This is a genomic window from Fibrisoma montanum (assembly GCF_003583365.1).
In the GTDB taxonomy this organism is placed as follows: Bacteria; Bacteroidota; Bacteroidia; order Cytophagales; family Spirosomataceae; genus Fibrisoma; species Fibrisoma montanum.
In genome coordinates, this window is record NZ_QXED01000020.1 from 1 (window position 1) to 51,763 (window position 51,763).

A 51,763-nucleotide genomic window follows, 5' to 3' on the forward strand; every position below is an offset into this window, starting at 1 on the left:
CATTACAACTATGCAAGGCGTCACCGATCCCTAGACTTTATTACCCCGCAAGAAAAGTGGGAGAAAGCAGTGGTGTGTGACTCAACCGTTTTAGAAAATCTGTCCAACTAATAGGGGGCTAAGACAAAAAAAAGACGACGTCCAGTTGACAAAAGTCCAGCGGGTAACCGTCCAGGACTCCTTCTGGAGTCCTCAATTCGAGCGCTGGCGTACCACAACGGCTAACGATGTACTGGACAAATTCGAGGCTAAAAACCTGACCTCCGCCAGCGAGCAGGCGAAAAACAATGTTTTTGCCAACTTCGACGATGTCGCTAAGGGCAAGAAAGGTACGGGCCACCATGCCGGTCTGCCCTGGTTCGACGGGTTGATCTACGAAACCATACGGGGCATCGGCGATCTGCACCCCGACCCGCAGTTGATCGCGCGACTGGATAATTACATCGACCGGATTGAAGCGGCTCAAAAAGCCGATCCGAACGGATACCTCAACACCTACACCGAACTGATGGAACCTACCCACCGCTGGGGCGACAACGGTGGTTTTCTGCGCTGGCAGCATGACGTTTACAACGCCGGTATGCTCGTTGAAGCGGGGGTCCATTATTACCAGGCGACGGGTAAGACCAAGCTGCTGGAGGTAGCCACCCGGTTTGCCAATCACATGACTGAACTGATGGGACCCACCCCCCGGCGCAATATTGTTCCGGCCCATGCCGGCCCGGAAGAAGCGATGCTAAAACTGTACTGGCTGTATAAGCAACAGCCCGACCTGAAAACCAAACTAAACGTGCCGGTTCGTGAGCAGGCGTATTACGAGCTAGCCCGGTTCTGGATTGAAAGTCGTGGGGCAAACGCTGGTTATCCGTTGTGGCTAAGCTGGGGGAATGAGAAGTCTGAAAAATGGATAAAAGAGCAACAGTACAAAACCGATAAGCCAACGGCTCAAACACGCCCAAGCTGGGGCGATTACGCGCAGGATTCAATCTCCGTATTCAAGCAGACGACGATTGAGGGTCATGCCGTCCGGGCTACGTTACTGGCCACGGGCATCACGGCGATGGCGCTGGAAAACCACGCGCCGGCCTACGTCCAGACGGCTACCAAGCTGTGGGATAACATGGTTGGCCGTCGCATGTTTGTCACGGGTGGGGTCGGCGCTATCCACAACGACGAAAAATTTGGCCCTGATTATTTTCTCCCAACCGACGCGTATCTGGAAACCTGTGCCGCCGTAGGAGCCGGTTTTTTCAGTCAGCGCATGAACGAGCTGACCGGCGATGGTAAGTACATGGATGAGTTTGAACGGGTGCTGTATAATAACGTACTAACGGGCGTTTCTCTGTCCGGCACGCAGTATACGTACCAGAACCCCCTGAACGCCCATAAACATGCCCGATGGAACTGGCACTCCTGTCCGTGCTGTCCGCCGATGTTTCTGAAGATGGTTTCTGCGCTACCCGATTTCATTTATGCATCAACCGCCGATAAAGTGTTTGTGAATCTGTTTGTCGGCAGCACCGCCAACGTTACACTGGCAAAAAATACCGTTGCCCTCACGCAGGAAACCAATTACCCCTGGGACGGCAAGGTAACGCTCAGCCTACATCCGGACAAAGCAGCCGCTTTTGCCGTACATCTACGCATTCCCGGCTGGGCACGGGGCCAGGAAAATCCGTATGGCCTTTACCGATCAAGCCTTACATCGCCCGTTACATTTCGGGTAAATGGTCAGTTCGTAAACGTACCCATTACCGATGGCTACGCCGTTATCAAACGACGGTGGAAAAAAGGCGATCGCATTGAAATTAGCCTGCCGATGGAACCTCGGCTGATCACAGCTACTGAGCAGGTTAAGGACCTCAAGGGGCTGGTTGCCATTGCGTCGGGGCCTATCGTGTATTGTCTCGAAAATGTAGATAACCAGCAGTTGGACAGCCTGAAGCTGGATGCGACAGCTTCCCTTATCCTGAATCACCAGGCTACTCTGTTAAATGGCGTGAACGTAATAAGCGGAATGGCCAGGGACGCCCAGTCTCGACAGGTGCCGATCAAGGCCATTCCTTACTACGCGGTTGGCAACCGGGAAGGCGAGGGCTACAAAGTATGGCTTCCGAAAAGTCAGTAAACGTGTATCCCGTACTCTCCATCTTATCGCCTTTGCCTACTTAGTTTGGCTCGGCTAACCGTTTGGCTGATGGTATTTCAGTTTAAAACAGGTTCGGATAACTACATTGTCAACGCATTTTAGGTATGAAGGACGCGTTAAACGGAGGACAGGTCGGTTCTACATACCGATATAATCACCACCTTGAGATCCGCAGAATCATAATGGACCTGCTCTGACTGGGTAAGCCTCAGCAGCTGGTAGCGCCTGATAAACTAAGTCTGATCAGAGCACCCAGGCGTCAAAGCCACACTACTGAATAGGCAACGAGCCGCAGAGGGATCCCCCTGCGGCTCATTTACTTGTTAACCTGACTGCCTGGCAAACCGCAGCCAGCGCCGACGGCCTGACCCACTAGTCACCAAGGCTAGTGTTTGAGCAGCTTGACGACCTGCTGGCGACTGGGCGTACTCACCCGCAGCAGGTACACGCCCCCGTTCGGACCCAGCGCCACCCGGTGCCGGCCATCGCCCTGACCGGCCGCCAACCCCTGCTCGCTGAGCACATGGCCCCGCTCATCGCTCACCACCAGACGTACCGATTCCGAGCCCACGCCCGAAAGCGCCACCTCCATCCACTCTCCCGCCGTCGGGTTGCCCAGCACCCGCACCTGCAAGCCCGGCTCAACCGCTTCGCTAACCCCCTGACGAGCCCCGCAGGCCTGCACCGTTACGGCAATCGCCCCCGAGACGACCACCCCGCAATCGCCCGTCACCCGCACGTAGTACGGCTCACTCTGACTCACCCGTACCAGCGTCAGACTCGCCGTCGTCGTGCCCGTCTGCCGGCTGGCGTTCTCGAACAGCTTGTTCTGATTGGCCACGCTGCCCCGGAACCACTCGTAGCGCAGGTTGCTGCCCGTGGCCTGCACCGTCAGCGTCACAGTGCTGCCCGAGCAGACCGTCTGGCCGGCCGGGTTGCTCACCAACTGAGTAGCCGGGTTAACCGTCAGCGTGAAGCTCGTCGGTACGCTCTCGCAGCCGGTGGCCGGATCGACCTGCGTCGCCGAGAAGGCATACGTACCGGGCTGATCCAGCACCACACTCGACGAGGCCAGCAACTGCCCCGTAGACTGATAGTAGCGGACCAGGTAGCTGTTGTTGGTGCGACTCACGTACTGGCCCAGGTTCACCGGTGTTGCGTCGGGACACAGCTGGCGCCGGGTGGAGGTGGGCGGGGGCGACACCGGGCGCTGGTTCACCGTCAGCACCAGCTCCCGCTGCTCCACGGTGGTGCCATCGGCCCCCGTGATGCGCACGATGTAGCGACCGGCTTTGCCCCCGTCCGTAATCTCGACGGTATAGTCGGGGGTGGTGGCCTGGATGGGTTGTCGGGGGTCGGCGCTGTTCTTGAACCAGGCGTAGGTCACGCCCTGGTCGGGAGCCACGCGCACCGAAAAGGTAACGCGGCTGCCCACGCAGGCCGTCTGGTTGGCCGGGGCCTGGACGACGGTGAACAAGCTGGAGGGCCGCACGGTGAGTTCGTAGGTGGTTCCGGTTCCGCTGCAACCGTTGGCATCGCTGGCCGTCACCAGCACCGAGTAGCTGGCGGCCTCGGTGGGTGTACCCGACAACACCCCGGCACTGGACAGACTCAGACTGGGAGGCAGACTGCCGCTGGCCAGACTGTAACTATACGGCCCTACGCCCCCACTGGCCGTAAAGCTCTGGCTGAAGGGCTGGCCCTGAATCGCCGTCGTAACGGCCGGACTGGAAACGGTGATAAGCGTTGGGTTGGCCTGATACTCGTAAGCGCCCATATCGACGATGCCGGCCGGCGCTCCGGCGTTGCTGAAGAAGCGGGGATTGCTGGCTAAATCGGTGGTGATGCCATTTAACCCCGTTGCGGAGCTCAGCCCGGCGTTGATGGCCGGAGAACAGGGGGTCAGCGTCAGATCAGTGGCAGACACGAAGGGCGAGACGGTAGTGGTCAGATTATTACCATTGTCAGTGTAATTAGTAGCAGTAGCATCAATGAGGGAGTAACTAAGCCTGGGTAGACTACCGCCCGCTATTCTGATAGCAAATGTTTGCCCCCCCCCATTATTGAACAACACACAGTTAACGAATGTCGTAAAACTCGCCCTATTCCCCCCAAGTTCATAAACAGCCCCACCAGTTTCTGTGGCCCTGTTACCAGCAAACGAACAGTTCGTAAAAGTAGATGTCGTTAGTCCATCACCATCATTATTAAACATAACTCCTCCCTGTCCTCCAAAAAACGCGGTGTTATTTATGAAGGCACAGTTTGTAAACCGGGGACTGACAACACCTTCAATCCCTTGATTATAAATGGCTCCGCCCTCATAACTCCTATTATTCGCAAATAGGCAATTAATAAAGGTAGGGCTGCTGCTACCCCGAGCTCCATCATTATACACAGCTCCCCCAAATACTGCATTATTAGCCACAAAGGCACAGTTCCGGATGATTGGATTACAAAAATTACCAGCGTCGCTGCCATCGTTAAACATAGCGGCCCCAAACCCATCTTCGCCAATCCCGTTATTGGTATCACCCCCAGTGAGCATAAAGCCATCCAGTATTGCGGTATCATTCGTTCCCGGCAGGCTGTAAACGATATGATACGTGTTACCGCTATTGTTACTGGTTAATGTGCTACTGCTGGGCGTAGTAGAGGTTATAGATGGTCGTTGACTTAGCTCGGTTTCAGTACCCAGGAAACCTCCATAAATAGCCACCCCATTCTTCATCAGAAAACTAATTCGACGATCCGTCGTTGTCGTAGGTCGGTACACCCCAGTCGCTACCCAGATTTCGGTGAGCCCGGCCTGGCACGAATAGTTCAGGGCCGACTGCAAATCGGGGAAGGCATCGTCCCAGTTTAGACCCGTATTGGCTCCCGCAGCATTGGCCTTTACGTACAGCCGGGAAGGCCCTCCGCTGGTTTGAATCGTGATCGATGCGCTCACTACCGGACTGTCGCAACTGCCATTGCTCACCGTAACGGAATATACTCCTCCAACCGCCGTGCTGCTGGCAACAAAACCAGGGTTAGCTACCGCAGCCGTAAAGTTGTTGGGGCCGCTCCAGCTATAATAGGCTCCCCCGCTGGCGCTCAGACTGACCGGGCTACCCACACAGACCGTCTGGGCAGTCGGGCTGACACTGGCCACGGGACGACCCTGACAGAACGTAGCAAAATTGCCCCCACCGGGCAAACCGGGGTTGCCCGAGAAATTGACCGATACGGATTGACTGCACAAGGCCGACAGACTGGCCGGGAAACAGCCGCTCAACTGATTTTGCTGGAAATCCAGAAATGTCAGCCTGGTCAGATTACTCAACCCTGCCGGAATACTGCCCGTCAACTGATTGAAGGAAATACTGAGGTAATCCAACGCTGTCAAGGCCGATAGGCTTACGGGTATACTTCCCGTGATGACGTTGTTATACAGGTTAAGATAGTTTAGGCTGGTCAGCCCGCTTAAACTCAACGGTAAGCTTCCCGTTAAGTTTCGGCCCTGCAGATCGATATAGGTCACGCGGCCGTTTTGGCATTGAACACCTGACCAGGGGCTGCCGCCGTTGCCCGTGCAAGGGTCACAGCCACTGAGCCAGCCGGTGTTGTTGGTCCAGTTGGGACCGTTGGTGGCGTTATAGAGGTCGACCAAAGGCTGATAGTCGGGGCTACTGATTACGGTTAGACTCGTAGTGGCCGTGGCCGTCTGCCCGTTACTGCTCACCGTCAGCGTGAAGATCTGGGGGCCGTTGTCGCTGGCCGTTAGGCTCTGGCTGAAGGCGCTCGTGTTGACCGTGCCCGACAGCGGACTGCTGCCGTTGGTCAGCGTGAAGCTGTAGGGCGTCACTACGTTGCTTATCGTAGCGGTAAAGCTCACCGAACTGCCCGCACAAACCGGGTTGGGGCTGGCCGCAAAGCCGGTGATGGCAGGCCCGGCGCAGTTGGCCTCGACCTCGGCCAGCGTCGCGCAGCCCGGCGCATTATTGCTGATATCTTTTCTGTTGGCTGGTAAGGTAGCCAGCAGCCGACAGATGGACTCGGTAGCGCAGAGACTCAGTTGCGGGTTATCATAAATACTTAGCTTGCGCCCCACGTTGGTGAGTGACTGGACTCCGCTCAGGCTGATCAGGGCACCATTCAAGCTGATTTCAAGATCTTCCCCCACCTGTCGAAGTGCGCTCAGGCCGCTTACACTCGTTAACGAAGGATTATTGAGGATTATCAGATCATCCCCGATGCTGGCAAGTGACTCGAGTCCGCTTAGATTAGGCAGGGCAGTGTTTGAAGCAATTACGAGGCTACTCCCTACCTGACGGAGTCCACTCAGCCCACTCACGTTCGTCAGCAAGGGGTTACTGTCAATACTCAGAAAGCCCCCCACGCTGGTGAGGGATGCCAACGGACTCAGGTCTGTAATGTCAGCCCCAGAAATGGTTAAGTTACCGGGTACGACGAAGCAGCCCGGCGGGAAGGCGTCGACCTGGGCCGGAGTGCTTAGCGTGACATCACCCGTGGGGCACTGGGCCTGTAGATGGGTCTGGCTGCTGAGCCCAATCAGGCCGAGCCACCATAAAAGACAACGAAGGAGGTAGTGATTTTTCATACGAAAAGCGGGAATCATGGGGGGCCGTCTGGGGCCAATAAGTACCCCCACAAGTACCGCCAACAACGGGTAAATTGTTAACACGCTCGTTGCATTCTTTAACACTCTTGTCGCATGGACATTAAAAAAGCCCGGTTTTTCGGACTTTTTGCTCATCTAACGCGGGGGGCTGCCAGTCGCCACAGTCTTCGTTCATCGGTGGCAGAGCGCCGTCCAGACGGCGCGGACAACACCCCATACCGACGCTGAACCACTTTGGCAAAGTACGACAAAGCCACTGGCGGGACAGTAGCCTCACCGTGGCCGCCAGGTCGGCGGCATCCAGACAACATGGGGTTTATAAACGCACCGGGCGGGACCCTGTTCATAAGGAGCCCCGCCCGGTGGTACTAATGTATGGGTTAGGTGGTAAAGGCGTGTTCCGGCATGGTATTGCCCGTTGATTGGTACGCGAAGGCAATGAGTGGTGTTAGTGTCTGAACCGTAACCGCACCGTGCAAACATCATCCGGATGGAGATCAGGCACCTGAATTTTCTTACCCAGAAGCTGACCCGTAAGTTCGTCGTTTAGTTTCCTGTTGGCCGTGTGAACCGTTACCTGCGAGACCCGGCTATCTTCGGCGATGCGGAAGGTAACCACCACGACTCCGGCGTAGTTGCCCTCCGCCATCACCTTCGGATAGGTTACGTGTGCGATCACCGCCCGGGCTAGCTGAGGCTGGGTGGTAGCCGGTCGTTTGTCGTCGCGGGGCTTGGCCATACCCGAGCCCGTTACCCCTACCAGAACGAGTGCAACGAGAATGCAGTTTAGGACGAATAACTTGTTTAACCGCGTGTGAAGCGGCCTGACAGATGCGGTTGGCGTTGTTCTTCCAGCGCGGTCTGACTGAGGATACCCGGCAACGGTGGTGAGGAAAGAACTAGCGGGGAGGAAATAGTTTTCCGTTTTCATAACAATCGTTGTTTTTGTTAACATGAGGTCGGCGACCTTCGCCGAATTCGACTGCTAAGTACCGGCATTGCCCACCGTTGCACTAACGCTCTCGTTTCATTCATTAACACTCTCGTCTCATTTCACCTAAAAAGCCCGGAAATCCGGGCTTTTTTAGGCAATTATTTTGACTAAAGCGAATTTTCCAGAAGAAACTAGCGGCAATCAGGCCGATGAGGCCGATTCCTTTCCCCACTGCGAGGGCAGTACACCGTAGCGCTCCTGAAACACCTTGGCGAAGTACGACAGGTTGTCGAACCCAACCGCGTAGGCTACCTGCGTTACGCTCTGATCACCCGCCTGTAGCAGCTGGGCCGCGTGCGCCAGTCGGATGTGCCGGATAAAATCAGTGGGGGTAGTATTGGCCACGGCCCTGAGTTTGCGGTGGAGTTGCGCCCGGCTCATGTTCACCGCTTCGGCCAGGGTTTCGACCGTAAACTCGGTATTGTCGAGATGTTGCAGCACCACCGCCTTTAGCCGGTCAAGGAATTTCTGTTCGGCAGCGAGCAAGGCTGGTTTGGCGGGCTCAGGCTGCCCGGCCACAGCCCTGGTTTCGGTTGGAGCCGGGGTGGTTTGAGGGGTAGCCCTGGCAGCAAAGCGTTGAAAGAGCCGTTGACGCTGGCTAACCAGGTTCCGCACCCGCGCCTGAATTTCGGCCCGGTAGAAGGGTTTGGTCAGGTAGTCGTCGGCTCCCAGGTCAAAACCCTCGATACGGTCTTCCACCGTGGCTTTGGCCGTGAGCATTACCACGGGAATATGGCTGGTAGCTTCCCCGGTTTTCAGGGCGCGGCAAAAGCCGAACCCATCGAGCCGGGGCATCATCAAATCGCAGATCACGATGTCGGGCAAGCTGGCCGTGGCCTTCTCCAGACCATCCTGTCCGTCAACGGCCTCGATAATCTGGTAGTCGGCGGCAAACACCGAGCGCACATAGGCCCGGATATCGTCGTTGTCGTCGATAATGAGCAGCACGTTTTCGGACGTAGAGGATAACCCATCAGGCTCCGTACTGTCGGTTTGAGGAACAGACAGGACCGGCATCCCCGAACTAATCTGTGGAGATTTTTCCGCCGGTACATTCGCGTTAGCGGGGGAAGCTGTTCCGCGAGCGGGCAATACGTCCGATACCGGCATTGTCACAATAAACGTGGTACCAACGTTCTCTGTGCTGACTACATCGATACTGCCACCAATCACTTTCACCAGTTCGTGAACCAGCGCCAGCCCAATGCCGGTGCCTTCGTAAGGGCGCGGTCGGTATGCCGCATCACCGCCGTCGTGGTTGGTTTGCCCCTCCACCGTACGGACGGGCCCCTGGTAAAACCGCTCGAAAATATAGGGCAGGTATTGGGGCGCAATACCGATTCCCGTATCCTCAATGGTGCACTGCAACACGCCCGACTGACCCAGACGGGGGTAATGAACCGTCATTTTGACCTCATTGCCCGAAGGAGTAAACTTAAACGCATTCGACAGCAGATTCGACACGATTTTCTCCAGCTTGTCGCGGTCGAAAAGCGCCTGACGCTCGCTTTCGTTCTGAACGAAAATAAACCGGACCTTACGGCTTTCGGCCAGAGACGTAAACGAACTGGCCAGGATACGGAAGAAACCCGCGAGGTCGCCCGGTTCGGGTTCGGGCCGGAGCTGACCCGCTTCCAGCTTGCTCAGATCGAGGAGTTGGTTGATCAGGCTCAGCAGCCGCTGGGCGTTGCGCTGGATAAGCGGAAAACGGGCGTCGTGGGCATATTCCTGAACGGCCTGTTCGATGGGCCCCAGAATGAGCGTCAGCGGAGTGCGGAACTCGTGGGAAATGTTGGCAAAAAACTGCGTTTTCAGCGCGTCGAGTTCGGCCAGCCGACCCGCTGCCTGCTGTTCGAAAACGACCCGCTGCTCGAGCTGCCACCGCTGTTTCTGGAACCTGTAGAACTGCCATGCAAGGGCCGTCAGGGCCACCAGATAAAACAGATAAGCCCACCAGGTACGGTAGAACGGTGGATTGATCCGAATGGCCAGTTCAACGGGTTTGCTCCAGACCTCGCCGTCAGCCGAACCCATCACATGCAGCGTATACGTACCGTCGGGCAATTGGGCGTAATTGGCAAACCGGTTGGTGCCGGCCTCCACCCAGTTCTGGTCGATACCATCGAGCCGATACCGAAACCGGTTTTTGGGGGCGTTGGTATAGTCCATGACGGCAAATTCAAACGTCAGGCCATTCTGGTCGTGCGCTACGTTGAGTTGCGGGATATACTCGATCCGTTTCGTCAGAATACCATCGGCTCCCCCCACCACCAGAGGTTCGTTGTTCACCTTCAGGTCAACGATATGAACGGACGGGGCCGGACCGTTTTTACCCGTCACCGCCCCCGGCCGGAATGCATTCAGCCCGTTTACCCCCCCAAACAGCAACTCACCCGACGCGGTTTTAAAGTATGAGCCCGTGTTGAACTCATCGTCCTGAAGACCGTCGGCTTTGGTGTAGCTGCGAAACTTGAGGGTCTTCGGATTGAACTGAGCCAGCCCCCGGTTGGTGCTCATCCACAGGTTTCCGAACTGGTCGGCCAGCATGCCGTAGACCACTTTGTTGGGCAGCCCCTGGGCTTCGGTGAAATGCGTAAACTGGTTCGGCTGGGGGGGGCGGTCCGGCGTACCGGCCTCCCCGTCGGTACGGGTCTGTTTGTCGAGCCGTTCCAGACCTCCGCCTTTAGTACTCACCCAGAGGTAGCGGGCGGGTTCATTGGGATCATCGATCACGCACGACACAAAATTGTTACTGAGGCTCCGTCGGTTTGTTTTCGAGTTTTTGTAGAGCGTAAAGACGGGTTTTGTAAGCGGGTTCTGGGCCCGGATAAGTCCTTTCTGGGTGCCAATCCAGAGCGTACCGGCCTGGTCGAAATAGAGGGCATAGGTCTCGGTTTCAGCTCCGCTCCGGGGCAGCAGATGCCCGTAGCTGATTGTCTGGAAGACTTCGGTCAGCGGATCGAACCGGAGTAACTTCCCGTTGGTGGCTCCAATCCAGAGTCTTCCCTGCCGGTCTTCGATGATCTGGTTGCCATAGTACCCAAACCCTGTGTTTGGCGGTAAGGGGTATTTTTTTAACGGTTTCCAGTCCGCCGAGTAGGTCATCAGGTAATATTCCCGCGTGAGCTGATCGTGGTAAGCCACCCAGAAGTTGCCCCGTCGGTCCTGCATCAGGTACCGCTGCTGCTGCTCAGGTTTTAACTCACTAAACGCCGGAATGGACTCTACACGACCTGTTCTTCGGTCGAGGGGTACATACCGTGTAAATTGAAGGGCATACGTCCGTTGCTGCCGGTCCTGATACAGATAGCTGACCGATGCATTGAGAAAATACGTCTGAAATTGTTTGATCCGGGGATTGAATGTACGCAATCCGTACCCGGCGGTGCCCAGCCACAGGTTACCGGTCCGGTCCTGGATCATGGCCCTCAGGCTAAACAGACCAGCGGGCATCGTCGTAAAGGCGTTCCGGGCCGTCAGGCCGTCCGTGGCCATCAGCTCGGCGGGCGACATGATCCAGAGGTAGTCGACAGTAGCCACCACTACAGTATTGGCCCCCACAAACCTGATCACCACACTGTCGTATCGTTTGGGCAGGGCAATGGTTTTATGCACACCCCGATACCAGCCGTGGATTGATTCGACCGTAGCCGAAAACCAGTAGTCGCCCTGGCTGGCATCGTCGACAATAATCCACCTGGCTGGTTCAACGGCCGGGCGATTTACGGGTCTGATGTGGGTGGCATGCCGCCAGTTGAACGCGTACATGCCGTAGGTTGTCCCCACGATTGCCCTGCCGTCTGGTTCGAAACGGAAGTGGTGCGCCATCCCGTTTATTTTTACGCCCTGTAGCGGCAACTGGCTGAATCGTACCTGGCTGGTGAAGTTAGATTGGTTTGGGAATTCGGTTTTGAGCGGCTCGGGCAGGGTAATCTTTATCAGTTTATCCTGATCGGTATTGACCCAGATGTTTCCGTCGGGGTCTTCGGCCAGAAATCGCACTTCGTAATTACCGGCATTGGGCGAATCGCGGTCGCTGATGTCGATGTGATAGAACCGCTGCGTCTGGGCATCGAACAGATTCAGCCCCTGGGTGAGCGTGCCGATCCAGAGTCGCCCTCCGTGATCCACCAGCAGGGCCGAGCAGGTATTGTCGGAAAGGCTGAACTCGTTGTAGGGGTCATGCGTGAATACGGTAAAATTATATCCGTCGTAGCGGTTGAGTCCATCTTTGGTCGCCACCCACATGAACCCCTTCTGATCCTGTTTGAGATCAAAAATCATGCCCTGCGACAGTCCGTCGGATATAGTCAGTTCCTGCCAGCCCTTGGGTTGAGCGAACAGAGTAAACGGTAGGAGGAGTAGTAGGTACAGAACGCGCATTCAGGAGTGAACAGGAGTGAATTAGTTAACTAATTACGTAAAATTAGTGGCTTTCGATTTACAATTCATCGGTTTAAGTGAAGCAGATAGGCGGGCAGTGGGGTGCACCCGTCTTATTCCCGAAGCAACCTGATGGACTGGCCGCTTCGCCGAAACGTATCGCTCAGCTAACACTGACCCGTATTGATCTCAGATCAGGAGCCTGACAACAGCTGTCTGATCACTTGCAGCGTCTGCGGATGGGTGAGAATCGTTTCATGCGTTGCACCGGGCACGGCCACAAACCGGTCTTTTTGCGACAGTACCTGCTTCAATTGATACGCGGTACTATTCGGGTTGTCGGTGCTGATTACCACCACCGACGCGGGGGCCTTCTCTACGTCCTCTTGGGTGGGAAACACAAAACCAGTTACGGAGGGCAGCGGAAAATAAAGCTTATCGGTAAACCGATCGCTAAAGTCACCCCCCGCCGAGGCCGGGTCGATCAGCAGGGTACACTTCGGTTGATTAGTAGACGCCAGATGCGCGGCAATACGCCCGCCCAACGAATAACCGCAGACGACAATCCTGCTTTCTTGATACCGGTGTTTCAAAGAATCGTAAACCGTTTGCGCGTCACTGTAGAAGGTTGCCAGGGAAATGGGGCCTTTGCTTTTCCCATGCTGGCGGTAATCCATCACGAGTACGTCGTAACCGAAGGGTAAAAACGTAGGAGCGATAGCCCCCCAGTTGGCTACGGTTCCCCCGTTTCCCTTCCAGAAACAAACCACGCCCTTTGACTTCGGCACCCTGAACAGCAAGCCGTTCAGCAGGCCGGCCTGTGGGGTAGATATGTTCACCTCGTCAAAGGCCTGCGGAAAGGTAAACGCGTAGTCATCCGGCAATGGGGTGGACCGGTACCGGTTTGCCTGCTGGTCTTTGCCGGCATACAGAAACAGGTAAACGCCTGCGTAACACAGTACCCCAACGGATACGCCTACCCAAAATCTTTTAGACCACCTTTGTTTGGCCGACATACCAGCAGGAATTGTGAAAGCTAAAGCTACCGGGTGGTTTTAAAATCAGCGCTTTAAAAATCGTTAAATCGGTTGGCTCCTACGCGCCTGCCCACGTAGCCAACCCCAACGCCGATCACTTCTTGGCCTGTAGAAACGCGAGCAGATCCCGCAGGTCATCGACGGTTAACTGGCTTTCCAGCCCCTCGGGCATGAGTGAGGTTTTGATCAGGCCGTAGTCCTGAATGTCCTTCATTGGGAAGGTGACGAAACCGGCGGCCTGGGTGTACAGTTCAATCTCTTTCCCGCCTACGTCGATCTGGCGACCCTGATGCTCTTCGCCGTTTTTGAGCCTGATAGACCAGCCCTGCCATTCGGGGCTGATCTCCTGCGACGGTCGCAGAATGGCCTGGATCAACTGCGTTCGGGACTTCGAGCGCCCGACGTTGCTCAGGTCCGGCCCCAGATCGCCACCCCGGCCCTCGATGGCGTGGCAGGACGAACACGTAGCCTGTACCGAGTAGAATACCCGACGTCCCCGTTCCGGCATCCCCCCGGTTGCCAGCACCGACTCCCAGGCGGCTAACGACGTTGGTCGCTTTGGCGCATTACCGCCCGGAGCAGTCCCAGCCAGCGTGAGTTGCTGGGCCATCGGGCTGTCCGGATGGGTTCTGAGCGAGGCAAGGCGTGGCTGGAATAGTTTTCGGGCATCAGCGGTCGACAATCGGGTGCGCAGGTAGCGGACCGCTTCGAGCTGCACATCGGGATTCGGGTCATTCAGCAGGGTCTGTACGCCGGTCGATACGTCGGTTGGCTGGCGGGCCAGTGCCAGCAGGGCTTCTGCCCGTACCAGGGCTGGCTCGGCCCGGTTCGTTGCCATCCGCAGCAGCTGCGTTGCCACGGTCGGGTCGGACACATTGGCCAGGGCCCGTACAGCGTCCAGGCGCAATGGCGCGGCTGTTTCAGTCGTCAGCAGCGACACCAGCAACGGCCCCTGCTCAGCGGGATTTTTCAGGTGGCGAATTGCCAGAGCGCGCAGGTCGGCCGGTTTGGTCCTGTCCCCGATAAACTTTTCAATGAACCGGGGCGGCAGGGTTCGTTTGATGGATTTAGAATAAAGCTCCGAGCGGTTTTTGAACGCGTCAACAAAGTCCGGTGTCAGGTGCGCAACGGTTTCCAGATACGTATCAAACAAGGCCGGCGCCACTGGTCCGGCCGTCAGCGCCCGCTCCAGTTCCGGCTTCAACGCGACCATACCCACCTGTCCAATCCACATCAACGCCCGCTGCCGAACCCGCCCGTCGGGGTCCGACAGCAACCGACGGGCGATGGGTTCGGCCGGTTCGTGGCCCGCCCGGTGCAAAGCGATCAGAGCCCCTAACCGAACGGCAGGGCTGGCATCTGCCGTGGCTTTGATAAGGGGCTGGCGCAACGCTGGTTTTGTAAATGCCACGGTAGCCGCGTGTTGCCGGAACGGATCGGTGGATTGCAGATTGGTTGTTAGCTGGTCAGCATCCAGGCTGGCGTACAACTCCGTCAACGGCCTGTCGCCGTCGTTGGGGCCGGCTGCTCTGTTGGGCGATCGCGGGCGCGAGGCAGTCGTGCCGGGCCGGGCCGACAGTTTCCAGATACGGCCTTTGCCATGATTCGGGTAATCGCGGAGTACCCAATCGGTGAAGTAGATGGCTCCGTTACGGTCCGCGGCAAAAGCGACCGGCCGAAATTCCGCCCCCCCTGCGACAATAACCTCGGGCTCACCCGTCAGCGAAACGCCGTTGGGAGTCAGCCGAATCCGAACGATCCGGCTTTCCTCCCAGATCGACGACAGCATCTGCCCCTGGTAATCCGCCGGGAGAGCCGCCAGACTGGCATTGAGCAGACCCGACGGCGCTTCGCCCAGGCCAGCGGCATAGGGTAACGTACCGGGCAGTTCGCCATTCCAGGCCGAATACGGATGAATCCCACTACCGCCATACAGCGATTTATAGCCATAATCACCGCCCGGCACGACGTGTACCAGCCGGTTTGGTCCCCGACTGTCGGGGTCGTTGTCGGCCGCCAGGAGATGCCCTGTAGCATCGAACTTAAGATCCATGGGGTTCCAGAAGCCGGTCGCTACCTCTTCGAGCCGGGACCCATCGGGACGTGCCCGCACGATGTTGCCCCCGTCGCCGTAGCCACTCACCGACGAGCCATCAGTGCCGACCAGTTTCCAGGCTTGCCCGCCGGTGTTACCCCGGGACACGTACATCCAGCCATCGGGTGAGAACGTAATGCCGAGCAGGGCCGCGTGCGCGTAGACGCTGGCCGGGTGCGTCAGTTCCAGAACCTTCCTGCGCTCCTCACTTACGCCATCGCCATCCCGGTCGTACAATGTCCAGACCGCCCGGGACGTAACGGTATACAGGTGTCCTTCCGGCGAAAAGGCCAGGTTCAGCCCTTCCGTCAGGCCGTCGGCAAACACCGTGGTTCGGTCGGGTCGCCCGTCGTTGTTGCTGTCGACAAACACCTTGATGAGGTCACCGCGGGGATGCGGGTAGTCTTTGGGGGGCAGGTGCGTATGCGACTCCAGGACGAAGATCCGGCTGAGGCTGTCGATGGCGATCCCGATTGGCGTTACGATGTCCGGGTTTTCAGCAAATAGGGTCAGCTCCAGGCGGCTGTCCAGCACCCGGGGTTGGTCGCCCTCGCCCCCCTGCCGGCGAAAGGCAACTAGCAGAACCGCAGCTAGAACCGCGACGAAAGCCCAGCGCGCAGCCCTAAACCGGGTAAAGCAGGTAATCGTGTTCGTGGCCATATCCCTACCGTTCGTACTTATGGAACAGGTCGTACGCTTTTTGCAGGTCCTGTTCCAGCGTCTGCTGGTTCTGGGGGGGCGCCATCTCGATCAGCAGGTATCCCTTGTAGCCGTGGCCCAGCATTTTTTCGACCACCCCGGCATTGTCGGTCACGCCCTCGCCGTAGCGTACTACTTTGTGGATGCCCTTGCGCTCGGTGTCTTTCAGGTCGATGTGCAGAATCTTCGAATGGAACCGGTCAACCACCGCCATCAGGTCCACATTGGCACCGTCGAAGTGGGCGTTGTCCATGCACATACCGATTTTCGGCGAATCGACTGCGCTGAAAATACGGTCGTAATCTTCGATGGTTTCGAGGTTATTGTTGGCGTGGTTTTCCAGCAGCACCAGCATGTCCATGTCTTCGGCCGCGGGCGCCAGTTCCTTCAATACGCTGATGATCGCGTCCAGCCCGCCCTCGGTCCCGCGTCTGGCACCGGTAAACTTCACGCGTTTGCAACCCAGTTGCCGGGCCGCTTCCATATTCCAGAGCTTATGCGTTACGTCCTTGATGACATTACCCGACGCCCCGAACGAACTGCCCTGCACGCAGATGGGCGTCAGGTTATGCTGCCGGCATCGCTCTTTAATGCTCCGGATGCCGTTGGGCGTGAGGTTACGCCCGTACCAGCAATTGAATTCTACGTTTTTGAACGGCAGCCGGGGAATGACCGCGAAGGCTTTTTCGAAGTTTTCATCGCCGAATCCATCGCACGTAATGGTGGCTATGGCCAGTTCAACCTGTCTGGGTTTCCCGAGGGCCTGGGCGACCTGGCTGTCGGCGATCGGCAGTAACCCCAGCCCCGCCATTGTCAGGCCGGTTGTCTTCAGGAAATCGCGTCGGCCTGTCTCCTGGTTCATACAAATAAGAAAAGGTATAGCATACCCTTCCTAAAGAATACAGGCTGTTTTATTCTACTATGTTCGTTTTACAGGCCCAATCCGGTGGCCGTTTGTACGGTTTGCAGCCTGGACTTCAGCGCTGTTACCGCGTAACGGCCATACGGCTTTGTGGTCCCTCTACTACGGCCCGAATCGCGTCCTGTGCCTGCTGAACAACCATTTCGGGCGTTTGGCCCGCCGGCTCAATCCCCCGCAGGGCCGTACACGACAGCGACGAAAACGAGGTGAGCGGAAACAAGCCCTTCGGCGTAAAGCGACCCGTACCCTGGATGGCAACCGGCACGATCAGCGCGTTCGGGGCCCGCTTGAGCAGGGTCGCGATTCCACCCACCGCAAACGGCTTCATCGGTCCGCTGGCCGTGCGTGTACCCTCGGGAAAGATAACGGCGGAATGGTTCCGCTCCCTGATCAGTTTACCCAGCCGGCCGATTTCGACGATGGCCTGTTTGGCGTCTTTCCGGTCGATCAGGGCGGCCCCGCTTTTCCGCAGATTGTAGGAAATCCCGGGAATGCCCTTAGACAGCTCGATTTTGGAAATGAAGATGGGCGTGTGTCGGCGCAGAAACCAGATGATGGGCGGAATATCGAACATGCTCTGGTGGTTGGCCACGAAGATAATCGGCCGATCCGTGGGGAGGTCGGTCTCCTGCCGGAACGTAATCCGCGTGCCGGTCATCAGCCAGCCGTAGGTAATAAAAAAGTTGAAGACATCCACCGACTTCTTGTGGACCTGCTTCCCGAACAGGTGGAAGCAAACCACCTGAATCACGTGAAAAACAACCAGTAACAGTCCGAAATACACGACGTACACGACACTCAGCACGTAATCCAGCAGCTTCTTCATCAGGCAAATTTTTCTCAAAAATAAACAAATGCATCGCTTACACGGTCTTGCCGGGGTAATCTAATGCGCCAAACCCGTTTCGCGCGGCCTTACGGCGAACCACGGAACGGATAAATTCGGGGCATCAGTGAACCAGATCGCTCAACAGACGTTTATTAATCGGGTGTATGTCGGTTAAAATTGCGTAATTTGCGCCTTATTTTTTTACTACGCCCACTTCGAAAGACCTATGGTACTATCTGACGTACGTTTGGAAGTAATGCGATATATAGAGGGGAAGCTTGATGTAGTCATGGCCGAATTCCTCAAACCAGTCGAAGAGTACTGGCAGCCGTCTGATCTGCTGCCCGACGCGACGCAGGAAAACTTTCTGGAGGAGGTAAAACTGCTCCGGGAAAGCGCCCGGGAACTTCCCTACGATCACATTGCGGTACTGGTTGGCGATACCATCACGGAGGAAGCCCTGCCTACGTACGAATCCTGGCTGATGGACGTAACGGGCATTAATCAGCACGATCCCAGCGCCTGGACGAAGTGGGTGCGCAACTGGACGGCCGAAGAAAATCGCCACGGCGACCTGCTGAACAAGTACCTGTACCTGTCGGGCCGGGTGAACATGCGGGCCATGGAAGTGTCGACCCAATACCTCATTGCCGACGGGTTCGATATTCAGACCGGCCGCGACCCTTACCGCAATTTTGTCTATACCTCCTTTCAGGAACTGGCGACCAACATATCGCACCGCCGGACTGCTACGCTGGCCAAGCAGGCGGGGAACGCCCAGCTTTCGAAAATATGCGGGGTGATCGCGTCCGATGAGATGCGCCACGCCAAAGCGTATAAATCCTTTGTCAGCCAGATTTTTGAGATCGACCCGACGGGCATGATGCTGGCCTTCGAGGACATGATGCGCAAGAAAATCGTGATGCCGGCCCACTTCCTGCGCGAAACCGGCGTTCAGATCGGGCAGACGTTCTCCCACTTTTCCGACGCGGCCCAGCGGCTGGGCGTGTATACAACGCACGATTACATCAATATTCTCGATTCGCTGCTGACCGAGTGGCAAATCGCATACATGGAAGACCTCAACGACGCCGGTCAGCGCGCCCGAGACTACCTGATGGCCCTGCCCGACCGCCTGCGCCGGGTTGCCGAACGGACCAAACTGCCCGAGCTGGACTACCAGTTCACCTGGATCGCCTGACGAAGCAATCAGGCAGGGTTTCAGCAGGGGCGAAACACCAACAAACACCGCAGGTCATCATTCGGCTTGCGGTGTTTGTTTTCAAGCGGTTACGGGTCCGGCTACGCCGTAGAAATTAACCCGCTCAACGCTTGTGCAAACTGGTTTGCCGAATACATTTGCAGCATCACCGCCCCTCATCCAACCGGTCATTCACTGTGCGCATCGGCTATCTCCTTTTCTGGCTGCTTCCCGCGCTGGCGCTCGCGCAGAAGCCCGTTCCGCCGGCGTTTCATCCGGACCCGAAAGGGGCCCTCGGTCAATACCGCGAAAGCCTGACGCGGCTCCGGCAGGAACACCCCAGCCGCAGCGATCTGCCTGACCTGAAATTTTTTCTGTTCGGCATGGGCGACCGGCTGAAGCTGATTTACCGCGACGGCCGGCTGCTGAACGCCCTCACGGGCAACATTGAGGAGCAATGGCGGGTCGAGCGGGCGGTCATCGTTCCGTCGGAGTACCTCGTCCACCTGACGCTGGCCGGCGAAACAGACAGTCTGTCACGAACGATTCAGATTCGGGAGGATGAGAACGGAGTCTGGATTCTGCAGCCCGGCAAGCGCCCCAGGCTCATTCCCGGCACCCGAAGCCGGCTGTCGCTGCCCACCTTTGCCGACAAGGCCTATGGCCCGGTGCTGCGGGTGCTCCATCAGGAAGTGCTCATCAATATCATCAACGGCCGGCCAGTACCCAACTTTCTGGTGTACACCCGGCCGTGGTTCCGCGATGCTGCCCTGATGGCTATGGTCCTGCGTACGACGGATAACCTGCATCTGATCCGCGACTGGATCATGGCCATTCGCGACCCGTTCGACCGCAACAATCGCGGCATTGCCGAAGCCGACAACCTTGGGCAGGTGCTCTTTCTGATCTCACTCGTTTCCGACAAGAGCCACCCGGCCGTTGCTACGGTGCTGGACTCCGTCAGGCGGTTCGAGAAAAACGCCTACATCGTCGGCAAGACGGATTATGCCGAGCATCCGGTGTTTCAGACGAAGTGGCTGAAATACGGCCTGAAGGCCATGAACCTTCCCGACCCCTACGTCATCCCGGCGCAGTACGACAGCTATTCAGCCCTGGTCTGGTGGGCATACCAGGACCAGCACGTAGCGGGCAAACCAGTTGACGAGGAAGCAGGCCGGAAATACCCGTATCTGGCCTGGGCGGAAGATAACTTTTATGGCCGTTCCAATGCTACGGAGAAACGCGGCCTGTTCGGTACCCTGGATTATCCGCTGAGCTGGGAGCAGCAGGCCAGCCGTGCGCATTATCCCAGCCTGACCGTACTGGATCGCGATCTGGTGAAGCAGAAGCTGGCGTTTCCGCATACCTGGCACGCAGCCGAAATGTTTCTGTTATTAAGTCGGCAACAACTTAACAAGTAGATTTTTGACAATTTGGTTTTCTAAGGTATCATAGGTTAGTAAGGCGGGTTGCGGCCGGGCGGTATTGGGTTCGGCCGCACTTTTTTCAATACCCGTTCCGACCTCAGCGAAGCCCGCCCAACGCCCGATCCGGCCACAAACCACCACCTGCGAAAAGACGCTCCCGGGACACAGCATCCCGCGTCGGATACCTACCTTTGCAATTCGCTTGTTCTGCTCTGACTATGACGTATTTCTTTTTGCTGCTTGCCTTCCTGACCGGCATCGCCGTTACGGTTCAGGCGGGTGTGAATGCCAACCTTCGCTACATGATGGGTAATCCGGTGCTGGCGGCTGCCATCTCCTTCGGCTCCGGTTTCCTGACGCTTATACTCACTCAGCTGCTAACGGGCGGACCGCTGCCCGCCCCCGAGACCATTCGTCAGGTGAGCTGGTGGAAATGGACCGGCGGCCTCATCGGTGCCGTTTACGTAACGACGGTCATCGTGTCGGTGCCGCGGATCGGAACAGCCAACCTGGTAAGCCTCAGCGTAGCCGGACAGCTTCTCGCGGCCGTTATCCTCGACCATTACGGTATGCTGGGCTTCACGGTGCACCCGGTAAACGGCTGGCGCTTACTCGGCCTCGCCCTCATCATCGGCGGGGTGCTGCTGGTGGTCAGAAACTAAGTTCTTGGTTAGTGGTTTGTAGTTAGTGGTTTGTGGTTCGTAGTTAAACCGGGCGGGGTAACCATAAACCACAAACCACAAACCTGAAACCCATGATCAAATACCGCTTTTACCCGACGTTACTCAACGTGTTCTCGCGCTACGTCAGCGGGGGAAATTTGTCTGTTCAGGCTTTGATCGATACCATCAATCGGGTGCCGACACCCACTACCGAAGCGCAGGAACGCGGTATTTCTTTCGAAGACGCGGTTGTTAAAGGCGAAAACGAAGACCGCTTCGACCCGGACATCCTACGCAAAGTCCGGAAGCTGCTCCCCCGCCCAATCGTCGATACGCAGGTGTACTGCCAGTGGGAAATTGACGACGTACTGTTTTATGGCTACGTCGACCTGATCGGGAAGTTCAAAGCCGTCGACATCAAAACTACGGCCTCGTACCAGGCCAACCGCTACGTGCATAACCACCAGAATCTGTACCTCCATGCCCTCAAGCGCCGGGGTATCAAGCTGATGGAATACGTAATCACCGACTTTACCGATGTGTACGTAGAAAGCTACGCCCTGACCCACCCGATTGAAAAACAGATCGAGGAAATCCGGCTGTTCAAGGCATTCCTGGAAGAACACCGCCCCCTGATTACCGACAAGAAAATCTTCGCCGACGGCGATTAGCCCCGTCGGTTGGGCTGGTAACCAAAAAATAATACCGTTCAGGAAGTCCCGGGGCTACGGGACTTTTTTGTTGCTGCCCAACCGGCGACCTTTGCGGTATGGTACAACAAACGCTACGCCTTTACCGGAATGCTTACCAGGGTCTTTCGCCGTCGATCTGGCTGCTGGCGGGGGTGATGCTGATCAACCGCTGCGGAACGATGGTGCTGCCGTTCCTGACGCTTTACCTGACCCAGCACCTGCACTACAGCCTGACCGATACGGGTATCGTGATGGCCATCTACGGGCTGGGCGCTTTTGTCGGAACCTTCCTCGGCGGTCGGCTGACGGACCGGTTTGGCTTCTATTACACCCAGCTGTTCAGTCTGCTGTTCAGTGGTTTTTTTCTGCTGGGGCTTCAGTTCGTTACGAATTTCTACGGGCTCTGCGTGAGCGTATTCACATTTACACTGCTGGGCGATGCGTTCCGGCCGGCCAACCAGGCGGCCATTGCGCATTACAGCGAAGCCGACAACCGCACGCGCGCTTTCTCGCTGAACCGGCTGGCTATCAACCTGGGCTGGGCGGTGGGGGGCGGCTTTGGTGGGCTGCTCGCCAGCGTCAATTACAGCCTGTTGTTCTGGGCCGATGGGCTAACGTGCATCGTAGCGGGCCTGGTGCTGTGGGGCTTTCTGCCGGTTCCACCCCCAACGACCACCCAATCCCAGCCGGGGCAGGAACCCGTGCGGGTTATGTCGCCGTACCGCGACGTTCCGTTTGTGCTGTTTGTGGGCCTGTGCGCCCTGAACGGCCTGGTGTTTATGCAGTTTTTTTCGCAGCAACCCCTGTATTTCAAGCAGATGCTTGGTTTGAGTGAAGCCCAGATCGGACTGCTGATGGCACTCAACGGCATCCTGATTGTGTGCGTGGAGATGGCGCTGATCTACCGGCTGGAACAAAGCATACGGCAGAAATCCACGATTATCGCCGTGGGGGTAACGCTCATTGCCGGCTCCTTTCTGATACTCAACCTAACCGACTGGCCGGGCATAGCGGTGGTGTCGGTAGTGATCATTACGATTGGGGAGATGCTGGCCCTCCCGTTTATGCTCTCATTCGCCGTGGAGCGCGCCGGTACGGTCAACCGGGGCGAGTATCTGGCCCTGTACTCTATGGGCTGGGCCTTTGCCCAAACCGCAGCCCCGGCCTTTGGCTCGCAGGTGGTTACACACGCCAGTTTTGGCGCATTGTGGTTCGCCGTGACCGCCCTCGGCTTACTGGCGGCCGGTGGTTTCTGGTGGCTGGGTCGGCGGGTCGATCAGCCCGCACCGGTGGCCAGTCTGACTACCGAAGCAGCGACATAACAGCCTCGTCGCCCTGAACCGCCCGCGTCGGTAGTGGATGCTCCGCCGTAAAGACCTGCAGCGCAGCGGGCTCCAGAATGGTGTTGGGGCGTTCGTCGATCTGCCCGTTCGTCAGTACCCGATTCAGGTCCAGTTGCAGGTGTCTGGCCAGAAACCGGTAGGCCGCGGCCCGCTTGGAAGGCCCGTAATCGTGTCCTTCGTCGGGGAGATGTACGTTCTCGACCTGCTCCAACGCATCATACAGCCGGTACACGCGCTGAACGTACGGAAACTCAACCTGCGGGGTATTCTTCGTCCAGTCTTTCCCATCCGACACCAGCAGCAGGGGCCGGGGAGCGGCCAGCGCGGCAATTTCGGCATTGCTGGTTTCGTGGGTCGGGCGTTTGTGGATGGGCATACCGCTTTCGCAGGTGCAGCCGCCAAAGAAATGAGCCGATACCATCACGACCGGGGCCGCTACTTTCACCCGCGGATCGAGGGCCGTCAGCAGAAACGTCTGCGTTCCCCCACCTGATTCGCCCGTTACGCCAACCCGACTGCTGTCGACCTCCGGCAGGCTCAGCAGAAAATCCAGCGCCCGCCGGCTGTTGATCGTCTGCAGCGTCAGCGCTTTGGGAAGCTTATGGCTGCACTGTCTGGAATCGCCGTAGCCGAGCATATCGAAGGTGAACACCACCGCCCCCATGCGGGCCAGCGTAGCGCACCGCTGCTGGACGTACTCGCGGTAGCGGGCATCCAGACTGGGCAGGTGCCCGTGCGTACACAACACAGCCGCCCGTTTACCGCCCGTTCCGGCAGGCCGGTACAGATTGCCGGTCACAAAAAAGCCGGGCAGGCTCTCGAACGCCACGTTTTCTACGGTATAGCCGTTCATCGACCGCACGCTATGCCGGATGGGGTTGAGCGGAGCCAGAGCCGGTTGTGCGTCAAGCGCCATGCCATCGCGGATTCCCTGCCGAATCAGAGCCGCCCGTTTTTCCCAGGCCGCCCGGTCGGGGTAGGTCCGGGCCGCTTCCCGCAGTTTTTCGGCTCCCTGCGCTTCGGAGTAATAAGCCCCCTGCCGCAGATCGGGTTTTTCCGGATTAGGCTGCGCAACAGCCTGCAGGGCGACGGCCAGGCAGATGTGGACGAGTAGAAAACGGGTCAGCATACAAAAACGGGCGTTTGAAAAAAGGCGACGACGCACCACAATGGTATGATAAGAAGAAAGACAGCCCTGCTTTTTACTGATGGTTCAGCTACCAGACAGCCTTGCCCCTGCCACTTCACCCGGTTCTGTTTCAGCCTTTTCGTACGAATTTACCGTTCGTGTAGATTTTCCTTGGAAACCCAACGAATCGTGGTAGTATTGTGCTATCAATTTGATATCATAACACCATGAATGAAAAACCGCTTACCTCCCTGTCAGGCTACCTGCTGCTGCTGATTGGCCTGTTGCTGCTTATTTCGTCGGCCTTCCTGTTTGTCAGAGGAGCCATTGCGCTGGCCGTTCCTACGCTGATCGTTTCACTCGTTATCCTGATGGGTATTACGGTTATCAATCCCAACGAAGCCATAGCGTCTACGCTCTTTGGCGACTACGTCGGTACCATGAAACAAAACGGTCTGCGCTGGGTGAATCCGTTGTACAGTAAAATCAAAATCAGCCTGCGGGCCCGTAACCTGAACGGCCAGACCATCAAGGTAAACGACAAGATGGGCAACCCGATCGAGATTGCCGCCGTTGTGGTTTGGCGGGTAACGGATACGGCCAAGGCCTTATTTGAAGTGGATAACTACCAGTTGTTCGTGCAGATTCAGTCGGAAGCGGCCGTGCGGTTTCTGGCCAGTTCGCACGCGTACGACAATATGGAAGATGAGCATGAGACAGTTACGCTGCGCGACAATACCGGACAGATCAACCAGTTTCTGGAACAGGAGCTGAACGCCCGGCTGGAGCGCGCCGGTGTCGACGTAGTAGAAGCCCGAATCAGCCACCTCGCCTACGCCCCCGAAATTGCCGGGGCGATGCTGCAGCGTCAGCAGGCTACGGCCGTTGTGTCGGCCCGGAAACAGATCGTGGAAGGTGCCGTCGGTATGGTAGAAATGGCGCTGGCCCGACTGGCCGAAAAAGACGTAGTGCAGTTGGATGAGGAGCGAAAAGCGGCCATGGTTAGTAACTTGCTGGTTGTCCTCTGTGGCGAAAAATCGGTAAGTCCGGTTGTTAACGCGGGGACTCTGTACACCTAGTTGATCGGCCGGTGAGTCACAGCTTATGTGATTCACCGGCCGATGTTGCATAGACTATTTTATGGCGAATGAAAAGAAGGCGTTCGTGCTGCGCATCAATCCCGATACGTTGAAAGAACTCGAAATATGGGCCCAGGAGGAGTTCAGGAGCGTAAACGGCCAGATCGAGTACATTCTGAATGATGCGCTCCGAAAGCGAAAAAAACGGCCTAAAGACCCTACAGACAACGAGCCGGCAGCGTCGTAGACGCTGCCCGGGCTTCGTTTTTGCGTTCCGGAACCTGGTGTTTTTGCTTACTCCCTTTCGCCCTTACCCGGCTTTAGTCACCTCCGTAAGTCGGCGCATAGGTTTCGGCGGCATAGCGTTGTTTCAGCAGGTGGAGCATCGATACGTTGATGTCCCACTGGCTGGCGATCGGCATGTTCGTGAACGGGATGGTGGGCAAATAAGGCGCCGGCCCGAACTCGGTGTTGATGGTGAGTTGTTCCACCCCTTCGGCCCGCCGACGGGCCACGATGGCGTCCCACCAGCTCAGGTGCACGTCGAGGGCCGCTTTCCATTCCGGCAGGCGCGGGTCGGTTACCTGTGGCCCCTGCGAATGACCTACCCGCGAGTGGATGTGATACGCCCGCTCACAGGCCAGCGCCACCGCTTCGGGCTGCTGCTCCAGCAGTGACTCGGATACGCAGCACCAGTGCGAAAAATCGGCGGTAATCTTCAGGCTGGGCAGCCGGTCGAAATAGTCCCGGGCCACGTGGGCCGCAAACAGCGCCTTGTTGCGGTGAGTCTCATGGTAAACGGGTATGCCGGTGGCCGCTTCCCTATCGGCGGCTAGTCCGAACAAGCGGGCATTCTGCTCCGGCGTAAAGTAATCCTTACCGGTCTGCGCATTGATCAGCACAGGCCGGGCCGACGCCAGGTGGGTAAGGTACCGTTCATACTGACGGGCGTGCTGGTCAAAATCCCGGTCGAACGACTGGTAATACTGACCGATCAGCAGCAGGTCTGACCCGGCCAGCGCGTCGAGCATCTCGGCCCGCTCCGCTTCCGAAAACGGTACTTCGGCTTCCACGCCGTCGTATCCGGCGGCTTTCACCTGCCGGCAGAAAACCGGCCAGGACAGGGCTTCACTTCCCCAGCGGGGACAAAAAAATCGAATCGTCATTGGTTAAACCAGCGTGATGGGCGTAGGACCGGATAGCAGACACCGGACTGACTACGAATTGATTGGCCGTCAAATATAAGCCAGCATTGGTCGTCGGCAGCCAACTATCCGGTATAATCGGAAAATGACCGGTTCAGGTTACGCACTCGTCCGTTCGCAGTCCGGGCAATTGCTACTGAACATTAAGGGTAATTTCCTCTTCTTTGGCGAGGAAGTCAGCCACCGAGAGCTTCTGCACTCCGCTCGCCAGTAAAGCCTCGTCGGGCACAACGCTGATCGGCGTGATGCAGGACAGGTGTTTCTCCCGGAACGGTACGTTGTAGCTCAGGTTATACGCCGAAATGATCGACCAGCGGGGCTTATCGGACCGGTTGGCATCGGAGCGGTGGAGCAGGTTCGCGTGAAAGAACAGCACATCGCCCGGCTGCAGCGTGACGTACACCAGCTCACTGTGCTTCCTCGCTTCTTCCACAAACGCCTGATCGGCCCCCTGCTGCTCACCGACAAAGGTGTGCTCAAACCGCTGCATTCTGTGCGTACCCGGCAGCACCTGCAAACACCCGTTTTCGACGGTTGCTTCGGTCAGGGCTACCATCACCGAGATCATCGCTTCGGGGTAGAGGAAGCCGTTCTTGTACCAGTAGCCATAATCCTGATGCCACTCCCAGGCTCCGCCCGTGTGCGGTTCTTTCTGCATCACCTTCGAGTGAAAGTGACAAACGTCGCCTGCGGGCCCGAGCAGCGTCCGGACGGCGTTGACCAGCCGCTCCGAGCGTGACATGAGCCCGAACGAATCATTGCCGGGCGTGAACCAGAGCGTCAGTTTAGTGGCCCGGCCCTCGGTGTCGGTCAGGTCCATCGAGTGCCCCGTTACGGTGTCGTCGGTGGCTAATCCGTACAACACATCAATCTCTTCGGGGCTGAAGAGCCCGCGTTTGATGAGGTAACCGTCCTGTTGATAAGCCGCTTTCTCGGCCGATGTGATGTTTTTTTCCATGGTAAAGGATGCCGCAGCGGGCGTTCAGGGTGACAATGTGTTCTTGCTGAATACTATACAAAGGAAACCACACCGGCCGAGCAGTACCACCGCTTTTGTCGCAACTTTATCCGTTATATTTAGCTTATTATTCATTCTGGCGGACTAATCGCTACAGATAGCGCATGAAAACCCTTATCCAGAAACTGCCGCTGAACCACGCATCGTCGTTTGTAGCCCGGACGTACCAGACGCCGTACTTCGAAACGCCCTGGCACCAGCACACCGAAATCGAACTGGCTTTAATCCGCGAGAGCGAGGGTACGGCGTTTATCGGCGATGCGCTGATTGAGTATCACCCTGACGATGTATACCTGCTCGGCGAAAACCTGCCGCACTGGTTTCGGAAGGCCGACACCAGCGCTGTCGGCAGTTCCATGGTGGTGCATTTTACGAAAGACTTCTGGGGACGGGCGTTTCTGGACTTACCCGAGCTGAACGCCATCAAAACCCTGCTGGAGGTTTCTGTGCAGGGCCTGCGGCTGCGGGGAGAACTTCGTTGGCGGGTAGCCGGACAGCTACGTATCATTGAGCAGCAGCAGGGGTTTACGCAGTTGGCAACCCTACTGGACTGCCTGCACCTGATCAGCCAGTCGGGGGAGTACACGCGCATTAATCAGTCGCCGGTGCTGACGTATTCAACCACCGACCAGGCCCAGATTCATACGGTGCTGGAATACACGATGACTCATTTCCAGCAGAAGATTCGCCTAGACGAGGTCGCTGCACTGACTCACCGCAGTGTTTCGGCGTTCTGTCAATACTTTCGGAAAAGTACGAAGAAGAGCTACGTGCAGTTTCTGACCGAAATCCGGCTGGCGCACGCCTGCAAACTGCTGACGACCACCAGCCTGCCCGTAACGCAGATCTGTTTCGACAGTGGTTTTCACAACTGGGCCAATTTCAGCAAGCACTTCAAACAGCAGCTTGGCATGGCCCCCAGTCAGTATCGACGGCAATACAGCGCCCCCCAACTGCCTGAAGGGTAAGCCAGTCACTTCATCCGGTTCTCGAACAGGTAAACGCCGTTCTTGTTTGCTACGACGATATCCGTTTTTCCGTCGCGGTTCATGTCCTGCGCCACGATGTTGAGACCCACCCCGGAATCGTTGTCGATGACATGTTCTTTGTAATACGGGGCTTTGCCCGGCGTAAACTCAAACCACATCAGAATTGGCGGATCGCTGTCGCCGGGGTCGTTCCCGTTGTGGGCCAGAAAACGCTTGCCGGTGATCATGTCCCGGCGTCCGTCGCCGTTCAGATCGACCATCATCGTAGCGTGGGTCTGCGACGTGGTGTTGCTCATCAGGTGCGTCCGGAAGTTGATGTTCCCCTGCTCATCGGTCACCTGCTCGTGCCACCAGACGCCCAACGCGTGCGCCGATGCACTGACGACATCGTTTTTCCCGTCGCCGTTTACGTCCAGCACCTGCATGTGCGAACAGGGTTCGCCCAGGTTGGCCGGGTGAAACGCCCAGTTGCCCCCTGTTTTGTCGGCGGTTCCCTGAAACCAGCCTTCCCGGATCACGACGTCGCTGAAGCCGTCTTTGTTGATGTCGCCGTAGCCGATACCGTGGGAGAACATCTCCGTACCGGGCACATTCGGCTTACTCAGGGCGAAGCGTTTCCACTCCGTTTCGCCGGGTTTCGACGGGGCCTTCAGCCAGACAATCTGCTTCCGGGCTTTGTCGGCGCACAGGATATCGAGCCGACCATCGCCGTCGATATCCACAAAATTCGGCGACTCGTTGGCGATACCGACCGAATCGGCCAGGATGTGCTTTGTCCACGCGCCCGCTGCTTTGCCTTTCGGGTTTTCGAACCAGAAACCCGGCTTGCCAGGATAGTCGATGATAACCACATCGTCCCACCCGTTCTGATCGACGTCCATACCCATGCTCAGGAACGTATTGCTGTACTCCTTGCGCGGATCGAACGTACGCGACGGGGCCATTTCGTGGCGGGTCCAGTTGGGCGCTTCAAACCAGTAATAACCAGCCACGATGTCGAGCCGGCCATCTTTGTTCAGATCGACCACGGCCGCGCCTTCCGACAGGAAATCGCCGGTTAGCTTCGTTTTCTTGAAGTCGTTTGTCGGCACGAAGGGTTTCGCCGGCGCCCGTTCGCTTGTTCCCGCTTTTTCAGCTTGCTGCTGCCGTACTTTAAGCAGGGTTTTGTCCTGGCTGTAGGCAGTGGCGATACAGCCCAAAGCCAGCAGGCCGCTTACCACATGCCGGTTCACTACGTTGATTTTCATAGCTCTGATTACCGATTACGTTTACCCCTGAAGAACGGTCGACCGTTCTTCAGGGATTGGGGGTGTTCTTTACTCGCCCAGCACTTTGGCAAGCACCATCTGAATTTCGTGGTTCTCGTGCGAATGGTTCAGCTTACCGACACGCTCGTTCAGTTCCTTCAGCAGCTTCTTGGCGTCGTCTGTACCAATGGCCGCCACGCGCTGAATGGTGTACGGCAGGTGCTTCGGCATCTTTGACTTCTGGGCGAGAGCCAACGCCCGCTTCATGTCAATAGCGGCCAGCGGTTCGGCCGCATACCACAACATGAGCGGCAGGTTATGGTCATCCTTGTTTTCTACCTTCTGGACGAGGGCATCCAGTACGTCCCACCGCTGCGCCGGATCGATCCGTTGCATGGCAGAGGTCAGGTACAGCCGCACCAGCGCCGACCGGTCGGTCGAAGCCAGTTCGGTGAAGCGTTTCAGGGTCTCCGGCGATACGGTTCGGTCTTCCGCCAGCAGTTGGATGGCCCAGCTTCTGACGTATTCACTCTCATCCGACAACAGCGCGGCCAGTTCCTTCTCGGTCAGGCCCTGCGTGACATGCAGTGCCCAGAGCGCCCGAAGTTTGCGGGTGGCATCGGGGTTCTTGGCCAGGATGTCTTTCAGCGCTTTATGTACTTTTTTATTCGGTCCGCGTTCCTGCAAAAGGGTTCGGGCCTGCCGCACGTACCACTCGTTGGGATGGAGCTGGTAGTTGACCAGGTCCATATCCGACGCCCTGGACAGATCCACCTGCACCCACTTGTCGTTGTCGTGCGTGATTTTGAAAATACGGCCCATCGTTTTGTTATGCACATCCGGATTCGGGCTGTGGCACTGGTTTTTGTCGTACCAGTCAATGGCCCAGACCGAGCCGCTGGCGTCGTACTTCATGTTCAGCCACTGCGACCACGAATCGTTCATGGCCAGAAAATCGGGCTTGTGCGTAACGGTGTAGCCCGAACCCTCCCGAACCGGATGGTCCTGGTTCAGCCTGGCCCCGTTGATGTTATTCATGAAAATATCGTTGCGGTACTCCTGCGGCCAGCTATTACCGAGGTAAATCATAGCACCCGCGTGGGCATGTCCGCCCCCCGCCGACGCCGACCGGAAGTTACCCGCGTGAGGGCCCCGCTCCCCGACCCAGTGCCGGTGGTCGGCGTGGGTTTTGATGTCATCGTAGGTGTAGGGGTTGAAGTGGTTGCCGGCCTGCCGCTGGTAGCGCCCACCCTGAATCATGTGGTACATGTGCGGAATCACGCAGGCCGTAATGAACGCGTGGCCGTAGTCGTTGAAGTCGAGCCCCCACGGATTACTGGTTCCTTCAGCAAAGAGTTCAAACTGCTTCGTAGTCGGGTGGTAGCGCCAGACACCGGCGTTAAGTTTGGTCCGTTCCGAATCCGGGGCGCCCGGTTTGCCTACGTTGGAGTGGGTAAAGACGCCGTGAGTACCATACAGCCAGCCGTCGGGTCCCCAGCGGAGGCTGTTCAGGGTTTCGTGGGTATCGTCGGTCCCCCAGCCGTCGAGGAGTTTCTGGGGTGGGCCGAGGGGTTTATCGTTTTTGAAATCGGCGGGAACGAACAGCAGATACGGAGCCGCTCCAAGCCATACGCCCCCCATCCCAACTTCAATACCACTGACGAGGTTTAGCCCTTCCATAAACACCTTGCGCTTGTCGAGCGTACCGTCGCCGTTGGTGTCTTCAAGGATAAGAATGCGGTCGCGGCCCTGCCCTTCGGGTGCCGGAACGGGGTACGTATGGCCTTCAACGACCCAAAGCCGGCCGCGGGCGTCGGTCGTGAAACAGATCGGACGAACGACATCCGGCTCGGCGGCTGCGAGGGTAACCTTGAAGCCTTTGGGCGGAGTCATGGCTTTGGCCGCTTCCACGCCCGACAGGCCGGCGTTGAGCACCGGATCGAGGGGAGGCAGGATGATAATGTCTTCCCGTTTCAGCTCGTTGGGGAAGTTCGGGCGGGTCGGGTAAAAGCGAAAATCATCGAAATTGATGTGCGCCCATTTATCGTTGGGGATGTACGGAATCTGCGAAATCCCGGTCTCGTTATCGATGATCCGGATAAATATCTCCTGATTCAGATAGGGTTGCAGATCCACTACGGCCGGCTGCAGGGTAGCCCGCCCCTGCCCGGTGATGGTGTAGATAACGGTGTTGGTCCCGGCCTGCACCAGTTCGACCCGGGTGTCCTGCAAGGCCCCACCCGATACGTTAAAGGCGGCAAAGGGTTGTGTTACGGGAAACGGCGCTGAGGTCAACGTTCCGGTAAGTGTATAGTTGGCCGTTCCGCCACTGCTCAGAAAATGCTTCCCCTCGAAGCCGATCGTCATGTCTTTTTCATGCACCGGCGACGGGTCCTGAGTAACGAGCGGTTTGGCAAACGCATCGCCCGTCGCTGTCCAGTCGGTCAGGTTGCCCGTCTCAAAATTAAGGTTCAGCGGCTGTCCGTTTTTCATCGGCAGTTGTCCGGCAACGGTAGCGTTGGAAATGACGCCGTCCACTACCTCAACGCTGCCGACCATACCGGCCGCCCGGTGACCCGGCACCGAACAGAAATACGTATCATTTTTATCGGCGGTGAAGCTGATTGTGGTTTTACTGCCTTTCTCCTGCAGCGTCTTGCTTTTGATGCCCAGCTTTTCCAGCACAATGTCGTGCGTCATGGTTTCGCCGTTGGTGACCGTAATGCGGACCCGGTCGCCTTTGTTGACCTTCAGCGTTGGGTTGCGGGCACCGTTCGGGGCAAAATACCCCAGCATAGTTGCCTCCAGGGCGTACTCCCGGTCTACCTTGTCGGTAGTCTGCCCGGTTTTGGCCGCTTTGGCATTCTGAGCCGCGCAGTCGGGAGCGGGGAAAAGCCAGACAACAGCAAGGAAGGTTATGATTGAAGGTAATCTATTCATAATCGAAGGGCTTACTTCGTACAATTTGACTAAAAAATTCAACAAAATTACAATCTATTCTGGTTTTAACCACAATCCTGCGCTGGCAGGCGTCCGTAATCGTTTGCCGTTATCCACACGGCAACTGGGCGAATTTGCTACTGGCTAATCAAATGTCAGCGTCAGATACCGACAGGCCACGGCTCCGCGGTTTTGAACGGTATGACCTACCCCAGACGCCAGGAACACCACATCTCCCTGCCTGGCCGGTTGTGCCACGCCGTCAATACGGGGGGTTACGACCTTATCCAGCACGATCAGCAGCTCAGTTTCCGGATGCGTGTGGGCGGGGTGGCTCGACTCGCCGGGGCCAAGCACCGTCACGGCTAACCGCATACGTTTGGCCATCAGCGTAGGTCCCTCAAACAATACGTCGTCACCCCGCTCCGCCGAGGTAGACACTGGTTTAGGGGCGTCAACCCAGACCGATTGGCCCATCAGCCGATACAGATCGAGATCGGGCACTTCGTTGGAGGTCAGCCGGATCTGGTAATACGTGAGCGGCTGCGGAGTTTTGTTTTCCAGCTTAAAGAAGTCGCCGGGCATGACCAGGACGATACGGCCGGGACCCAGCTCCCGTTGTTCCTGCCCAAGGGTAACGGTCAGACGCCCTTCCTTGACAACCAGAATAGCCTCCTCGTCCAGCTGCTGGTCGGGCTGCGCGGGGTGATTGGCCCCCAGCGTAATGGCCTGAACTGTTACGTTCGAGAAACCGTGGGTCTCCCCTTCCAGCAGCGTGCGCTCTTCATACCCGGCTGCTTTCCGAAGTACCGGTGCTTTATCCCACGCCAATACGGCCGGGGCAAGGGCTTGACCGAAACCTGAACAGGGAACAACTACGATGAGCCAGAAAAGCAGGCAAAATCTCATGAAGGCGACGTAAACAGCGATTAGTCTATAAAGGCGGGATGCTGTGCAACCTAACCGGTATATTCTTGATGGATTTGCTGGCGTCGGATTCCGGCTTCACCAGTATCGGTAACTGAGCTGGATCAGCCACAAAAAAAAGCCCCAGCACCTGGTTAGGGCTGGGGCAAATCGGGCAATATGCATGCATAACGCGCCGACGGGTGTTTTATTGTGTAGTCTGAAACTAAATCGGTACTATTTTACAAACTTTTTTTACCCGAACCATCAGTACACACAACCGACAGACGTCGACTCGACCAGTCATCTAAAACATACCCATGGCTTTGTTCAGCCGCTGCTGCAGGGCCGTACGCGGCAACGTAATGAAGTGCCCAATCGGCTGGCCGTTGCGATACGGCTGTACCCGGAGCGTAATGGGTCCATCAGGCAGTTCGACCGGCTGGGCATACACGGCCGATTGGCGGTCGGGCATGGTATCGTCAAACGAATAACGCAGTTCAATACCCGGCACTTCGGTTTCCATCTCCAGCATCAGTTTGTCGCCGTTCTGACGGGTCCGGATGATGGGGTCATAGATTGCCCGCGATACGTTGATTCCGGCCTGATCGGCCCGCTCGAAGTGATTTTCCATACGCTGCACGAAACGCTCCCAGTTTTTTGCGGCTGCCGGCGACCAGTACACCTCGGCCAGGGCCCAGCCCCGCGGCCAGGTCATGTACTGAGCGTAGCGCAGCGTTGGAATCTGCTCCGTCCAGAGGTTACCCTGTCCGCCAAGAATGCGTTTGGCGTCCACCCCGGCCGGAACCGGCTCAAAACCATAGCACTTTTTCAGGCGCAGGTTGGCATAGATCGGCGGGTCGATGGTCGGCTCGCCCTGCACGTAGTCGAGGTAGGCGTAGGTTGTAGGCGTCATCACTACGTCGTGGCCCATCTGGGCCGCTTCGATGCCCCCTTTCGTACCCCGCCAGCTCATTACGGTTGCCCCCGGCGAAATGCCCCCTTCCAGAATTTCGTCCCAGCCCAGCAGCTTTTTGCCTTTGGCAGCCAGGATTTTCTCCACACGGTTCATAAAATACCCCTGCAGGTCTTCGACGTGCCGGATGCCGAGCTTCTTCATCAGCGCCTGACAGCCGGGATCGTTCGCCCAGTAGCCTTTGTAGCATTCGTCGCCCCCGACGTGGATGTACTGGTTCGGAAACAGCTGCGCCATTTCGGTAAAGACCTTATCCAGAAACTCGTACACCTTCTCGTCGGAGGGGTTGAGGGTATTTTCGACCTTCATCCGGAACGTACCATTGCCGTACCACTCCGAAAACGGCGTACCCGGATTCACGCTGACCGGCTGTTTGGTACAGCTCAGCTCGGGATACGCAGCCAGAGCGGCCATGCTGTGGCCCGGTACGTCGACCTCCGGCACAATTGTTACGTTCCGGTCGCTGGCATAACGGATAATCTCGCGGATATCGTCCTGCGTGTAGAATCCACCAACCGGCGTCGGTTCGCCCGGTTTTGGTTCGGCCCGGTCGCCGAAGTGGCCGCTGCGGGCCACGCGCCAGGCCCCAACCTGCGTCAGTTTAGGCAGCGATTTGATTTCAATGCGCCAGCCGTTGTCGTCGGTCAGGTGCCAGTGGAACGTATTGAATTTGTAGCGGGCCATCTGGTCGATGTACTGCTTCACTTCATCTTTGGTAAAGAAATGCCGGCTCACATCCAGCATGATTCCCCGCCAGCCAAACCGTGGGTAATCGGTAATGCGCACGGCCGGTGCCGTCCAGACCGCCGATGCTACGCTGGGGCTCTCAACGTCTTTGGGGAACAACTGCAGCAACGACTGCATGCCGTAGAACAGGCCCGCCGGCTGGTTGGCCGATAGCATTACGCCCTTCGGCGTTACGTTCAGCGTGTACCCTTCGCGGCCAAGGGTTTCGCTGGGTTGCGCGTTGAGCTGGAGGTGCACGCTACCCGCCTTACCGGCGCGGGGACGCAGCGCGAAACCCGTAGAGCGGTTCAGGAACTGGGCCAGCTGTCCGGCAACGGCTTCGGCAGCCTGGCCGTCGTACGTGATGGTACTGGCTTTTGTCAGCCGGAACTGGCCGGTCTGGGGCGTAAGCTCCACCGGCTGGGGAATAAGGTGAATAGACGAGGCCCCATCCGTCCGGGTTGTGGTCGACTGGGCCAGACCAGGCTGAACAACCGTCAGCGAGGCACTAAATAAAGCAGCAATCAGAAGTTTCATCGGGGATTGTTTTAACTGAAACGTTACGATGTACCAGCAGAAGGATGCGCAGGCCGTAATTTACCCTTCCGGTATCGGTGTGGCCCTGCAACAGTACGTTGGTAAATCGGGCCTGCCGGGCAAGGGTAAGCCGTGGCCGGTTCATGCCGCATGAGCTACGGCACCAGTTCAGGGAGTCGCGTCGGCTTCAGGTACTGCTGCTGGTACTTGAGCGGACTCATGCCCATAACCGCCCTGAAATATTTGTTGAAGTTGGAGACGGAATTGAACCCACTTTCGTAGCCTACCCGGGCAATACTGGTTTTGTTGGCCAGCAGTAGACTACAGGCTTTTCCAACCCGAAGCTCGGTCAGAAACTGGCTGTACGTTTTTCGGTTGTGCGCTTTGAAATACCGGCAGAACGCGTTGGGGCTCATAGTAGCTACGTCGGCGATCTGCTGTAAGGTAATGGGCCGCTGAAAATTTTCGAGGGAGTATTGCAGAATCCGGTTAATGCGTTCCGTGTCCACTTCATCGGTCGGCCGGAACAGGGTGGCCGTTGTCAGCAGGGTCCGTTCGTCCGAGTGGGCAATCTGATCGAGTATATCCAGCAGCAGAGTGATTCGTTTCAGGCCATTGGCGTTCAGCAGGAGCCGTAGTTTCCGGGCCACCGCCTTCTGCAACGCGCCGTGTAGCCGCATACCCAGCCGGGCGGTTTCGAGCAGACTCCGTACGTCGCGGCTTTCGGGTAGCTGCAGGAACGATTTACCCAGGCATTCCTCCTTGAAGTGAACGACCGTAGCAATCGCCCGGCGGGTGCTGTCCTCGGCAAAATACGCATCGTCGCAGCGCCAGTAGTGCGGCAGGTTCGAGCCAATCAGCAGCAGGTCGCCCGCCGAAAACGGCTGAATCCGATCGCCGATGAACTGCGTACCACTCCCCGCTTCCAGGTGTACCAGCTCCACATCCGGGTGGTAATGCCAGCGATTGTAGAAGTAAGGCACGATATCCCGGCGAACGCTGAACGACTGTTCGGATTTTAACGGAACGGTGAGTAGTTGAGGCTTCACACGTAAAAATTAGCAAAATTTTGCCATTCAATAGCACATGATTGGTAAAATATGAGCAAATCTGGCTAATCCGGTAGAACAGCCCTATCTCTCTTTTCGCTCAATTTGCATAGTTGGGTACGACGCCCTGCTCAACCGTTTCGGTGTCAGATGGCACTTGCTTCTAAACTCTGTATGAAAAAATCCATTTCCCTACACGCATCCGTCGGCGACAAAGCCTTATGGCAGCAGACATTAGCTGGTGACAAGCAGGCGTTTGGCCAGTTATACGTACGCTTCTACCACGCATTGAAGCATTACGGTCGCCGACTCGCCGACGACGACGAGCTGATCGAGGATAGCATTCAGGATTTGTTTCTGACGGTCTGGCAAACCCGCCAGTCGCTCAACGCCAACGCGCCCGCCGGCTACTACCTTGCCAGCGCTTTACGCCACGCGATCAACCGGCGACTGATGAAACAGCTGACGACGGAAAGCCCCAGCGAATCATCGGTCTGGTGCCAGTCGTCGGAGGATGACTACCTGAAAGCGGAAGAAGAACACCACCGGAAACACCTCCTCGACAAGGCTCTGCGCAGACTAAGCCCGCGTCAGCAGCAGGTACTGCACCTTCATTTTTTCGAGGCAAAATCGCACCACGAGATTCGTCAGATCATGCAGATTTCGTCGCAGTCGGTTTATAATGCCCTGTGTCGCAGCCTGAAAACCCTGCGGGCAACCTGCGTCTGACCCAGCCGTCAGAACGCACAGGGTCGGTTGCTGATCAATCCGAAGAGATCAACAACCGACCCTGTATCCTGCACCGGCAGTCCGCTACGTGAGGAGCGGAGGCTCCCAGCCTTTTTCGTAATCGCGGCTCCAGAGTTTCATGGCCTTCTTGTCCTTGACATGCCCGTTGGTTTCATCAACGGCCAGGTCACTGTTGGTGCGGTAGGCGATGTTGGCCAGGTGGCAGAGCAGCACACTCTTGGCACCTTCCTCGATGGGCGAGTTCTGCTTTTCCTTGCCCCGAACGGCCTCGAAGAAGTTAACGACGTGGCGAGTCGTCATGTCGCCCCCTCCGCCAAGCGCCGTACCGGCTTCCGCCCCCTGCGCTTTGCGCTCTTTGGTCAGTTTGCCCTCGCGGCTATACAGTCTGTAGCCGTCGCGGTCAACATAAGCCGACCCGTTGGTGCCGTAGATGATTACCCCCCGGTCGGAGCCGAAGGTTTTGTAGCCGTTGCGGCACTGGCACTCCCACTTGATGACCTTATCCCCGGCGTACCGGTACGTAGCATCCATGGTATCATACATGGTCCAGCCATCGTCGGCAAAATGACGTTTGGCCGCTTCGACACTTACCTGCTGGGGGTGCTCAACCTGCAACGCCCAGCGCGCTACGTCCAGCTCGTGGGTACCGTTGTTGCCCGCTTCGGCGGTGCCGTAGGTCCAGCCATACCAGTGCCAGTTGTAATCCCAGGTATCGTGCTGATACGGTTGCCGGGGAGCGGGCCCCTGAAACAGTTCCCAGTCCAGCCCGTCGGGGACGGGAGCCGCTTTCGGAACAGGTACCGCGCCCCGGTTGGCGATGTAAAAAGCCACCGCTTTGTAGGGCTGCCCAATGGCGCCACCGTGAATCTGATTCATCAGATCGATGGACTCAACGGCCGAACGCTGCTGGTTGCCCATCTGGATCACCTTGTTGTATTTTTTAGGCAGCATCGACAGGATTTCGCCTTCGCGGGGGTTATGGCTGCACGGCTTCTCGACGTACACGTGCTTACCGGCCTGCACCGCCAGCCAGGTCCCCGGCGCGTGCCAGTGGTCGGGGGTAGCGTTGATGAGCACATCCACGTCCTTGTCGGCCAGCACTTTGCGAATGTCGTTCTCCAGCTTTGGTTTGTAATCAATGTGCTTACCGAACTTCTGCAGGGCCGACTCCCGCTGTTTCTGCATCACGTCGCACAGATACAGCAACTCTACGTTGCTCGACTTCAGGGCGATCGGTTCGTAGTAGGCCCCCAACCGGCGGCCTAAGCCGGCGATGGCGACCTGAAGCCGTTCGTTAGCCCCAATGATCCGGTTGTAGCTGCGGGCGGTCATGCCCTTGGCCAGCCCACCTATGGCGACTCCGGCGGTACCGAGGGCGGCTGTTTTGATAAATTCTCGGCGAGAATGCTCCATACGTTTGTCTGCTAAATGCTTAGGTGTGCGGTTGTTCCATCAAAAGAGGAGTTTACCCCCGGAAGCAACTGCCTTTTTACCAAAAGACAGCGACGTGCTGCTTTTACCAGCTTTCGGCCGAAAACAGATGAACTTCAGGGTAACGCCGGTATCAAACTGGTACGCCGGACCGGTTTGGGGTAACCGGTCGGTGTAGTCCCTTTACAGCCAAAAAAATCAAAAATTATATACACCTGTATTGAACTATTCCATCTGATTCGGGGTCATTAGTATACGACCTTTCTCCAACCATGATGACTCAACCGCAACTTACCCAACTCGCCGACGATCCTGAACTCTTAACGCCCCTGCAACAGACGGCCGTTAACCTCATGATCCTGTTCCCGGACCTCCCCCACGACGAGGCCCTGCTTCAGGCAAAAGCGTGGGTCGGATTTTTTGCGATCGAATGACTCTCATGCTCCGCGTTCAGCCCTGCTCTACCGGGGCTGGCAGCTTTTGATCCGGTAGATTTTACCGTCCGATTTCGTGTACAGATAAAAGGCATTGTTGAGCCCCACGCCGAAACGGAGGTCGGTTTTCTGAGCGCCCGTGAGCGTCCGAAACGTGGTTACGCTATCGCCCACCGCAAGCTGCAGTTCCTCGATGGAGGCCTGTCTGCCCAGGCGTAACTGATCGCTGTCGACGTAAAAAACCCGTCCGTTCACAATGTCCCCGAAGATGTATTTACCCGTCAGCAGAGGAATGTCCGAGCCGGTGTACACAAACCCGCCCGAAAAGGCATTGCCCTCGTCGTGATCGTAGAGTGCAACGGGATAGACGTATTGAAGGGCAGCGTCATTTTCGGGCAGTGCATACACCTTATCCATTTTTCCGCGGTAGTTGATCACCAGCAGCCCTTCGCGTTCCGGCCAGCCATAATCTGCCCCGGCCACGCCCAGGTTCAACTCTTCCGCGTTGGCGTGGCCAATGTCGGAGATCAGCATCTTGCCGTCGGGAGCCCAGGTGATGCGGTTGGGATTCCGGAAACCCCGGCAGAAAATTTCCCCCAGCGTAGCCGGGTCGTTGTCCTGCGCGTAGGGATTGCCGGGCGGAATACCGTACCGGCCGTTCTGGCTGTTCCGCCCCTGCGGATCGATCCGGAGCACCGAACTCCAGATCCGGCTCTTCGAATTACAGATAAACGGAAAGCCGTTTTCGGTGGCTCCACCGTCGCCCACACCGATGTATAACAGGCCATAGTCCGGACTGCCCGGTTTGGCCAATGGATTGAACGTAATCTCCTGAACGCCGTGAATGGGCGACACCATGTTCACGCGCATCAGCTCCCGGCCCGATCCGGCAAACGTCGCGCCGGCCGGGTTGGGTAGTTTCCACTCGGTCAGGACCCATTGCAGCGTTACCCGGATCGAATCGGGATACGCAAAATCGGCGGGGGCCGTGTTGGCTTTTTCCGTGTGGGTGGTGTAGAAAAGCCCGTTTTTGTAAAAGTCCGGGTGGAAAGCATAACTACCGAAACCGGTGGCGTGACCCGGGGCGTGAATGAAGTTGGGGCGCTCCTTCCGCATGTCCATGTACACCCGGAGTTTATCATTCACGAGTTCGTAGAGCGTACCGCGCAGGTCTTCCAGAAACAGCCGATCGGTTGGACCGGGCAGCACGAGCATCTTGTTGATCCGGGCGAGCGGGGCCTTTTCAGCGCTGGCTGGTGCCGTAATGACCTCTTCCAGGCTGATCCGCAGACCTGAGCTGGCAATCCGGGCCGGAATGGGGTCCTGAATCGGTGGGCCCAGCCGGGCAGTCTCGGCCTCCGACGGTTTCTGCTTCTGGTTGGCGCGGATGTACGACATAAGGGCCTGCACATCGCCATCGCTCAGGCTCGTAAAGGCGGGCATCGCCTGCTTGTATTCCTCAAACAGCCGGACGGCCCGGGCATCTCCGCGCTGGATTACGTCCGGGGCGTTGCGGATGAATTGCCGTATCCAGTCGGGCGATGCATGGCTGGTGACCTCCGACAAGTTGGGTCCGATTCCTTTCTGCAGAAAATTATGGCAGGCCGAGCAGTTGCTTTGAAACAACTGCTGTCCTTTCGCCAATACCTGCTTGTCGGTAGAATACGGATTTGCGGCCGAAGCCACCCGCGCCGTCGATGTCGCCGGTTTTTGGGCAACCGGGCGCTGTGCGTTTACCGACCAGCCGCTGAGCGTCCCGAGCAAAAGTGCCAGGACCCGTATCGATTGTTTACACGTCGGAATGTTCAATGAAGGGCAGGTAGGTATAGGCATCAGAATAAGGTGTTGCTTCGTGATGGAACGCGGGTTGTGCACGCCCCCATCAACATCACTGTTTATCAGTTATTTATATCTTTTATTATGACTCTGACCAGAACGCGCAGTTGCCGGAAGGACTACCAACCACGTATTGAAGGCTACGGAATTAGCCATACCTTCCGTTGGTTTTTGACACCGGATGCCGCTTGTTGTCGTCACAATCAGTATCCGGCGCCGTGCTTTCTTTAAAGAGAACACAGCGCTGGTTTATAATCATGTACGCGCCAAAAAATATAGCCACGGCCCGACTCCGCTCCTGTGTCGTACGACAAAAAAATGAGCCAGTACCTCTTTTTTGCGGTCCTTTAGCCGGTCCCGCTGGTTATGACAACGAATTAACAAAGCAGGCAGAAACAGGCTATGAGAATGCGTTGGATAGGATTGGTAGGACTCGCTCAGTGGCTGCTGAGCAGTTGTTCAACGGGCGTTCGGGACATCGACTTTGAGGGAAGGCGCTACTGGATAACGGTCGACGCGGATTCGGCAAAGGGCGTGGACAGCGCTCAACTGGCGCAGCTGCGTACGGTAGAAACGGTGTATGGCTTCAGTAAAAACGGTCGGGGTCGACAATATATCAGACAGGGCACGGTTTCAGAAGCTGCCCTATTCAACTGGCAGATCATCGGCGATAGCCTCCAGATCAACCAGGCTACCTTCAGCGTCGAAAAACTGGACAACGGGTTTAAGCTCAGCTCCGATTCGGTGGTGTTGTTCATGCACCAGAAACCCTGATTCTCATCGTCACCCAGGCAGGCCGGCAACCGCCACTGGCCTACCAGCTGTGCAGCACGATTCGGCCGTTGTTCGTCGCCGTCAGGATCTGGTTGCCGGAGGGTAGCCGGTACGACTTCCGGGTATCGCCCCGTAGACGCAGGCCACTCGTTTCGGGATCAACCGCGGTGAACCTACCCTTGCCGTTACCGAGCAGCAGTACGCCCTGCGACGCGTCCTGACGCCCCATGTTCACCTCGTTGGCGTAGAAATTCCCTGTTGCGATGGCATCGGGCTGACCGTCCCGGTTGAAATCATCGATGACAAAGCCGGCTACCGGGGCCTGCTGCACCGGCAGGGGTAACGGCCGAAGCCGGAACTGGCCATTACCCAAGTTTTCGGCGTAGCAGCTTTGTAATTGAGCCACCTGCCCTACCCACGCCCCCTCCCGCTCGTCCGGCGCAAACAGGTCGGCAAAGGTTACGTCGGCGTAGTCAACGTAGCGCGGGTACTTCCGGCGGAACTGGATAATCTGCTGATTCAGGGCGTCGCGCGGGAGGGCCGGATAGCATTGGCCCTGCAGGAAATACCCCATGATCGGGTCCATCTGCCCGTCCTGATTGAAATCCTTCGCCAGGATTCGTACCGGTTCTTCGGCCGACGCCCGGTAAATGGTGTTCAGCCCTTCGTTGCCCAGCAGCAGGTCGGGGTCGCCGTCGTGGTCAAAGTCGGCCGCCGATACGCAGTTCCACCAGCCGGCTGACTGAGTGAATGCGTGACTTGCTGACTGAACGAATGTTTTGCCGTTGTTCGTCAATACAATCGGTGGCATCCACTCACCCACCAGCACCAGGTCCGTGTTGGAGTCGCCATCTACGTCGAGCGGGAGCGCGTCGCAGACCATCCCGGCCTGCAGAAGTGCCGGGGCAACCTGCCGGGTTACGTCCGCAAACCGTCCGTTGTCGTTCCGAAGCAGGTAACTGCTGGCGGGCATGGGGTACCGACCGGGAAGCTGTCGCCCGGTGATGAGCAGGTCGGCATCCCCGTCGCGGTCGTAATCAAGGGCGCGGACCGCCTGGCTGCTGACCGATAACCGGGGCATGGCATCCGGCACGGGCGTAAACGTACAACCTTCGTTTCCACGGGGACCGTTTCCACGTCGGCCGTCTCCACGGGGGCCGTTTCCACGTCGGCCATCATTTCGGTAGAGTATGGGCTGGTAGGCCTCTGCTACCGCCAGTGGCCGTTCGCTGCCCCCGCCGACCAGCAGAATGTCGAGGTCCCGGTCATTATCGGCGTCGACCAGCAGGACGTCCCCGGCTTCCATGGGGCTGTTCGTTAGCCAGACTTCCGCCCGGAAGCCGCCCCCCGCCTTTCCCCAGAACAGGGTTCCCGCGCTGCCTCGGTACGATGGACCGACTACTACGTCGGTTAGACCATCGCCGTTCAGGTCGCCCACGCCAACGGCCGGGCCGCTCCGCGACAGCATCTTGTGGAGGGCCGGGGTCGTTTTGAAATCTACATAATCCGATTCCTGGTGGACGAACTGAAACTGGCCGGTATCCGCCCGAAAAAGCGGTTTCGGCGGTGAAGCCGGGGCCGATGGTGCCGGACGGCTGTCGGCTTGCCGAAAAAGCAGCCGCTGGTTGACGGTCACCCGGTAGCGCGTTTCCACCCGCCCATCGGGCCAGCGTACCTGCACTGAATCGAGGGATGGGGCCGTGCCGGTACCGATGACCAGCCCCGGCTCGACCGACGACAGGTACCCGCGTACCGGCTGGTTTTCGTAACGTTGTTTCTGGCCCTTCTGCCAGACGGTCAGCGTAGCGCCCAGACCGGTTCGGTTGCCGGTTTCGCCCGCAAAGGAAACGGCCAGAAAGCCGCGTTGCCCCTGTTCGCGGCTTGTGTTGCGAAAGATGGAGGCCTCCTGGTCGATGTTGTTCACAATCAGGTCGAGGTCGCCATCCCGGTCGAGATCGGCGTAGGCGGCTCCGTTGGCATACGACAGTTCGTCGAGACCCCACGCGGCCGATACGTCCTGAAACGCCAGCGTACCGGCCGAGTCGCCCATGCGGTTCCGAAAGGCAAAATTGCGAAGCTTTACTTCGGGGATTTTGTCCAGCAGTTTCGCCCGCCGTTGCTGCCGGGCCGAGTCGGTACCGAACAGGTCAAAGTCTTCGGTGAAGTTGATAAAATCGCGGTCGGTGACGTTTTTGCGGTACCCGTTGGTAATGAACACGTCGCGGTGACCGTCGAGGTCAAGGTCGGCCAGGAGCACCGACCAGCTCCAGTCCGTGCGGGCCAGTCCGGCCAGCAGGCCCACTTCGCTGAACATCGGCAGGCCGTTGTGATTGCCGGTATTGAGTTGCAGCGTATTGCGCATGTACTGCAACTGGTAGCCGTACTGTGGTCGAAGGCTGAGCTCTTTCCGGTCAAAATCCTGCCCGGCCAGCATCTGTTTCAGCCGCTGGTTCGACTCGGGCAGCATATCGAGTTGCAGCAGGTCGGGCCGGCCGTCGTTGTTCAGATCGCCCGCGTCGATACCCATGCCGTAGAGGCTGGTGTGGGCCGCGGCTTCCCGAACCACGTTTCTGAACGTACCGTCACCCTGATTCAGGTACAGTATGTCGCTGCTGAGAAAATCGTTGGAGCAGTAGATATCGGGAAAGCCGTCGCTGTTCAGGTCCGAAACGACAACCCCCAGCCCCAGCCCCTCAAACCGGACCCCGGCTTCTTTCGACACGTCCGTAAAAAGGGGCAGGGGTTGCAGGGATGGCGGGGGTTGCCTGGTCCCCTGCACACCGTGCAATCCCTGCAACCCCTGCTTCCTTTCTACCGTCATGTTCCGGTACAACCGGTCGGTTGAGGGATACGTACCGTCGTTGATGGCCGGGCGCAGGTAGTTGGGATTCTGGACGTCCGGGGCCGTATTGAGCAGAAAACAGTCCAGGTCGCCGTCGCGGTCGTAGTCAACGAAAGCGGCCTGGGTAGTAAATCCGTCATAATCGAGACCATAGCGGGCGGCTTCCTCCCGGAACGTAGGCCGGGCAGTTCGCTGGTTGATGAACAGCAGGTTGCGCGTGTTTTTGAAGCGGGGGTGAGCCGCAACCCCGACGTAGATGTCGTCCCAGCCGTCCTGGTTGATGTCTACCACCGAAACCCCCGTACACCAGCGGTCGGTGGTTACCCCGGCGGCTTCCGTAATGTCCTGAAACCGCAGGGCGGTGGAATCACTCTGATTGAGGTACAACCGGCAACTGACCTGATTGCCGGAGAAAAACAGATCGGGCCGACCGTCGCGGTTGAAGTCGCCGACGCCGACGCCCCCGCCGTTGTAGAAGTTGGTAAACGTGAACGCATTCAGCGTATCGCTTGCGGTGATGGTGTTGGTAAAGGAAACGCCCGAATCGTCGGGATCAACTTGTTCAAAAAGCCGTTGCCGTCCATCCCCACAGCCTGTCAGGCACAAGCCCGTGAGCAAAGGAATGAACCGCAAAGACGCCAAGCAAAAACGCAAAGAGCGCGAAGTTTCCTTTGCACCCTTTGCGTTCGTCAATACACGTTTTACTGTCACAATCACCGTTAATACCCTGGGTTCTGGTCTTTGATATCGAGCGCCGGGCTGTTGTCGATTTCCTGCTGCGGAATGGGCAGCAGTTCGTGCTTATTAGCCTGGAAGTACGTCAGCGGCTCCGTTTTCAGCTTCTTGTTCTTCCGCCACCGAACGATGTCGAAGTTGCGAATCTGCTCAGCTGCCAGTTCAACCATGCGCTCGTGTACAATTGCATCGAATACCTGGTCTTTGTTGGCAACCGGGTAATTTTTGGTCGGGTACGGCGGCATGGCCACGCTCTTCCGCGCCCGCACCTGGTTCAACAACGAGATCGCTGCGGGCGAGTTGCCGAGTTCGTTCTCGCACTCGGCCATCAGCAGCAGCACGTCGGCATAGCGCATGATCCGCATGTTGATGCCACTCTGCTGGTTGGCGGCATTGGACTTGTACATCAGGGAGTATTTCCGCCAGCTTACCTTGAGCGTTCTGCCGTTCACCGTCGAGGTATTGCCCTGCACCATGGTAGACGTCAGGACGGTGGTGCCATTGTTGAACATGTCTCCTTCCGACCAGTACGAAAACGCGTAGCGCGGATCATCCTTGGTATCGCCTTTCGCTGTCATTTCGTATTCGTTCAGAATCCTGTTGGACGGGATCACGTTGCGCCACGCAATGGCCGCGTATTCCTGCGACCGAACGGTTTCTTCCTGCACGGCTGCTCCATCGCTGTCGGCACCCCAGTTGTAAGCCCCTCCCGATGGCGCATACACCACCTCGAAGATTGACTCGGCGTTGAACTCCCCTTCTTCGGTGGTTATGTCCACGTAGTTGTCCACCAGCCGGTACAGCCCCGAGTCGATGATCTTTTTCAACTCCGTCCGGGCGTTGGTGTAGTCACCCATTTGCAGGTAGATGCGGGCCATCAGCAGTTGGGCGGCCGATTTGGTAGCCCGGCCCAGGTTAGCCCCCGAATAGCTGGCGGCCAGCCCTTTTTCGGCTTCTTTCAGGTCGGCAATCGCAAAATCGTAGACGTCTTTCTGCGGAGAGCGGGGCAGTGAGCCGTTCACGGACTTAACGAATTCCTTGTAGAGCGGAACGCCCCCGAAGAACGTAGCCAGTTCGTAGTACGCCCAGGCCCGCAGGAACCGCGCTTCGCCCAGCAGCCGGTCACGGGCAGCCGCCGGTACACCCTGCACCTGAGACCCTTTTTCCAGCACGACGTTAGCGCGGTGGATGGTCCGGTACCAGCCCTGCCAGATGTTGTTTACCAGGCCGTTGCCGGTATCATGCACCCCGATAAGCAACTGGTTGCGGGGTGTTTCGAGCTGCCCACCCCCCGACGCCATCTCGTCGCTACGCAGATCGTGGGTGAAGAACCACTCCCGCGACACCAGGCTGTTGGACTGAACCAGGGCGTAGATGCCGTTCACACCCGCCGTCAGTTCGCTCTCGTTGTTAAAATACGTATCGAACGTAACGCCGTTCGGGTTTATCTTATTCAGTTCGTCGTCGCTGCAGCTTACGGCCAGGCCAATCGACAGCGCACTTAGTAACAGTACCTTTTTCATGTTTTTTCTGTGAATGGATTAGAAACCAAGATTTAAACCAACAATAAGCGTACGGGCCTGCGGGTAGTTAGCGTAGTCGATCCCATTGTTGAGGAGGTTACCGCCCCGGGTTGCAATTTCCGGGTCATAGCCCGTGTACTTCGTAAAGGTGAGCAGGTTGTTGCTCGACACGTACACCCGAAGCCGGTTCATGTAGCCGCGGGTCGTTTTGCTGAGCACGGCCGACGGCAGCGTGTAGCCGATGCTCAGGTTTTTCAGCCGCAGGTAGGAGCCATCTTCGAGAAAGCGGTCCGATGTGCGCGAGTTCTGGTTGGGGTCGCCACTGATCGAGCGCGGCACATCCGTATTGGTATTCTGCGGAGTCCAGGCGTTCAGTACGTCGGTGGTGGCGTTGAACAGCCGGAGCTGGCCCTGACCGATTACCTTCGTCCCGTTGTAGATCTTGTTGCCGGCTACGCCCTGGAAGAACACGGTAAAGTCAAAGTTCCTGTAATTACCGGTCAGGTTGAGGCCGTAGTTGAACTTGGGAATGTAGCTGCCCAGGTACGTCCGGTCGTTGGCGTCGATCCGGCCGTCGCCGTTCAGGTCGCGGAACCGGATGTCGCCGGGGGCGGTCCGGTCGTTCTGGTAGAACGTAGCGTTATTCCCATCGATCGCGTTGGCGGCTTCGATCTCGCCCTGGTTCTGGAAAATACCATCGACCACCCACCCGTAGAACGACTGGATCGGCTGCCCAACTTCGGTCCGGGTGATATCAAACCCGCCAAAGTCGGCATTGGACCCCGAGTTGATCGTCGCGTTGGGCGTGGCCAGGTTCAGCACCTTGTTCCGCACCAGGTCGAACACGCCCGTTGCCGACCACTGGAAGCTCTTGCCGGTGTGGTTGTAGCCCAGGGCCAGTTCCAGCCCCCGGTTGCGGATGCTGCCCACGTTGGCCAGCGGGCTGTTTGAGTACCCCAGCGAGTTGGCCAGCGGCACCCGCAGCAGCAGGCCGTCGGTCTGCCGCTCATACACATCGGCCGTCAGGCTGATCCGGTTGTTCAGCAGCGACAGGTCGAAGCCGACGTCGGTCGTGTTGTTGATCTCCCAACTCAGATCGCTGTTGCTCAGTACGTTGATGTAGGAGCCCAGCTGCGTTGCGTTGTTGAATGGATAGAGGGTGTTGTTGGCCAGCACCAACGCCTGCCATTCGTAGTCGCCGATGGCGTTGAAGCCGGTCCGACCGTAGCTGGCCCGCAGCTTCAGTTCGGAGATCAGCGGCACATTCTTCATGAACGTTTCCTCGCTGATACGCCAGCCGACTGAAGCCGCCGGGAACGTACCCCACTTGCGGCCGGGTGCGAACTTCGACGACCCGTCGCGACGAACCGACGCGCTCAGCAGGTATTTGCCGCCGTACTCGTAGTTGATCCGCCCTACGTACGAAATGAGCAGGTTTTCGTTGAGTGAGCTGTTGCCGTTGGGGTTCGATACGCCCTGAATGACCTGGATGTTGTTGTCGGGGCGCTGACCACTGGCCGATATGCTCCGCGATTCCGCCGACTGCCGCTCGGCAATGGCCGTGGCGTTGATGTAGTGCTTACCAAAGGTTTTGTCGAAGGTAAGCTGGTTGGTCAGCAGCAGCGAGAAGAAGTTGTTGCGGTTTTCCGATACGTTGGCAATCAGGCGGCTGCGGTTGCCGTCGCTGTAGATGGGCAGGAATCCGTTGAAGCGCGTCGTCGCGAAGTCGGCTCCGACCGTGAATTTGTAGCGGAGCCAGTCGGCAAACCGGATTTCGGTGAACACCGTACCGAGGAGTTTCACGCCCCGGTCGGTCTGGAACTGCTGTTCCTGTTCGGCCACGCGGAGGGGGTTTTCGGGGTCGGTAGCGTCGAGGCCCTGGGCCGTGGTGCTGAAACCACCGATCTTGGTCGGGTCCCGGACGGGCCAGTACGGGGTCATCCGCATGATGTTCATCACGAGGCTGCGGCCACCGCCATCGCGTTCGAGCCGCCGGAAATCCGTCGACGCCAGCAGCGTCTGGCCCACGGTCAGAAACTTACTGAACTTATGGTCGGAGTTGATCCGGAAGCTCTGCCGGTTGTAGTCCGTAAAGGGCAGGATACCCTGCTGGCTGAAGTGCCCCACCGACATATAGAAGCGCGACTGGGCATTTCCGCCCGTGATGGACAGCTGGTTGTCAGTGATGGGGGCGTTGCGGAACATGACATCCTGCCAGTCGGTATCGGTCTGGGCAAACGTCTGCGTAGCGCCATCGTAGATCGGCGTATTCAGGTTATTGAAACGCCCCGGCACCGGCTGCCCGGAAGCCGTCAGCAGGGCCGTACCGTAGCGGATGTACTCGTCGCGGTTGAGCAGATCGAGCGTGCGCCAGGCCGACTGCGTACCGTAATACGAGTCTATGTTGATGTTGATCTTGCCGTTGTTGGATCCTTTTTTGGTCGTGATCAGGATCACGCCGTTGGCCGCCCGCGAGCCGTAGATGGCCGCGGCACTGGCGTCTTTGAGGACCTCCAGCGACTCGATATCCTTGGGGTCGATGTTGTTCAGGCCCCCGGCCGGTACGCCGTCGATGACGTAGAGCGGGTTTGGGTTCAGGCTGATGGAGCCAACCCCCCGCACCCGCACGACGGGCTCAACCCCGGGGCTGCTGTTGTTGACAATAGAAACGCCCGGTACGCGTCCCTGCAGCGCCTGCTGGGGACTGATAACGGGCAGGGCTTTGAGTTCCTTGGGCGTTACGGTCGACACGGCCGCCGTCAGCGACGATTTCCGCTGGGTACCGTAGCCGACCACGACCACTTCGTTCAGTGCCTGCTGATCGTCGGCCAGTTGAATGCTGATGGTCGACTGGTTACCAACGGAAACCTCCTGACTGACGTACCCAATATAACTAAACACGAGGGTTGCCGACGAGTTGGCATTGATCGTATAGCGCCCATCCCGGTCGGTAGCCGTACCGCGATTGGTACCTTTAACAACCACGTTAACGCCGGGCAGAGGCCCACCCTGGCTGTTGGTTACGGTACCGGTCACCTGCTGGGCAAATGCAGTGCCAACGGCCAGAAAAAAGAAAAGGATTAGTGTACCAAATGGCCGCATCAGAGTGGCAGTAACGGGCCGTGAACAGGTAGAATGCTTCATATAATTAAAGAGGGTATAGTGATTGGTAAACTTAAGTATATGCAGATATAATTTAATTATTCAAAGGTATTGTATTAAACGAGAAATCAAAGTGTTAGCGATATTTTGTACAATCAGACTTGTTATAAGGATTTTTTCTAGGCAGTCGGGTGAGATCAGAGTATTATACACGTTTTCGGAGCGTGTATACATTGACTGAACAGCGGGGAGAGCGGCACCGTTGGCCGGGTGGGAAACTAGTGCAAGAAGGGGGAATTTGGCCCCGCCGGCCGGGGTACGTATCGACTTTAGTTAGAGGATTGACGGAGGCCGGGTTGAGTAACCAAAGCCCCCGTTTATCTGGCTTCGTTTGAAGTAAAACAGCAGACGTATAGAAAGCACTGTTAACCACTTTTTATTCTTATTCTTCTGGAAGTGGTACTCTGACCCTTCGCCAAAATGAAGGAACGCGGGTACGTGTGGGAGTCTTAATCCTTATTCTTCTGGAAGTGGTACTCTGACCCCTAACGAACAGATGGAACAGACACCCGAACAGCAGTAGTCTTAATCCTTATTCTTCTGGAAGTGGTACTCTGACTCAGCGTGGGCGAAGGCGAAGGCCGTAAGCAGTGGACCGTGTCTTAATCCTTATTCTTCTGGAAGTGGTACTCTGACCTATAAGGATCGCTATGGAACCCGACTTCTGGAGCTACTTGTCTTAATCCTTATTCTTCTGGAAGTGGTACTCTGACACCTTCGTCTGGAACGGCACCAACTACGAACTAATGTCTTAATCCTTATTCTTCTGGAAGTGGTACTCTGACACAACGTAACCGTCACGGACGGTACTGCAACGGGAATTTCAGGTCTTAATCCTTATTCTTCTGGAAGTGGTACTCTGACCGGGCTGAATACGCCGAAGTTGTCGACATAAAGGATGCGTCTTAATCCTTATTCTTCTGGAAGTGGTACTCTGACGATAAGCAGACCGGCTTATGTGAGTTGCACGAAAAAGTCTTAATCCTTATTCTTCTGGAAGTGGTACTCTGACTATGTCCCTTAGCGCGCTACTGGGGGAAGAAAACATGTCTTAATCCTTATTCTTCTGGAAGTGATACTCTGACGAGGGCGGCATTGTCGCAGTGGTTGAGTTCTGCCTGTCTTAATCCTTATTCTTCTGGAAGTGGTACTCTGACTGATTTAAATGTGGCTAAAATTAAATATGAAGTCTTAATCCTTATTCTTCTGGAAGTGGTACTCTGACACTATGAAACCCGACCGCGAATGCACCCGCTGCGGAGTCTTAATCCTTATTCTTCTGGAAGTGGTATGTCTTAGCCCCCTATTAGTTGGACAGATTTTCTAAAACGGTTGAGTCACACACCACTGCTTTCTCCCACTTTTCTTGCGGGGTAATAAAGTCTAGGGATCGGTGACGCCTTGCATAGTTGTAATGG

General features: G+C 57.3%; 33 protein-coding genes and 1 CRISPR repeat array. Of the genes, 13 read left to right on the forward strand and 20 right to left on the reverse strand.

The window, feature by feature from the left end:
- Positions 1 to 145 precede the first annotated feature (145 nt).
- Positions 146 to 2,128, forward strand: a complete 1,983-nt coding sequence (locus DYU11_RS32465) for a glycoside hydrolase family 127 protein (RefSeq protein ID WP_199736867.1) — start codon at positions 146 to 148, stop codon at positions 2,126 to 2,128.
- A gap of 406 nt (positions 2,129 to 2,534) precedes the next feature.
- Here DYU11_RS32465 and DYU11_RS32470 read toward each other — a convergent pair whose 3' ends face one another.
- From DYU11_RS32470 to DYU11_RS32500, 7 genes are all read right to left on the reverse strand, one after another.
- Positions 2,535 to 6,752: a hypothetical protein gene (locus DYU11_RS32470; protein WP_158600406.1), complete on the reverse strand. Its 4,218-nt coding sequence runs from the start codon at positions 6,750 to 6,752 to the stop codon at positions 2,535 to 2,537.
- Between the two features lie 469 nt (positions 6,753 to 7,221).
- Positions 7,222 to 7,704 carry an energy transducer TonB gene (locus DYU11_RS33115; RefSeq protein WP_147368098.1) on the reverse strand — a complete coding sequence of 161 codons (483 nt, stop codon included), beginning with the start codon at positions 7,702 to 7,704 and terminating at the stop codon, positions 7,222 to 7,224.
- 204 nt (positions 7,705 to 7,908) lie between these two features.
- The gene (locus tag DYU11_RS32480) at positions 7,909 to 12,150 is read right to left on the reverse strand and encodes a hybrid sensor histidine kinase/response regulator transcription factor (RefSeq protein WP_119671924.1); all 4,242 of its coding nucleotides are present in this window, start codon (positions 12,148 to 12,150) and stop codon (positions 7,909 to 7,911) included.
- A gap of 194 nt (positions 12,151 to 12,344) precedes the next feature.
- Positions 12,345 to 13,166, reverse strand: coding sequence for an alpha/beta fold hydrolase (locus tag DYU11_RS32485; protein WP_119671925.1), 822 nt, complete (start codon positions 13,164 to 13,166; stop codon positions 12,345 to 12,347).
- A gap of 115 nt (positions 13,167 to 13,281) precedes the next feature.
- The gene (locus DYU11_RS32490; protein WP_119671926.1) at positions 13,282 to 15,942 is read right to left on the reverse strand and encodes a PVC-type heme-binding CxxCH protein; all 2,661 of its coding nucleotides are present in this window, start codon (positions 15,940 to 15,942) and stop codon (positions 13,282 to 13,284) included.
- A 4-nt stretch (positions 15,943 to 15,946) separates the two neighbouring features.
- Positions 15,947 to 16,843, reverse strand: a complete 897-nt coding sequence (locus DYU11_RS32495) for a sugar phosphate isomerase/epimerase family protein (protein ID WP_229366173.1) — start codon at positions 16,841 to 16,843, stop codon at positions 15,947 to 15,949.
- A gap of 124 nt (positions 16,844 to 16,967) precedes the next feature.
- On the reverse strand, positions 16,968 to 17,729 hold the full coding sequence (locus DYU11_RS32500; protein WP_119671927.1) for a lysophospholipid acyltransferase family protein: 762 nt from the start codon (positions 17,727 to 17,729) through the stop codon (positions 16,968 to 16,970).
- Positions 17,730 to 17,958: 229 nt separating this feature from the next.
- On the opposite strand from DYU11_RS32500, the gene DYU11_RS32505 reads away from it, so the two are divergent.
- The 5 genes from DYU11_RS32505 to DYU11_RS32525 all read left to right on the forward strand — a co-directional run bounded on the left by DYU11_RS32505 (position 17,959) and on the right by DYU11_RS32525 (position 23,036).
- On the forward strand, positions 17,959 to 18,933 hold the full coding sequence (locus tag DYU11_RS32505) for an acyl-ACP desaturase (protein WP_229366174.1): 975 nt from the start codon (positions 17,959 to 17,961) through the stop codon (positions 18,931 to 18,933).
- A 197-nt stretch (positions 18,934 to 19,130) separates the two neighbouring features.
- Positions 19,131 to 20,354: a hypothetical protein gene (locus tag DYU11_RS32510; RefSeq protein WP_199736868.1), complete on the forward strand. Its 1,224-nt coding sequence runs from the start codon at positions 19,131 to 19,133 to the stop codon at positions 20,352 to 20,354.
- A 224-nt stretch (positions 20,355 to 20,578) separates the two neighbouring features.
- A complete protein-coding gene (locus tag DYU11_RS32515; protein ID WP_119671930.1) occupies positions 20,579 to 21,022 on the forward strand; it encodes a DMT family transporter in 444 nt (147 codons plus the stop codon).
- A gap of 92 nt (positions 21,023 to 21,114) precedes the next feature.
- Positions 21,115 to 21,693 (forward strand): PD-(D/E)XK nuclease family protein, encoded by a 579-nt coding sequence (locus DYU11_RS32520; RefSeq protein WP_119671931.1) that lies wholly within the window; start codon positions 21,115 to 21,117, stop codon positions 21,691 to 21,693.
- 98 nt (positions 21,694 to 21,791) lie between these two features.
- Positions 21,792 to 23,036: an MDR family MFS transporter gene (locus DYU11_RS32525; protein WP_119671932.1), complete on the forward strand. Its 1,245-nt coding sequence runs from the start codon at positions 21,792 to 21,794 to the stop codon at positions 23,034 to 23,036.
- On the opposite strand, the gene DYU11_RS32530 is transcribed toward DYU11_RS32525, so the two are convergent.
- Positions 23,017 to 24,186 carry an alpha/beta hydrolase family protein gene (locus DYU11_RS32530; protein ID WP_119671933.1) on the reverse strand — a complete coding sequence of 390 codons (1,170 nt, stop codon included), beginning with the start codon at positions 24,184 to 24,186 and terminating at the stop codon, positions 23,017 to 23,019. The genes DYU11_RS32525 and DYU11_RS32530 overlap by 20 nt on opposite strands.
- A gap of 227 nt (positions 24,187 to 24,413) precedes the next feature.
- Between DYU11_RS32530 and DYU11_RS32535 the strand changes: the two genes are divergently transcribed.
- Both DYU11_RS32535 and DYU11_RS32540 read left to right on the forward strand, forming a co-directional pair.
- Positions 24,414 to 25,265 carry an SPFH domain-containing protein gene (locus tag DYU11_RS32535; protein ID WP_119671934.1) on the forward strand — a complete coding sequence of 284 codons (852 nt, stop codon included), beginning with the start codon at positions 24,414 to 24,416 and terminating at the stop codon, positions 25,263 to 25,265.
- Positions 25,266 to 25,326: 61 nt separating this feature from the next.
- Positions 25,327 to 25,512, forward strand: a complete 186-nt coding sequence (locus DYU11_RS32540; protein ID WP_119671935.1) for a type II toxin-antitoxin system antitoxin — start codon at positions 25,327 to 25,329, stop codon at positions 25,510 to 25,512.
- Between the two features lie 73 nt (positions 25,513 to 25,585).
- Here the strand turns inward: DYU11_RS32540 and DYU11_RS32545 are convergent, their stop codons facing one another.
- Positions 25,586 to 26,431: a sugar phosphate isomerase/epimerase family protein gene (locus DYU11_RS32545; protein ID WP_119671936.1), complete on the reverse strand. Its 846-nt coding sequence runs from the start codon at positions 26,429 to 26,431 to the stop codon at positions 25,586 to 25,588.
- Between the two features lie 172 nt (positions 26,432 to 26,603).
- Positions 26,604 to 27,428, reverse strand: a complete 825-nt coding sequence (locus DYU11_RS32550) for a phytanoyl-CoA dioxygenase family protein (protein WP_119671937.1) — start codon at positions 27,426 to 27,428, stop codon at positions 26,604 to 26,606.
- A 164-nt stretch (positions 27,429 to 27,592) separates the two neighbouring features.
- Here DYU11_RS32550 and DYU11_RS32555 point away from each other — a divergent pair, with 164 nt between their 5' ends.
- Positions 27,593 to 28,456: a helix-turn-helix domain-containing protein gene (locus DYU11_RS32555; RefSeq protein ID WP_119671938.1), complete on the forward strand. Its 864-nt coding sequence runs from the start codon at positions 27,593 to 27,595 to the stop codon at positions 28,454 to 28,456.
- 5 nt (positions 28,457 to 28,461) lie between these two features.
- Here the strand turns inward: DYU11_RS32555 and DYU11_RS32560 are convergent, their stop codons facing one another.
- The 4 genes from DYU11_RS32560 to DYU11_RS32575 form a co-directional block, all read right to left on the reverse strand.
- Positions 28,462 to 29,724, reverse strand: a complete 1,263-nt coding sequence (locus DYU11_RS32560) for an FG-GAP repeat domain-containing protein (protein ID WP_119671939.1) — start codon at positions 29,722 to 29,724, stop codon at positions 28,462 to 28,464.
- 69 nt (positions 29,725 to 29,793) lie between these two features.
- Positions 29,794 to 32,664, reverse strand: a complete 2,871-nt coding sequence (locus DYU11_RS32565) for a PVC-type heme-binding CxxCH protein (protein WP_119671940.1) — start codon at positions 32,662 to 32,664, stop codon at positions 29,794 to 29,796.
- Between the two features lie 144 nt (positions 32,665 to 32,808).
- Complete coding sequence (locus tag DYU11_RS32570) at positions 32,809 to 33,573, reverse strand: cupin domain-containing protein (protein ID WP_119671941.1); 765 nt, start codon at positions 33,571 to 33,573, stop codon at positions 32,809 to 32,811.
- 304 nt (positions 33,574 to 33,877) lie between these two features.
- Entirely contained in the window at positions 33,878 to 35,809 is a 1,932-nt protein-coding gene (locus tag DYU11_RS32575; RefSeq protein ID WP_119671942.1) for a beta-N-acetylhexosaminidase, read from the reverse strand.
- A 28-nt stretch (positions 35,810 to 35,837) separates the two neighbouring features.
- On the opposite strand from DYU11_RS32575, the gene DYU11_RS33900 reads away from it, so the two are divergent.
- Positions 35,838 to 35,963 carry a hypothetical protein gene (locus DYU11_RS33900; protein WP_262697209.1) on the forward strand — a complete coding sequence of 42 codons (126 nt, stop codon included), beginning with the start codon at positions 35,838 to 35,840 and terminating at the stop codon, positions 35,961 to 35,963.
- Between the two features lies 1 nt (position 35,964).
- Here DYU11_RS33900 and DYU11_RS32580 read toward each other — a convergent pair whose 3' ends face one another.
- Positions 35,965 to 36,858: an AraC family transcriptional regulator gene (locus DYU11_RS32580; RefSeq protein ID WP_119671943.1), complete on the reverse strand. Its 894-nt coding sequence runs from the start codon at positions 36,856 to 36,858 to the stop codon at positions 35,965 to 35,967.
- Between the two features lie 174 nt (positions 36,859 to 37,032).
- Between DYU11_RS32580 and DYU11_RS32585 the strand changes: the two genes are divergently transcribed.
- Positions 37,033 to 37,587, forward strand: coding sequence for an RNA polymerase sigma factor (locus DYU11_RS32585; RefSeq protein ID WP_158600407.1), 555 nt, complete (start codon positions 37,033 to 37,035; stop codon positions 37,585 to 37,587).
- Between the two features lie 84 nt (positions 37,588 to 37,671).
- On the opposite strand, the gene DYU11_RS32590 is transcribed toward DYU11_RS32585, so the two are convergent.
- The gene (locus DYU11_RS32590; protein ID WP_119671945.1) at positions 37,672 to 39,021 is read right to left on the reverse strand and encodes a Gfo/Idh/MocA family oxidoreductase; all 1,350 of its coding nucleotides are present in this window, start codon (positions 39,019 to 39,021) and stop codon (positions 37,672 to 37,674) included.
- 290 nt (positions 39,022 to 39,311) lie between these two features.
- On the opposite strand from DYU11_RS32590, the gene DYU11_RS33555 reads away from it, so the two are divergent.
- Positions 39,312 to 39,473, forward strand: coding sequence for a hypothetical protein (locus tag DYU11_RS33555; RefSeq protein ID WP_199736869.1), 162 nt, complete (start codon positions 39,312 to 39,314; stop codon positions 39,471 to 39,473).
- 27 nt (positions 39,474 to 39,500) lie between these two features.
- Here the strand turns inward: DYU11_RS33555 and DYU11_RS32595 are convergent, their stop codons facing one another.
- Positions 39,501 to 41,306, reverse strand: a complete 1,806-nt coding sequence (locus DYU11_RS32595; RefSeq protein WP_119671946.1) for a PQQ-dependent sugar dehydrogenase — start codon at positions 41,304 to 41,306, stop codon at positions 39,501 to 39,503.
- 411 nt (positions 41,307 to 41,717) lie between these two features.
- Between DYU11_RS32595 and DYU11_RS32600 the strand changes: the two genes are divergently transcribed.
- Entirely contained in the window at positions 41,718 to 42,083 is a 366-nt protein-coding gene (locus tag DYU11_RS32600) for a hypothetical protein (RefSeq protein WP_147368099.1), read from the forward strand.
- A 40-nt stretch (positions 42,084 to 42,123) separates the two neighbouring features.
- On the opposite strand, the gene DYU11_RS32605 is transcribed toward DYU11_RS32600, so the two are convergent.
- The 3 genes from DYU11_RS32605 to DYU11_RS32615 all read right to left on the reverse strand — a co-directional run bounded on the left by DYU11_RS32605 (position 42,124) and on the right by DYU11_RS32615 (position 50,327).
- The gene (locus DYU11_RS32605) at positions 42,124 to 45,558 is read right to left on the reverse strand and encodes a VCBS repeat-containing protein (protein ID WP_229366176.1); all 3,435 of its coding nucleotides are present in this window, start codon (positions 45,556 to 45,558) and stop codon (positions 42,124 to 42,126) included.
- An 86-nt stretch (positions 45,559 to 45,644) separates the two neighbouring features.
- A complete protein-coding gene (locus DYU11_RS32610) occupies positions 45,645 to 47,183 on the reverse strand; it encodes a RagB/SusD family nutrient uptake outer membrane protein (protein WP_119671949.1) in 1,539 nt (512 codons plus the stop codon).
- Between the two features lie 18 nt (positions 47,184 to 47,201).
- Positions 47,202 to 50,327: a SusC/RagA family TonB-linked outer membrane protein gene (locus tag DYU11_RS32615; RefSeq protein WP_119671950.1), complete on the reverse strand. Its 3,126-nt coding sequence runs from the start codon at positions 50,325 to 50,327 to the stop codon at positions 47,202 to 47,204.
- 390 nt (positions 50,328 to 50,717) lie between these two features.
- Positions 50,718 to 51,643: direct repeats of the CRISPR family, unit length 37 nt; unit sequence GTCTTAATCCTTATTCTTCTGGAAGTGGTACTCTGAC.
- The last annotated feature ends 120 nt before the right edge of the window (positions 51,644 to 51,763 follow it).

What these genes read in the sequence shown, in the direction of transcription:
- DYU11_RS32470 (WP_158600406.1), bottom strand. Translation starts at nt 6,752, where the DNA reads ATGAAAAATCACTACCTCCTTCGTTGTCTTTTATGGTGGCTCGGCCTG.
- DYU11_RS33115 (WP_147368098.1), bottom strand. Translation starts at nt 7,704, where the DNA reads ATGAAAACGGAAAACTATTTCCTCCCCGCTAGTTCTTTCCTCACCACC.
- DYU11_RS32480 (WP_119671924.1), bottom strand. Translation starts at nt 12,150, where the DNA reads ATGCGCGTTCTGTACCTACTACTCCTCCTACCGTTTACTCTGTTCGCT.
- DYU11_RS32485 (WP_119671925.1), bottom strand. Translation starts at nt 13,166, where the DNA reads ATGTCGGCCAAACAAAGGTGGTCTAAAAGATTTTGGGTAGGCGTATCC.
- DYU11_RS32490 (WP_119671926.1), bottom strand. Translation starts at nt 15,942, where the DNA reads ATGGCCACGAACACGATTACCTGCTTTACCCGGTTTAGGGCTGCGCGC.
- DYU11_RS32495 (WP_229366173.1), bottom strand. Translation starts at nt 16,843, where the DNA reads ATGAACCAGGAGACAGGCCGACGCGATTTCCTGAAGACAACCGGCCTG.
- DYU11_RS32500 (WP_119671927.1), bottom strand. Translation starts at nt 17,729, where the DNA reads ATGAAGAAGCTGCTGGATTACGTGCTGAGTGTCGTGTACGTCGTGTAT.
- DYU11_RS32505 (WP_229366174.1), top strand. Translation starts at nt 17,959, where the DNA reads ATGGTACTATCTGACGTACGTTTGGAAGTAATGCGATATATAGAGGGG.
- DYU11_RS32515 (WP_119671930.1), top strand. Translation starts at nt 20,579, where the DNA reads ATGACGTATTTCTTTTTGCTGCTTGCCTTCCTGACCGGCATCGCCGTT.
- DYU11_RS32520 (WP_119671931.1), top strand. Translation starts at nt 21,115, where the DNA reads ATGATCAAATACCGCTTTTACCCGACGTTACTCAACGTGTTCTCGCGC.
- DYU11_RS32525 (WP_119671932.1), top strand. Translation starts at nt 21,792, where the DNA reads ATGGTACAACAAACGCTACGCCTTTACCGGAATGCTTACCAGGGTCTT.
- DYU11_RS32530 (WP_119671933.1), bottom strand. Translation starts at nt 24,186, where the DNA reads ATGCTGACCCGTTTTCTACTCGTCCACATCTGCCTGGCCGTCGCCCTG.
- DYU11_RS32535 (WP_119671934.1), top strand. Translation starts at nt 24,414, where the DNA reads ATGAATGAAAAACCGCTTACCTCCCTGTCAGGCTACCTGCTGCTGCTG.
- DYU11_RS32540 (WP_119671935.1), top strand. Translation starts at nt 25,327, where the DNA reads ATGGCGAATGAAAAGAAGGCGTTCGTGCTGCGCATCAATCCCGATACG.
- DYU11_RS32545 (WP_119671936.1), bottom strand. Translation starts at nt 26,431, where the DNA reads ATGACGATTCGATTTTTTTGTCCCCGCTGGGGAAGTGAAGCCCTGTCC.
- DYU11_RS32550 (WP_119671937.1), bottom strand. Translation starts at nt 27,428, where the DNA reads ATGGAAAAAAACATCACATCGGCCGAGAAAGCGGCTTATCAACAGGAC.
- DYU11_RS32555 (WP_119671938.1), top strand. Translation starts at nt 27,593, where the DNA reads ATGAAAACCCTTATCCAGAAACTGCCGCTGAACCACGCATCGTCGTTT.
- DYU11_RS32560 (WP_119671939.1), bottom strand. Translation starts at nt 29,724, where the DNA reads ATGAAAATCAACGTAGTGAACCGGCATGTGGTAAGCGGCCTGCTGGCT.
- DYU11_RS32565 (WP_119671940.1), bottom strand. Translation starts at nt 32,664, where the DNA reads ATGAATAGATTACCTTCAATCATAACCTTCCTTGCTGTTGTCTGGCTT.
- DYU11_RS32570 (WP_119671941.1), bottom strand. Translation starts at nt 33,573, where the DNA reads ATGAGATTTTGCCTGCTTTTCTGGCTCATCGTAGTTGTTCCCTGTTCA.
- DYU11_RS32575 (WP_119671942.1), bottom strand. Translation starts at nt 35,809, where the DNA reads ATGAAACTTCTGATTGCTGCTTTATTTAGTGCCTCGCTGACGGTTGTT.
- DYU11_RS33900 (WP_262697209.1), top strand. Translation starts at nt 35,838, where the DNA reads ATGTACCAGCAGAAGGATGCGCAGGCCGTAATTTACCCTTCCGGTATC.
- DYU11_RS32585 (WP_158600407.1), top strand. Translation starts at nt 37,033, where the DNA reads ATGAAAAAATCCATTTCCCTACACGCATCCGTCGGCGACAAAGCCTTA.
- DYU11_RS32590 (WP_119671945.1), bottom strand. Translation starts at nt 39,021, where the DNA reads ATGGAGCATTCTCGCCGAGAATTTATCAAAACAGCCGCCCTCGGTACC.
- DYU11_RS33555 (WP_199736869.1), top strand. Translation starts at nt 39,312, where the DNA reads ATGATGACTCAACCGCAACTTACCCAACTCGCCGACGATCCTGAACTC.
- DYU11_RS32595 (WP_119671946.1), bottom strand. Translation starts at nt 41,306, where the DNA reads ATGCCTATACCTACCTGCCCTTCATTGAACATTCCGACGTGTAAACAA.
- DYU11_RS32600 (WP_147368099.1), top strand. Translation starts at nt 41,718, where the DNA reads ATGCGTTGGATAGGATTGGTAGGACTCGCTCAGTGGCTGCTGAGCAGT.
- DYU11_RS32610 (WP_119671949.1), bottom strand. Translation starts at nt 47,183, where the DNA reads ATGAAAAAGGTACTGTTACTAAGTGCGCTGTCGATTGGCCTGGCCGTA.
- DYU11_RS32615 (WP_119671950.1), bottom strand. Translation starts at nt 50,327, where the DNA reads ATGAAGCATTCTACCTGTTCACGGCCCGTTACTGCCACTCTGATGCGG.